The following is a 53,771-nucleotide window of genomic DNA, read 5'->3' as shown; positions in this document are numbered from 1 at the left end:
CACCGCTCCGAGATCTCGGCCTGGAGCGTGTCGTTCGCGCACCCCGTGTAGGCCTCCCAGAGGTCAGCCAGGCGGAAGCGCACGATGTAGAACCACTCCGATTCCTGGTCTTCCCGGTCGAACGCTTCGTCCTCCGGCGCCAGGCTCTCGTAGGAGACCTTGACCACCGTTCCGCTCGCGCCCCTCAGGTATTCCTGCGTGCGCGTGTAAAAGATGGTCGGCAATTCGCGCACGGACACCGCGTCGCCGACCGCGAACCCGGGCGTGCCCGCCGTGCCGGCGAAGCACTGCGGATCACCCTTGCCGACGGCATCGAGGTGGTGACGGTTCCGTGCGACCGCCTCGATGTCCCCGGTCGTGCGGGGCGCGGCATCGATGGGTCCGCCGGTGCCGCCGGCGTGACGATCCCGGACCTCGCTCACCCGCTCGATCAGCTCACCGAGCGTGATGTGCCTCTTGTCCACCAGGACACGGGCGATCGCCCACAACCAGCGGCCGTAGTAGGGCAGGCCGAGGTAGTTCGTCCGCCCGAGATCGACGTTCCCGATCCGTCGGCGTTCCTCTGATGTCCAGATCCCCCGCCATCCCAGGACCTCGCACGTGACGAACGTGTTGAGCTCCCACTGTTCCTCCTCCTTGTCCTCGAACAAGGCGGGGGCGTCCGGCTCACCACCGACGTCGTGCGGGGTCTTCATGTAGGCCTGGTACGTCTCGTGATCGATCTGATCGGGATAGGCCCAGTCCTGGACGCGGTGCAGCGCCGCACGCATCTGGCTCGAGAGATCGCCCATCACCGAGTTGCCCACGACTGTTCCCCCTGTCGCCTCACCGGGCTAGCCCGAACGGCAGAGTAATGTGAAGCGGCTCACTCCGGAAGGGGTCGATGGTGCGGCGACGACCAGGCGCTGTTCCGGCGCGCCGGGACGCGGGGTCGGGGGACAGCCCCACCTGGCTCGGGTGGTCACACCATCGCTGCGGCGGTCCCCGGAACCCATGCTTCTCGAACAGATCAGGAGCACGCACCGGGACAGCGCAGAGTCGAGGAGGTCGCCATGACCGTCATCACCGGTCCCCAGCAGTACAACACCGACGACCTCTTCGTCGACCTGCGCACCACCGTCGGGCACGACCTGTACCTCAAGGTCGAGGGGATGAACTTCGCCGGCTCGGTGAAGCTCAAGGCGGCGGCCGCCATGGTCGCGGCCGCCGAGGCGGAGGGCCGCCTCAGGCCGTGGTCGATCGTCGTCGAGTCGTCGTCGGGCAACCTCGGTGTCGCCCTGGCGATGGTCTGTGCCAACCGCGGCTACCGTTTCATCTGCGTCACCGACGACCGCTGCAACGTCCAGACGCGGCGGCTGATCGAGGCGTTCGGCGGCGAGGTCCACGTCGTCGACGTGCCGCACCCCGAGACCGGGTTGCTCGGTGCGCGGCGCGAGTACGTCGCCAGGATCTGCGACGGGAACGCCGACGCCATCTCGCTGAACCAGTACGAGAACCCGGCGAACCCGGCTGCGCACTACGCCCAGACCGGCCCGGCGATCGCGGCGAACTTCCCGAACGTCGACGTCGTGTTCGTCGGCGCCGGGACCTGCGGGACGTTGATGGGCACCGCGCGCTGGTTCAAGCAGCACCGCCCGCACGTCACGGTCGTCGCGATCGACGTCGAGGGCTCGGTGAGCTTCGGCGGACCGGCCGCGACCCGGCGGATCCCCGGCCTCGGCATGGGGATGACCCCGCCCGCGCTCGACCGCTCCCTGGTCGACGACGTGGTGGTGGTCTCCGAGTCGGAGACGCTGCGGATGTGCCAGCGCCTGGCCATGCGCGGGTTCCTGTTCGGCGGTTCCACCGGCACCGTCGTCGCGGGTGCCCAGGCGTGGCTGAACCAGCACGGCCGGCCGGGGATGACGGCGGTGACGCTCGCGCCCGACTTCGGCGAGCGCTACCTCGACACCGTCTACACCCCGGCGTGGCGCGAGGAGCACTACGGCACCCGGGCCCGCCTCACCGGCCGCCACACCCTGCCCGCGCAACTGCCCACCGTGCCGACGACGGCCGCGTGATCGGTCCTCGTCACACCACCCCGCTCGACGCCGGCAGCCGCCCGATCACTTCCTGGAGGGCCGCGATGAACCGGCGGGGCGCCGAGTTCTGCCGCTCCCGACGGGACCCGGTCACGGTCAGCACCCGCGAGCCGACGTCGACGGCCGAGGCGAAGACGCTGACGCCTTCGGTGCGCAAGTACGACAGGGTCAGGTCGGGCACGATCCCCGCACCCAGGCCCGCGGCGACCAGCGCGAGCATCGTCCGGGACTCCGTGCAGATGTGCTGGTGGCCCGGTTCGACGGCGTACTGCGCGCAGAGCCGGTCGAGCATCTGCCGGGTCGGGCGGTCCTCCGGCGACGTCACCCAGGTCCCGGCGAGCAGTTCCTCGATGCCACCGGGCATCGCCCACAGTTCCGGGTAGACCATGCGGAACGATTCCCGGTAGAGCTCGTCCTCGATCAGTCCGGGATAGGGCGCCGACGCCGGATTCGTCCTCTCGGTGTAGCGCTCGCCGATGAGCAGATCGAGGTCGCCGGCGCGCAGGAGATCGGTGCCGCGCCGTTCGTCCACCTCGATCACCTGGATCTCCAGGGCCGCGTCGGTGAACGCGAGCTGCTGGATGGCCGGCACGACGAGATGCCCCAGCGCCGTCGCGAAGCCGCCGACCCGCACGGTGCCCGACGTCCCCTCGCGCAGGCGGTCGGCCTCCCGCTGGACCTCGGCGAGGGCGACCGCGACGTCGTCGGCGCGCTGGGCGAGCGCCAGGCCGGCGCCGGTCAGGCGCACGGTCCGCCCACCTCCGCGCTGCGTGCGGTCGAGCAGGGGGAGCCGCGCCTCCGTCTCCAGCCGCGCGAGCTGCTGGGACACCGCCGACGCGCTCATGTGCAGCGCCGTCGCGGCCGCGAGCACGCTCCCGGTCCGGTGCACCGCCCGCAGGACGAGGAGGCGGTGCGGGTCGATCGGCATGAAGCAATGCTTCACCAGGCCTGGAGGATCTGTCACTGCCGTCCGCGGCAGGCCTCGGGCAGGATCGACGACGTGAGATGAGCAGGACCGCACCGAGAGAAGCGCAGCACTTCTCCGCGATCCCCGTGTGAAACCACCGGCACGTCGGCTCCCACGATTCCCGATCAGTTCTTCCTCGATGGAGTCACCCCACATGGAGATCACCGCGTCTCTCATGACCGCGCCGAACGAGCCACTGGAGACGGTGTCGCTCGACCTGTCGGGGCCGCGCCACGACGAGGTCCTCGTGCGCCTCGCCGCCACCGGCATCTGCGCCTCGGACGCCCACACCCACTCCGGACGCATCCCCTCGCCCGCCCCCTGCGTGCTCGGCCACGAGGGCGCCGGCGTGGTGGAGCGCGTCGGGGCGAGCATCACGCACGTGGCGTCCGGCGACCACGTCGCCCTGTCCTGGATGCCGAGCTGCGGCACGTGCCGCCACTGCGTCTCCGGCCGGCCGGTGCTGTGCACCGCGGCGGCCCCGGCCATGTTCGCCGGCACGCTCCTCGACGGCACCGTCCGCCTGCACCGGGGCTCCCAGCCCGTCAGCCACTACTCGTTCCTGTCGACCTTCGCGACGCACGCCGTCGTGCCCGCCTCCAGCGCCATCCGCATCGACCGGCAGATCCCGCTGGGCATCGCGAGCCTCGTCGGCTGCGGCATCCTCACCGGCTACGGCGCGGTCGTGAACAAGGCCCGCGTCGCGCCCGGCAGCTCGGTCGTCGTCTTCGGCGCCGGCGGCGTCGGCCTCAGCGCGATCATGGCCGCACGTGTCAGCGGCGCCGGGCAGATCCTCGTCGTCGACCCCGTCGCGGCCAAGCTCGACGAGGCAAGGCTGTTCGGGGCGACCGACGGGCTCGTCCCGTCCGACGACCTCGTCGAGCAGATCCGCGACCTCACCGGCGGCGGCGCCGACGTCGCCGTCGACGCGGCCGGCGGCGAGGGCATCCTGGGCCAGGCGTTCTCGGCCACCGTCCCCGGCGGGACCATCGTGTGCGTCGGCATCCCCGACGTCCGCGCCCGGCCCTCGCTGCCCGGCGCGGAGCTGGTGCGGGACGAGAAGGTGATCACCGGCAGCCTCTACGGGTCGTCGCGTCCCAGCGTCGACATCCCGTCGATCCTGCGCCAGTACGCGGCGGGCGCTCTGCCGCTGGACCGGATGATCACCAGGTCGTACCGCCTCGACCAGATCGGCGACGCCTTCGTCGACATGCGTGCCGGCCGGCTCAAGCGGGGCGTGGTCGTGTTCGACGAGCACCTGGCCGGCGTCGCCCCCGCGGGCGACGACGTCCGGCTGGCGGCGTAGGAGGGAGCCATGGCAGCCGAGGACATCGACGGGCGGTTCGCCCAGGGCTGGGGTGGCGCCGCGCCGAACGGCGTGCACGTCAACGTCCTGCTCGCGCGTCGGGGCAGCGCGACGGGAGCTGTCGTCGCCGGGGCGTTCACCAACCCGTCCGCCGGCTTCACGCCCGTGCTCGCGAGCGTCGGCCCCGACCAGCAGTCCTACGAGACCGTGCACCCGCCGACGGTGGTCGTGAACAAGATCGCGCCGGTCGACGAGCGCCACGAGAAACTGATCTTCGGGGCGTGCGGCGCCGGTGTCGCGCGGGGGGTGCTCGACGTGGTGGCGAGCGGGACGATCGACGCCGACCAGGACACGCTGGTCCTCGTGTCGTTGTGGCTCGACACCGCCGCGGAGGACGAGACGACCGTCTGCGCCAACGCGCGCACGGCCGTGGCGGCGGCGGTGGCGGAAGCCGCGGTCGGGCGCGACCGGGCGGCGGTGGAGCGCCTGGTCGCGGCGCGGGACACGGTGCGGCACCCCTTCTACGACGGGGCCTGACGAGTCCGCCGAAGATTTTTCCTCAGGTCGTGTCGAAAAGTGGTCGACCCCGTTCGTCGTGGAGGTGAGGGACCGGCACGGGGCCGGTCACCACACCACCGGAGGCCACGATGTCCGTCACCACCGCCGCCCACGCCGCCACGACGACCGAGCCGACCACCGAGAAGACGCCCGTCGCGCCGCTGATCGGCGACGGTCTCCGGGCCGCCTGCGTCGCCGGCGCGGCGACCACGACCGTCGCGGCCGCGGCCGACGTCCTCGGGATGAGCCCGGTCGTCGGCGGCGCGCCGATCCCGGCGTTCGGCTTCGCCGTCCTGACCGTGATCTTCTCGGTGGTCGGCCTCGTCCTCGCCGTCGTGCTGCGCTTCGCGGCGCGTCGCCCGCGCACGGTGTTCGTCCGGACGACCATCGTGCTCACCGTGCTGTCGCTGGTCCCGGACATCACCGCGGACGCGACCACGACGACGAAGGTGCTGCTGATGCTGACCCACGTCGTCGCGGCCGCCATCGTGATCCCGGCGATCGCCCGTCGCCTGTCCTGACCAGCCCCGACGAGACCGAGGAGCGAGACGTGCACTACCTGATGGGTGTCCGGATCGACGAGAGCGAGCTCCCGTACCCCGACGCGGAGATGGAGGAGACCTTCGCCCGGGTCGGCGCGGTGAACGACGAGATGAAGGCCGCCGGGGTGTGGGTGTTCGGCGGCGGTCTGCGGCCCTCCGACAGCGCCACGGTGGTCCGCGTGGACCAGGGCAGCACCACCGTCACCGACGGACCGTTCGCCGAGACCAAGGAGCAGCTCGGCGGGTTCTACGTCATCGAGGTCGACGATCTCGACCAGGCGCTGGCCTGGGCCGAGAAGTGCGCCGAGGCCTGCCGGGTCCCGATCGAGGTGCGCCCGTTCGAGGGCATCGCCTGAGGGCGGTCATGGACCTCACGGATGTCTACCGGGCCGAGTACGGCCGCTGCGTGGCGACGCTGACGCGCCTGCTCGGTGACCTCGGGCTCGCCGAGGAGGCCGTCCAGGACGCGTTCGCCACGGCCGTCGACACGTGGGGCGACGAGCCGCCGAGGAACCCCGGCGCGTGGATCGTGACCACGGCCCGGAACCGGGCGATCGACCGCCTCCGTCGCGAGTCGACGCGGGAGGCCCGTCACGCCCAGTCGCTGCTGCTGCACCAGCCCGACGACGAGGAGGTGGGACCGGTGCGCGACGACCAGCTCCGCCTGATCTTCACCTGCTGCCACCCGGCCCTCTCGCCGCTCGCGCAGACCGCGCTGACCCTGCGGTTGCTCGGCGGGCTCGAGGTGCCCGAGATCGCGCGGGCCTACCTGGTGCCCGAGGCCACGATCTCCCAGCGGATCGTGCGGGCCAAGAAGAAGATCCGTGACGCCGGCATCCCGTACCGCGTGCCCGAGGCCCCGGAGCTCCCCGCCCGCCTCGCCTCGGTGCTCGCGGTGCTCTACCTGGTCTTCAACGAGGGCTACACGGCGACGTCGGGCGAGCTGGTGCGGACCGACCTCAGCCGCGAGGCGATCCGCCTGGCCCGGGCGCTGGCCGAGCTGATGCCCGACGAGCCCGAGGTCACCGGGCTGCTCGCCCTGCTGCTGCTCGTCGAGGCCCGGCGCCCCGCGCGGGTGGGGCCGTCGGGGGAACTCGTGGTCCTCGCCGAGCAGGACCGGTCGCTGTGGGACCAGGAGCTGATCGCCGAGGGCCACGAGCTCGTGCGGCGCTGCCTGCGCCGCGACCAGCCGGGGCCCTACCAGCTGCAGGCCGCGATCAACGCCGTGCACACCGACGGCCCGGCGACGGACTGGACGCAGGTGCTCGCCCTGTACGACCAGCTGATCGAGCACCAGCCGACCCCGGTCGTCGCGCTCAACCGGGCGGTCGCGGTGGCCGAGGTGCACGGGCCGGCGCTGGCGCTGGCCGTCGTCGACGAGCTGGACCTCCCGCACTACCACCTGCTGCCCGCCACTCGCGCGGACCTGCTCGCGCGCCTCGACCGCACAACGGAGGCCGCCGCGGCCTACGACGAGGCCATCGCGCTGGCCACCAACGACACCGAGCGCGCCTTCCTCGAGGGACGGCGGGCGCGTCTCGAGACCTAGAGCGACGGACGCCGGTCGGCCCAGGGCCGGGCCTGCTCCAGGTTCGCGGCGACGCGCAGGAGCAGGGCGTCCTGGTGGTGCCGGGCGGCGATCTGCAGTCCGACCGGTCGCCCGTCGGCCGTGACGCCGGCGGGCACGGTGATCGCCGGGTTGTTGAGCATGTTGTAGGGATAGGTCAGCAGCCAGTCCAGGAGCTGCTCGCGCAGCGAGGCGCCGTCGAGCCACTCGGGGGCGAAGCGGTCCAGCGGGAACGTCGCGCTGCACAGCGTGGGCGAGACGAGGACGTCGAAGTCCTCCATGAAGGCCGTCCAGGTGTCCCACATCGCGCCACGGAAGACGTCGGCGCGGCCGACGTCGACACCGCGCAGCTCCTCGCCCTCCCGCATGAGCGTGATGAGGTTGTCGTCGACCTGACCGCGCAGCGACTCCCAGTCGAGCAGGTCGTGCTCCGAGGCGAAGCCGGGCACCCAGATGCCGTTCCACATCGCCGTCGAGGCCTCGGCGGCCGAACCCCAACCAGGCGACGCCTCGGCGACGGTGGCGCCGAGTCCCTCGAGGGCGGGCAGCGCCTCGCGGCACACGGCCAGCACCTCGGGGTCGACGTGGCAGCCCAGCCCGAGGTCGGGGGAGAACGCGACGCGCAGGCCGCGGACGTCGCCCTGCGCGGCGGTGACGTAGGACGACTCGACGCGGGGGATCGACAGCGGATCGGCGTGGTCCGCGCCCGCGACGACGTCGAGCATGAGCGCGTTGTCGGCGACGGTCCGGGTGATCGGGCCGTGGTAGGCCCAGGTGTAGTAGCGGCCGGCGAGGATCGTCTGCGGGATGATGCCGGTGGTCGGCTTGAGCCCGACGACCCCGCACAACGAGGCGGGGATGCGCACCGAGCCCGCGCCGTCGCTGCCCTCGGCGAGCGGCCCGAGCCCCGCCGCGACCGCCGCCGCGGCGCCGCCGCTCGAGCCGCCGGCGGAGTGGCCGTGCTTCCAGGGGTTGTGGGTCGGGCCGAAGAGGTGGTTGTCGGTGCCGCCGTAGTAGCCGCTCTCCGGGGTGTTGGTCTTGCCGAGGAACAGACCGCCGGCCGCGCGCATCCGCTTGACGAACACGGCGTCGTCGGCGGCGACGTTGTCCTTCAGCGGGACCATGCCGAAGGTCGTCGGCAGGCCGGCGACGTTCGTCAGATCCTTGATCGTGTACGGGACGCCGTGCAGCGGGCCGAGGTCGTCGCCGCGCGAGACGGCGGCCGTCAGCTCCGCGGCGTCGCGCTCGACCTGCTCGCGGTCGAAGCTGATGATCGCGTTGAGCTGCGGGTTGGTCTCCTGGACGCGGTCGAGCACCGCGGTCGCGATCTCGGTCGGCGACAGCTCACCGGCGCGGACCTTCGCGGCCAGTTCCGTCGCCGGCAGCCAGCTGATCTCGTCGGACACGACGCCTCCCGCACTCCCGTGGCCGCAGGGAGGGTCCCTGCGCTCGTCGGGGCGACGGTAGGAACGCCGCGGCGTGAGGACATCGGTCGTTCGACAGATGCGGCCGATCGACCCACTCCCGTCCGGGTCGAGGGCGGGCTAGCGTCGCGGTGCATGAGTGGGCTGCGGGCGGCGCGCGACCTGCGCGCCTTCCTGCGCCGCCACGGGAGCCGGACGCCCGGCTCCGCGACCGCGGTCGTGCAGGCCCTGCAGACGATCGTGCCGTCCGACTGCCTCGCCCTCTCGTCCTGGGACCCGGCGGCGCGTCGGCACCGGACGCTCGCGTCGACGTACCCGACGGCCCTGACGTCGTTCTTCGACCATGAGTGGCACCGCGACCCGTTGTTCCTGCTGCCGCGCCGTCGCCGGGAACCGGTGCGGATCCGCGACGTCGCCGTCGCGGAGCGCCGCGGGGCGGTCTTCGACCGGCTCATCACGCCGTCGGGGTTCCGGGCGGGGATGACCCAGTGCCTGTTCGCTGCCGACGGCCGCTACGTCGGCATGATCAACGCGAACGCGCTCGACGACCGGCTCGACGACGACGACGTCGTGCACCTCGTCGACCTGCTCTCGGCGGACCTCGCCGCGTCGATCGACCCCGTGGTCGCCCCGGTCTCGCCGACCGCGCGCCTGGCCGACGGCGAGACCGAGGGCTTCCTCGTCGCCGCCGACGGCACGGTGCGCCTGCTCTCGCCCGGGGCGCGTCCGGACCTGGTGGACGCGGTCCTCCCGTGTGCGGCCGACGTCCCGGCCGTGACGCGGCACCTCGTGGAGGGCGCCGACGTCCTCGCCGTCGACACGACGCGCAGCGGCGCCGGGACGGTCGTCCTGCACCGGTACGTCCCGCCGCCGGCGGGCCTGACGATCCGCGAGCTGCACGTCCTCGCCGCGGTCGCGGACGGGCTGAGCAACGCCGAGATCGGCCGCCGGTGCGGGATCAGCGCGCGCACCGTCGGCTCCCACGTCGAGCACATCCTGCGCAAGACCGGCACCCGCAACCGTGCGGAGGCCGCCGCGCGGGCCGTCGGGCTGGGGCTGACGATCGTCAGGCCGTGACCGCCGGCTCCCGGCGCGGCGCCCGGCGGGCGAGCACCCACCCCGCTCCCGCGGCGAGCGGGAACATGACCACGCCGTAGACCGCCGCCGGCACCGCGAGCCGCTCGTCGCCGAGCACCGTGAGCGCCACCGCGATGGCCAGCGTGCTGTTGTGGATGCCGACCTCGAACGCCGAGGCCACCGCCTGCCGGTACCCGACCCCGAACAGCCGCGGCACCGCGAACCCTGCGGTCAGGCTGCACAGGCAGAACAGCACGGTGGCGACGCCGACGTCGGCGAGGTAGGTGCCCAGGTTCTCCCGCTCCGCGAGGAGCGCCCCGGCGATGACGAGGACGAGGACGACCGCCGAGAGGATGCGCACCGGGCGGTCGGCGCGGTCCGCCGCCGCGGGCGCGAGCCGCCGCACGATCATGCCGAGGACCACCGGCACCAGGACGATCGCGAAGACCTGCACGAGCTTGCCGAACTGCAGCCCGACCGAGCCGCCCACGAGCGGGGGCCGGAAGAAGGCGACGGCGAGGTCGACGATCACCGGCAGCGTCACGACCGCGAGCACCGAGTTCACCGCGGTCAGCGTGACGTTGAGGGCGACGTCGCCACGGAAGAGGTGGCTGAAGAGGTTCGCCGTCGTGCCGCCGGGCGACGCGGCGAGCAGCAGCATGCCGACCGCCAGCACCGGGGCGAGCCCGAGGGCGAGCACCAGCACGACGCACACCGCGGGCAGCAGGACGATCTGGGTGACGAGGGCGACCGCGACGGCGCGGGGCTCGCGGCCGATGCGGGCGAAGTCGCCGACGGTCAGGGACAGGCCCAGCCCGAACATCACGACGGCGAGCGCGAGGGGCAGGGCCACGGTGGTCAGCGCGGTGTCCATCGGGCCTCCCGGGCGCAGCGACGTCGGCGTCGTCGGGGGAGATGGTCGGGCAATCCGGACGAGGCGGACAAGGGCCGGGTCGGTAAAGGCGTCGCCACGGGGCCGTCGTCGGCCGACGATGGGCGCGTGCCCACGGACGACCTCGAACAGCAGCTCGCGCGCCGCGACGCGCTGAGCGTGGCTCGCCTGCTGGGGCGCGAGGCCCCGCACGCCGGCGACCCGGTGGGCTTCACGGCGACACGGGTGCGGATCGCCGCGCTGCTGCTCGCCGCGTGGCCCACCGACCCCGAGATCCGGGACGCGCTGCGCCTCGTGTTCGAGGCCGCCGTGCCCGACCAGCGCGCGCTCATCGCGCTCGGCGACATCGACACCTGGGACCGCGACGGTCGACCCGCCCGACGCTGGTGGGCGCAGGCCGCCGCCGGCCCGGACCCGGACCTCGCCGCCATCGGCGCCTGGCGCGCGGCGCGGGCCGATGTGCGCGGTGGGCGTCGGGGCGACGCGCTGCCGCTGCTCGAGCAGGCGGGCCTCGCGGGCATCGCCGAGGCGTCGGTGCTGCTCGGGCGGCTCCTCGAGCAGGACGGTGACCACGAGGGGGCGGTGGCGGCCTTCCGCCGCTCGCGGACCGGGGAGGCCCTGCTGCGCCTCGCCGAGGAGAGGCTGCGCGCCGACGACCCCGACGGCGCGGAGCGCGAGCTCGTCGGCTTCCGCGCGGCGCCGCACCGGCCCGGCGCCGTCGACCAGCGCGCCTGGGAGCACGCCATCCGCGGCGAGATCGCGTTCTACCGCGGGGAGCTCGACCGGGCGCAGTCGTTCTTCGATGCGGCCGGGTGTGCCCCGGGCAGGTGGGACCGGCACATCGGGCTGCGGCTCGCGCAGATCGCCGTGGCGAACGCCGACCCGGTGCTCGCCCACCACTGGACCAGCGAGGTCGCCGAGGGCAACGACGCCGAGGCCGAGCAGGCCCGCCTGCTCCGGGAGCTCCACCGCGACCTGGTGGACGAGGGCGCGCGCCGCCTCGAGCAGGGGTGCGACGACGAGGAGGACGACTGAACGGTCGTAACGCGCCGGCGGTGGGCGGCGATCCGTCAGCACACGATCGACGCGGATCTCGGGGGGAGCACGGTGCGGCAGGCGCACAAGGTCTGGCTGGGGATCGCCGCGGGGGTGTTCGTCCTGGTCGCGGCCGTGGACCTCTCCTCCGGGACGTCGACGACGCCCACCCGGGCGTCGTCGAGCTCGGTCACGGCGACCACGACCACCACCCCGACCACCACCCCGACCACCACCCCGACCACCACCCCGCCGCGGACGTACGCCGCCGCGCCGACCACGACGAGCACGCCGGCGGGCGACACCACCACGGTCACCGACGTCATCGACGGCGACACCATCGAGGTCGCGGGCGGCGAGCGGGTCCGGCTGCTCGGGATCGACGCCTGCGAGATGAGCACCCGCGGCGGGCGCGAGGCCAAGGACCTCCTCGAGGGCTTCGTCAGCAGCGGGCAGGTGCGGCTGATCGCCGACGGCGCCCGCGACCGCGACGGCAACGGGCGCCTGCTGCGGCGCGTCGAGACCTCGCCGGGCGGCTCGGATCTGGGCGAGCTGCTGGTCGTCTCCCCGACCGTCGGGGTGTACGAGGGCCGCAACGACGCCACCCCGGAGTACCTCGCCGGGCTCCGCGCCTCCGACCAGGGCGAGCGCCGCTGCTCCGGCACGTCGACGACGACGAGCAGCAGCGGCGACGTCGAGGTGGAGATCGAGGACGACGGTGACCGCGGCCTCCCCGACGGCGCGCTCACCGGCGGGTACTGCGCACGCAAGTGGTGGTGCTGACGTGGCGCGGCGCTCGAGCGCCAGCCCGGCGGCGGTGGTCGTCGGCGCGATCGTCGCGATCGGCGTGCTCCTGCTGATCCTGAAGTGGCTGCTGATCACCGCGGCGATCCTCGCCGTGCCCTTTGGCCTGTGGTGGGCGTGGGACCGCGCGGCTCAGGAGCGGGACCGGCGGGACGTCGGAGTGCTCGATGCGCGGCGCCGGGAGCTCGAGTCCCGCGCGGTGCTCGACCCCGCCGGCGGGTGCGCCTGGTGCGGGATGCCGCGCGGGCACCGCGACCACCGGACGGGCGCGCGGGTGACGCCGCGGGCCTTTCACCGTCTCGAGATCGAGCAGACCCTCGACGCGCTACGGGCCTGAGGACGACGAGCGCGTCGCCCGCTCGGCCGACCTTCCTCGCCGGACGAGGAGTCGTCGCCCCACGAGGGCGACCACCCAGACCGCGAGCGGCGGGCCGAGGGGGTGAGAGGCCGTGGCGGCGCGCAGGTCGAGCGGCCCGTCCGATCGAGCGGGTGATCGATCGGGTGCCGTTCGGCCCGCGGAGCACATCGGCCCGGAGCCGATCGGAGTTACTGACCTCGGGCACGTAGAAGTACGGACGACGCGCCGCCGCCGAGCTGTGACCGTCGTGCCCATGAGCCACGGGGCCGAACGCCACCTGATCAGCCGGAACATCGCGGTGCCCCCGGACCGTCACAGGGACATGCAGCAGCGGACCCCTCTGGCCCCGGCGGGCCTGGCCGACATCGGCGAGCTCGGCGAGCCGTGGGCCTCCGCCGCCTGGCACCACGCCGTCGCGATCGCGGCGGGCTGGCGGGGCGAGGCCCCGACGTGGACGCCGTACGGCTACCCGCCGCCCGCGCCCGTGGCGCACCCCGCGCACCCCGCGCACCCCGCGCACCCCGTGGTTCCCGCGCCGCGCCGCCCGGAGCCGACGCGCCGGTGCGCCGCCGCGCCGCGGCCGGGCTGGACGCCGCCGCTCGGGGTGCTCCCGGCCCGGACATGACGACGCCGGCGCCCCTCGAGAGGGACGCCGGCGTCGGTGCGTCATGCGTCAGAAGTACGTCTTGCGACCCCCCACGCCGCGGCCGGCGGCGCCCAGCAGGGTGAGCACGAGGCCGACGACGAGCAGGATCGCGCCGATCGTGTAGAGGATCGAGATCCCGAGCACGTAGCCCAGGATGATGAGGATGACGCCGAGGATGATCACTTCGGTCTCCTTGCTGGTGCGGGGCTGGGCCCGGCACCGGCCGGGGCAGTGGTGCGATCGCCGGGTACTCGACGACCGTCCGGCAGAGGACACCGCACGACGGCCGGGATGGGTGGGAGGTTCGCGGAACTAATTCCCGACTTCCACCCGGACGTGGGTCCCGTCCACCCCGGTCCACAGGTGCAGGACGTCCGACAGCTGCCGGGCGAGCCAGACCCCCCGGCCGCGCACCGAGCGCACCCCCGGGCGGCGTAGTCCCGGCGTCGTGGTGGTCATGTGCCCGGTGTCGTCGATCTGCGCCACCACGCGGCCGGGCCGCGTCCACCACGAGACCGTCCCGGACCCGGGTCCGTGCTCGATGCTGTTGCTGGCGAGCTCGCCGACGGCCATGACGCACCCGTCGACACGCTCCTCGTCCAGGCCGGCCTCGCGGGCCTGCGCCTTGGCCGTGCGGCGGACCTCGCGCAGCGCCGCGACGCCGGCAAACGTCGTCTCCAGGTCGGCGGGGCCGAGCGCGGGGGCGGGCGGCGCGGGCACCGAGGCGAGGACGTCCTCCGGCGTGCGGAGTCGGGTGTTGGGCGTGGCGGTGGGGCCGGTGAACACCTCGGCGTGGTTCCAGGCGAGGTAGCGCTCGGCGTCGTCGTCGCCGAGCGTGGCGTCAGTGAGGCAGACGAGCGTCGCGGGCAGGCCGGCGCAGGCGAGGGTGGTGCTCGCGTCGACGACGCTCCAGGTGTCGGGGGACCCGACGCTGGTGCGGTCGCCGACGATGAGCGCCGCGCGCCCGTCGTCGGCCAGCGCACGCAGCCCGTCGGCGCGGCGGGAGGCCGTCGTCTGCCCGCTCCAGCTGTAGGGCCGCGCGGGGTCGTCGACGACGACGTCGTCGTCGGGACCGAGGTAGTCCTCGACCAGCGAGCGGACGCGGTCGTCGGAGACCCAGACGACGTCGCCGCGCACCCGCGCGGCGTCGAGCAGCGGGGCGAGCGCGGCGACCAGGTCCTCCTCGTCGCGGTACGCGATGCCGACGTGGCGAAAGGGGTCGGGCGTCTCCGTCGGCGGGGCGGAGCGCTTGGGCGTCATGGTCACGGTGTCTCGCCGGCGTCGAGGACCTCGAGGCGGCTCGTGATGCCGAGGACGTCGAACATGCGGCGCGTGCGCCCGTGCCCGAGCCGCACGGCGAGCCGCCGGCCCGCCTCCCCTGCGCCGTGCTGGGCGAGCAGGACGAGCCGCACCCCGCAGGAGTCGACGTACTCGAGCTGCGTCAGGTCCAGCACCAGGCACGGCGGGGCGTCGGCCTCGGCTGCCGCGACCTGGTCCTGCGCGATCGGCAGGGTGTCGTTGTCGAGCTCGCCGAGCAGCGCGAGCTCCAGGCGGTCGGCGTACGAGGTGCGGTGCACGCGCAACAGCGCCTCGGACCCGGTCATCACTCCGCCCTCACCGCGAGCAGCGCCACGTCGTCGCGCAGACGACCGTCCTGGAAGTCGGTGATGGCCGTGAGGACGCCGTCGACGACCTCGTCGGCCGACGCGCCGGCCAGCGAGGCGACGAGGTCGGCCAGCCGCTCGGGCCCGAAGAAGCCGTCCTCGCCGCGGGCCTCGGTGACGCCGTCGGTGTAGAGCAGCAGGAGGTCACCGGGCGCGAGGCGGACCTCGGTCTCGGTGAGGTCGATGTCGGGGTAGACGCCGACCAGCGTGCCGGGCACCTCGACCCAGGCCACCCGGTCACCGCGCAGCACCAGCCCGGGCGGGTGCCCGCCGTTGACGAGCGTGATCGTCACGCCGTCGGGGTCCACCGTCAGCGCGCCGTGGGCGACGGTGGCGAAGCGGGCGCGGGTGTCGCCCTGCTGGCGTCGCATCGCGGCGTTGAGCCGGCGCAGCACCGCCGCCGGCCCCAGACCGTGGCGCACCTCTGCGGCGATCGTGTGCCGGACCAGCGCGGTCAGCGCCGCCGCCTGCGGGCCCTTGCCGCAGACGTCGGCGACGGTGAGCGCCCAGCGCCCGCGCTCGGGGTCCTCGTGGACGTCGTAGAGGTCGCCGCCGACGTAGACCTCGGTGAGGTCCGGGCTCGGCGGGCGGTAGCGCCCGGCGCACGAGACCCCGGGGACCGCCGGCAGCTCCTCCGGCAGCAGCGCGCTCTGCAGGGTGCGCGCGACGAGCCGCTGCTGCTCGTAGAGCGCGGCGTTGTCGAGGGCGACGGCGGCGGTGGCGGCGAGCTGGCCGACGAACGTCAGGTCCTCGACGCCGAACCGCCCGCCGGACTCGGCGTGCACCAGGGTCAGCGCGCCCAGGCTGCGCCCGCGCACCAGCAGCGGCACGACGATGACCGAGCGCATCCCGATGCTCCGGATGAGCTCGAGGTGGGTGGCGTCGACCGCGGCGGCGGTGAGCAGCTCGTCGGGGACCTCCGGCAGCACGACCGGCACACCGGAGCGGGCCACGTCGACGGCGCCGTCGTGCTGGTCGGCGGTCCGCGGGTAGCGGCGTTCGAGCTCCTCGGCGAGCGCGAGCTTGGCGGGGTCCGGGTGTGCCACGGCGACCTTCTCGACGTGCGACCCGCGCACGAGGTGCACGGCGGACCAGTCGGCGATCGCGGGCACGGCGAGGTCGGCGAGCTGGCGCAGCCGCTCCTCCACCGACAGCGGAGCCTCCATCAGCCGGCTCGCCTGCGCCAGGAACGCCATGCGGTCGCGCTCGCGCTCGGCGGCGGCGCGGGCCTCGAGCTCGGCGGTGTAGAGGCGCGCGCGGTCGAGGGCCTGGGCGCACAGCGCGGCGACGGCGCCGAGGAACTCGCGCTCGTCGTGGTCGAACGGCCGGGGCCGGTAGAAGCTGAAGACGACGGCCCCGAGGTCGCGGTCCTCGACACGCAGCGGCAGGCAGGCCGTGGCCTCGTGGCCCTCGGCCACCCCGAACGGCGCCATCTCGGGGTACCGCGCGTGCCACTGCCCGGCGTCCTCGAGCCACACCGGCTCCCCGGAGAGCACCGCGTCCGACATCGGCCGGCCGCGGTGCAGGGACACCCGGGTGAACCGTCGGGCGCTGTCGCCGACGAACCCGCTGATGTGCAGGGCCTCCAGCACGTCCTCGCCGTCACGGCGGGCGTAGGCGGCGCACCCGTCCGCGCCGATGAACGCGGCCGCGGTCGTGGCGGTCAGCCGGCCGATGTCGGCGGGCGTCAGGGCACGGGAGAGCTGCTCGGTGAGCTGCTGGAAGCCCGCCGCCCGCGAGCGGGCGAGGGCCTCGCCGGTCACCGCGGCGCCCGCACGGCGCCGCGGCCGGGGCACGCGCACCGGCGCCTCACCCATCGCCGGTCCCGCGGGGGAGCCGGGACGCGACGTGGACCACGCCGTCCCCGGCTACCCGCCGTGGGTCCTGCGTAATCCTCGTCACCTCGGTGACCCTAGCGGCCGAACCGATCCCCGACGCAAGGGGCGAAGCGGTGACGGAAGGTGAGACCCCATCGCCCAGAGTTCTCCGGACGTCGTGTCCATCCGGCGGCCCACCGGTCGACCTCTGGCTGCCAGGGTCCGTCGCGGGACCCGAGAACCCAGGGGAGACGACCGTGAAGTACATGCTGATCATGCGGGCGACCGACGAGGCCTACGCGTCGATGGCGGACGTGAGCATGGACGAGATGATCGAGCTCATGGGCCGGTTCCAGGAGGAGATGCTCCGGGCGGGCGTCCTGCTCGCCGCGGAGGGCCTCGAGGACCCGGCCGAGACGGTCGTCGTCGACCACGGCTCCGAGCCGCCGGTGGTCACCGACGGCCCCTACGGCGAGACCAAGGAGCTCTTCGGCGGCTTCTACCTGCTCAACGTGGCCTCGCGCGAGGAGGCCGTCGAGTGGGCCAAGCGCGCCCCCGGCACGGGCCCGGGCTTCAAGACCGAGATCCGGCGGGTCTCCACGATCGACGAGTTCCCGCAGGACAACCCGTGGATCCAGAAGGAGCGGGCCTGGCGCGAGGCGACGGGGCAGCTGTGAGCGGGCCGTGCGATGGCTGACGCGAGCGGGCGGGACGCCGTCGCCGCGGTGTGGCGGATCGAGTCGGCGCGGATCGTCGGTGCCCTGGCCCGCTACACCGGCGACTTCGCACTCGCCGAGGACCTCGCCCAGGAGGCGCTCGCGGAGGCCCTCGTGAGCTGGCCGCGCGACGGGGTGCCGCGCGAGCCCGCGGGGTGGCTGCTCACGGTCGGGCGGCGACGCGCCATCGACGCCTTCCGCCGGCGCTCGGCACGCGACGAGCGCTACGCCACCCTCGCCCACCAGCTGGGCGAGGGTGGTGCGGCCACCGGGGCGGACCCCGCCGGCGGTGCTGCGGACCCGGACGACGTGCTCTGGGACCCCGACCGGATCGACGACGACGTGCTCGCCCTGGTCTTCACCTCGTGCCACCCCGTGCTCTCCCGGGAGGCGCGGGTGGCGCTGACGCTGCGGGTGGTCGGCGGGCTCACGAGCGACGAGATCGCGCGGGCGTTCCTCGTCCCGACCGCGACGGTGCAGGCCCGGATCACGCGCGCGAAGAAGACCCTCGCCGCGGCCCGGGTGCCGTTCGCGGTGCCGCCGGCCGACGAGCGCGCCGAGCGCCTCGGGTCGGTGCTCAACGTCATCTACCTGATCTTCACCGAGGGGTCGACGGCGAGCTCGGGCGACGACCTCATCCGCCTCGACCTCGCCGCCGAGGCCCAGCGCCTGGCCCGGGTGCTGGCCCGTCTCGTCGACGACCAGCCCGACGTCTGGGGTCTCGTGGCCCTGCTCGAGCTGACCGCGGCCCGCTTCCCGGCGCGCACCGGGCCCGACGGCGAGCCGGTGCTGCTCGAGCACCAGGACCGCCGGCGCTGGGACCTCACCGCGATCCGCCGGGGACGGGCCGCGCTCGCCCGCGCCGAGGGGCTCGGGCGGGGTCTCGGCGCCTACGGCCTGCAGGCCGCGATCGCCGAGTGCCACGCGGTCGCCCCGTCGGTCCCCGAGACCGACTGGGAGCGCATCGTCCTGCTCTACGAGGCCCTGGGCCGGCTCGCGCCGTCGCCCGTGGTCGACCTCAACCGGGCGGTGGCGGTCTCGATGGCGCGCGGCCCGGCCGCCGCGCTGGCGATCGTCGACGAGCTCGAGGGCTCGGCGACGCTGGCGTCGTCGCACCTGCTGCCGAGCGTGCGCGGCGAGCTGCTCACCCGGCTCGGACGCCCGGACGAGGCGCGCCGGGCCCTGGAGCTGGCCGTCGAACGCTGCGGCAACGAGCGCGAGCGGGCCCTGCTGCGGCGCAAGATCGCCGACCTCGGCTGAGCCCTAGGCGAAGTCGAGCAGCGGCTCGCGGTGGCCCGCCGGGTAGGGCGCCGGACCCTGCTGGCGCGCGCGGGCCTCGAGCAGCGCCGTGTACTGCTCGCGGGGCGTCGGGCCGTGCGCGGCGTAGGCCTCGGCCGGCGTCGACACGACGGGGCGCTGCGGCGGGGTGCCGCGCAGCACCGGCTCGATCACCGGCACCGTGCGCGGCGACGCGGCGCGCAGGACGGCCATCTGCAGCGCCGTGCTCGCCGCGACGAGGCGGATCACCGGCCGTGTCACGGCGATCGCGAGGGCGTCGACGACCCGGGGCTGCGGCGTGCCGCCGAGGCGGCGCATCCACCGGGGCAGCGTGGCCACGACGGCGCGGCGGGTGACCGCGGTGAACAGCCGGCGCAGCGGGGCCGGGAGCTCGGGCGGCAGCACGATGGCGTCGGCGTCGAGCAGGAAGTCCATCATCCGCTGGGCGTTCTCGGACGCGATGAGGCGCGGGCGGTAGGACGCGAAGTACGCGCGGATGCCGTCGCGGCTGCGGGGCACGTCGGCGGGGTCGATCGTCTGGAACTCGGCGGCCCGCGCGCACTCCTCCCAGTACTGCCCCTCCTCGGCGGCCGAGAGCTTGCCCGGCCCGAACACCTCGTAGGTGTAGAGGATCGAGTGCCACGCCGTGAGGTGGATCCAGAGCTGGGAGTCGGGGTCGTTGGCGTCGTACTGCCGCCCGGTCACCGGGTCGGTGCCGATGGCCCGCGCGTGGATCTTCATCAGCGTGTCCGCGGCCGCCAGCACGGACGCGGTGTCGCCGAACTTGACCGTCGCGAAGTACTGCATCGTGCGGTCGTAGCGCAGCCGCGGGCGTGCCACGACCTGCCCGGACTGCTCGACCGAGGCCAGCAGGAACGGGTCGAGCTCCTCGACGACCACGGCGCGCAGGAAGCCCAGCGCGAGCGAGGTCGGGTACGACCACACCTTCCAGGTCACCGAGTCGGGCCCGAAGAACCCGTAGTCGGCGTGCTGCGCGCCCGTGCGCAGTGGTCGCACGACACCCATCGCGGACTCCCTCCATCAGCCTGCGACGGAAGGTAACAGTTACCGGAGGTAGGGGATACGTCGTGTCCGCGAAAGTTTCGCACGACCACCGCGTCGGGTGATCAGGCCGGGCGGGACGGTGTCCTCTCGTCGCGCTCGCGCAGGGCGATCGGCACGCCGGCCAGGTCCTCCTCGTTGCAGAGGATCTTCAGGTCGTAGTACGGCGAGCCCTTGGCGTCGTCGTAGTCGAGGTGGACGGCGATGACGTCGATCGGCTCGCCGAGCCACTGCTCGACCTCGCGCAACCACGCCGCCGAGCGCTCGAGGGCGCTGGGGAGGTCGTCGTCGAGGAACTGGACGGGGCGGTAGGGGACGCCCTGGATCTGGTCCTTGCCGGAGGGCCGCGGGAGGGCGGCGGCCACGCCGAGGTCGTCGAGCTCCAGGTGGGTCGCGTTCTCGCTCACACCGTGAGCCTCCTGCGCCGTCCCGGTGGTCGCAAGCGCGCCACCCCGGCGGCTCGGTGGCCGGGCGTCCGGACCTCCTCGGCGGACGGTTCCGGCTGGTCACGGGATGGAGATCAGGAGACGGCGCGGTCGCTCCCGGACCAGTGCTCGGCGCGCAGGTCGCGCTTGAGGATCTTCCCCGCGCCGGAGATCGGCAGGGCGTCGCGGAACTCGACCGAGCGCGGGGCCTTGTAGCCGGCGATGAGGCCCTTGACGTGCTCGCGCAGCTCGTCGGCGGACGGCGTGGCGCCGGCCGCGGGCACGACCACCGCGTGCACGCGCTCGCCCCACTCGTCGTCGGGCACCCCGATCACCGCGCAGGAGGCCACGTCGGGGTGCTTGGCCAGCGCGTTCTCGACCTCGACCGAGTACACGTTCTCGCCGCCCGAGACGATCATGTCCTTGATCCGGTCGACGACGTAGACGTAGCCCTGCTCGTCCATCCGCCCGCCGTCGCCGGTGTGCATCCAGCCGCCACGCAGGGCCGTCGCGGTCTCCTCGGGCCGGTTCCAGTAGCCGAGCATGACGTGCGGGCCGCGCGAGACGATCTCGCCGACCGTGCCGTACGGGACCTCGCGGTCCTCCTCGTCGACGATCTTGACCTCCGCGTGCGGTGCCGCGCGCCCGGCCGAGCGCCGGAGGTGGTCGACGGCGTGGTCGGCGGGCTGGAGCAGGGTCGCGACGGGCGAGAGCTCGGTCATCCCGTAGGCCTGCGTGAACTCGGCGGCCGGCAGGCGCTTCGCCGCGCGCTCGAGCACCGCCTCGGAGATCGGCGAGGCGCCGTAGAGCAGGTGGCGCAGGCTCGTGAGGTCGGCGTCGGCGGCCTCGGGCGCGTCGACCAGCATCTGGATCATGGTCGGCACGAGCAGGACGTCGGTGACCTCGTGCTCCGCGATGGCTGCCGCGACGCCGGCCGGGGTGAACATCGGGACGATCACGTGGGTGCCGCCGACGACGTTGCGCGCGCCCCAGGCCGCCCCGTCCGCGAGGTGGAACATCGGTGCGGCGTGGAGGTAGCGCCCTCCCGGCGTCATGAACGACCCCGCGGCCGTGCTCCCGAGCGCGGAGGAGAGCAGGTTCGCGTGGCTCAGGACGACGCCCTTGGGCGTGCCCGTCGTGCCGCCGGTGTAGTAGATGCCGTACGGCTCGGCGCCGCCGCGGCGCGCGTCGTCGACCGGCTCGTGCCCGGCCACCAGCTCCTCGAAGCCCACCATCCCGTCGGGCACCGCGCCGTCGCCGGCGTAGACCACCGTGCGCACCACCGGCGCCGCCTCGAGGATCGCGGGCACCGCCGGCACGAACGCGTCGTCGACGACCAGGACCGCCGCGCCCGCGTCCTCCAGGGAGAACGCGATCTCCGCCGGGCTCCAGCGGATGTTCACCGGGGTGACGACGCCGCCGGCCCACGGCACAGCGAACAGGTACTCGTGGAAGCGGTCGGAGTTCAGCGACAGCATGGCCACCCGGTCGCCCGCCCCGACGCCGAGCTCCTGCAGCGCCGCGGCCAGGCGGGCCACGCGGTCGCGGCACTCGGTCCAGGTCCGCACGCGCTCGCCGACGATCGTCGCGGGCAGGTCGGGCGTCTGCTGCGCCGCGCGGTGCAGCGCCTGGGTGATCTCCACGGTCGTCGCTCTCCTGGCTCGGTTGTCGCACGATGTGAACCGTGATTAGCTCGATGGTCAGTGAAGCACGTCACTCCGGACGGCGAAAGTGTCCGGTTCGCGGTGCTCCAGCGGTGGGTCGGATGAGGAGGGCGGGCCGGTGCGAACGGTGGTTCACGTCGAGTGCGTGCGGTGAGTGACGGGACGGTCACCCTCGCGGCGGCCGTCGCGGCGACGCGGGCCCTGCTGCGCGCCGCCCCCGCCGATCCCGACGCCGCCTCGGCGGCCGAGTCAGGCACGCTCGTCGAGCTCGTCCGCGGACCGGACTGCGCCGAGGGCATCGCCGCCCTCCTCGAGCGCCGACCGCCCCGCTTCGCGCCGCGGTCCGTCGGGGGCGACGGGTGACCGCGCCGGTGCGCCGACGACCGCGGGACCGTCGCGCGCAGATCCTCGCCGCCGCGGCCGCCCGCTTCTGGTCCGAGGGCTACCACCGGGTCGGGATGGCCGACGTCGCGACCGCGGTCGGCATCGCTCCGAGCGCGCTCTACCGGCACGTCCGCGGCAAGCAGGAGCTGCTGCTCGCGATCCTCGACGAGCACCTCACGCGGATCGAGGCCCTCGTCGCCGAATCCGTCGCGGCGCCCGACGGCGACCTCGTCGACGGCCTCGCGGCCCTCGCGCTGGAGCGCCGCGAGTTCGGCCTGCTCTGGGAGCGCGAGGCCGGGCACCTGCCGGCCGAGGCGAGCCGCGCGATCCGGCACCGCCTGCGGGAGGTGGCCAGGGTGCTGGCCGACGCCGCGCCCGATCCCGAGGCCGGGGACCTGCGCTCGTGGGCGGCGCTGGCGGTGCTCGACAGCCCCTCGCACCACCGCTGGGTCCTCGACGGCGACCGCTTCGGCGCGCTGCTGGCGGGCGCCGCGCGCGCGGTGCTGACGACGTCGCTGCCGCCGGCGACCGGCGCGTCGGCGGCACCCGACCGTCCCGCCCGTCTGGTGCCCGCGTCCCGCCGCGAGGCGCTGCTCGCCGCCGCCACACGGCTGTTCGGGGAGCAGGGCTACCCGGCGGTGGGGCTCGGCGACATCGGCGCGGCCGCGGGCATCGCCGGCCCGAGCGTCTACCGCTACTTCGCGACGAAGACCGACCTGCTGCTCGCCGCGCTGCACCGCGGCAACGAGGTGCTGTGGCTCGGCCTGCACCACGCCCTGGCGCGGGCGGACGACGCCGACGACGCCCTCGCGCGCCTGGCCGCCGACTACACCTCGTTCGTCGCCGAGAACCCCGAGCTGATCAGCGTGCTCGTCGCGCAGACCATCCACCTGCCCGAGCCCCACCGCGACGACCTGCGCCGCTCGCAGCGCGCCTACCTCGCCGAGTGGGTCGCGCTGCTGGTCGCCGCGCGCCCGGCGCTGCCCGCGGACGAGGCGCGCGTGCTCGTGCACGCCGCGCTCGCGCTGGTCAACGGGCTGGGCCGCGTGCACCACCTCGCCGTCGTGCCCGGGGCCCGCGCGCGGACCGCGGCGCTGGCCGGGGCGGTGCTCGGCGCGAGGGGGTGAGGGCCGGTTCGCGCCCGCCGGCTCGAGCAGGCCTGATCGTCAGGCCGCGCGGGACGTCGTCGCGAGGCCCGCGCCGAGCCCGATCATCGCGACGCCGCCCGCGCCGCCGAGCACCGAGAGCCGGCGCGGCGACCGGGCGAACCAGGCGCGCGCCGTGCCGGCGCCGAGCGCCCAGGCGCTGTCGAACGTCAGGCCGATCGACGTCATGACCACGCCGAGCACGACGATCTGCGGGAGCGCCGGCTGCGCCGGGTCGACGAACTGCGGCAGGAACGCGACCAGGAAGAGCGCGCTCTTGGGGTTGAGCAGCCCCACGACGAGGCCGTCGAGCGCCGAGCGCCACCAGCCGGGCAGCGCGGGCACCGCGCCGGGCGTCGCGAGGGCGGCCGCGGTGCCGTGCCGGTGGCGGATGGCGGTGATCCCGAGGACGACCAGGTACGCGGCGCCCGCGAACTTCACGACGGTGAACGCGAGGGCCGACCGCTCGAGCACCGCCCCGAGCCCGACGCCGACGGCGAGCACCTGGAGCCCGATGCCCAGCGCGTTGCCGAGCACGGAGCACAGCGCGCGCCGTCGCCCGGCCGCGAGCGCGCGTCCGACCGCGAACACGACGCTCGGGCCCGGGATGACGATGACGATCACGCAGGCGACGACGAAGGCGAGCAGGCGATCGGGCACGACGGCAGCCTCGCCCCGGGCCGGTCGCGCGGTCCAGCGGTTTCGGGTGCCCTGCGCGCTCGTGAGCACTTTCCACGGCTATAGGCGTGGAAAGTGCTCACATGAGCACGCACCGGGTGATCGGGGCCACCGGCCGGGGACGGGGTGGACCGGATGCCCGCGGGGACCCGCGGTGTTGAACGAGATGCCGGTCCGAGACCGCGTCGAGATCGACGCGAGAGGGGCCGCGTTCCGGACATCGGGGTCCGGAGAGGAGGCGTCGTGCGACGTCACGCGAGCAGTCCAGTCCTGATCACCGGTGCGGCCGTCTCCCCCGCGGAGGAGTTCGCGGCCCGCCGGCGCCGTTATTCCCTGATCATGTCCCTGCGCATCCCCTGCCTGGTCGTCGCCGGGGTGCTCGCCATCGCGTTCGGGTGGACGATCGCGGCCGCGGTGCTCGTCGCGCTGTCGGTACCGCTGCCGTGGATGGCCGTGCTCATCGCCAACGACGGCCCGCCGCGCAAGGCCGAGAAGGTCGCGACCTACCGCAGCGACCGCGTCCTCGAGACCCGCCCGGTGCGGGCACTCGAGGCCGGGCAGGTCATCGACATGCCCTCGGACCGGGCGGCCTGACCCGGTCATGGCCGAGGCGACGGGGTCCTGGGCCCAGCTGCTGACGCGCGAGCACCGCGGTGCGGTCGCGGTGCTCGCGGGCGGCACGCTGATGTTCGCGATCGACACGTACGTGACCGCGAGCCTGCTGCCCTCGGCCGTCGCCGAGATCGGCGGCCAGGCCTTCTACGCCTGGCCGACCACCCTCTTCCTGCTCGCGGCCGTGGTCGCGTCGTCGCTGACCAGCCGCGTGCTCGCCACCGTGTCCCCGGGTCGCGCGTACCTCGTCGCGCTCGCGGTGTTCGCGGTCGGGGCCCTCGTGGACGCCGTCGCCCCGTCGATGGCGGTCCTCCTGCTCGGACGCGTCGTGCAGGGCGCGGGCGGCGGCCTGCTCGCGGGCATGGGTTACGCGCTCATCCGCATCGCCCTGCCCCGCACGCTGTGGACGCGCGGCAGCGCGGTGATCGCGGCGATGTGGGGCGTCGCGCTGATCGTCGGTCCCGGGCTCGGGGGTCTGCTCGCCGAGGTCGGGCTGTGGCGCTGGGCGTTCGGCGCGCTGGTCGTCGGCAGCCTGGCGATCGCCGCGCTCGTCCCCGCGGCCCTGCACCGCGCGCGGGCGCAGACGTCGCCGGGCCCGTTCCCGGTCGGCTCGGTGCTGCTGGTCGGCGCGGCGGCGGCGGTGCTGTCCGTCGCGGGCCTCGCCGCCGACGTCGTGGCCGCGGGGCTCGGGCTGCTCGTCGCCGTCGTGCTGCTCGTCGGGTTCGTCGTCCACGAGCGCCGCACGAGCGCCGCGGTCCTCCCGCGCGCCACCTTCCGGCCCGGCTCACCGCTGCGCTGGGTCTACGGGTTGAGCGCGGTGCTCGTCGGCGTCTCCGGGCTCGAGGCGTTCGTGCCGCTCGTCGGCCAGCAGGTCGCGGGCCTCCCGCCGGTCGCCGCCGGGTTCCTCGGGGTCGCGCTCGGCGCCGGCTGGGTGCTCGGGGAGATGGTCAGCGCCTCGGCGCGCCGCCCGCGTCCCCGGGTGCTCGTCGGGCCGGCGCTGCTCGCCGGCGGCACCGTGCTCGTCGCGGTCACGCTGCTCACGCTCGACGGCCCGGTGGCCGCGGTGCTGTGGGCCGTCGGGCTCGTCGTGGGCGGCCTCGGGATCGGCACCGCCTGGCCGCACCTCGCCGCCGCCGCGATCGGGGGCGCCGAGCCCGAGGCGGACGCCGGCGAGCAGGACGAGGGCGAGGCGGACAAGGCCTCGGCCGCGGTCACGACGGTGCAGATGCTCGCCGTCTCGGTCGGCACCGCGCTGGGCGGTGCGGGGCTCGCCCTCGGCGGCGCCGACCCCGTCGCGTCGGCGCGCTGGCTCTTCGCCACGTTCGCGGTCGTGGCCGTCCTGGGCGCGCTCACCGCGCGTCCGGCCGCCCGCGGGGTGGGGCGTTAGCGCAGGATCTCGACGAGCAGTACCCAGGCGTTGACCAGGCCGGCGGCCAGGGCGAGCGCCACCGCGACCGGCAGCCAGTAGAGCCCGCCGAGCGACTCGGTGAGCAGCCCGATCCCGGCGATCAGGGGCGCGACGGTGACGACGACCGACGGGAGCACGGTCGTCGTGACCCAGGAGGACACCGGCTGCTGGGGTGCGCGGGCGCTGGGCCGCGCCTGCTGCGCCAGCGCGACCCCGACCACCGCGGAGATCACCAGCAGCTCGATCCCCAGGGCCGTGTCGGACTGTCCGGGGACCAGGAGCGCGAGCGAGAGGAACACCGGCAGCGCGAGCAGGACCAGCGCCTGGGCGGCGCGGCGCGCGATGCCGCGGCCCGCGAGGATGGTCTGGATGTTGATCGAGACGGCGACGAACAGCAGGCCCGCGAGCGCGGCGGCCGCCCCGGCCATCCCGGCGGCGAAGTCGGACCACGGCTCGGCGTCGTAGGCGGCGTCCACGGGGCGCAGTCTGCTCGGGGCGGACCCGACGGTCACGCCGCCCGACGGATCACGCGCCGGTGAGCTGCTCCCGCATCGCCGTCGCCACCGCCTGCAGCGCCGACAGCGGCCGGATCATCACCGTCAGCCGGTCGATCGCGCCGCTCGCGTCGTGGTGGATCAGGTCGATGCCCTCGAGCTCGCGGTCGCCGACGTGCGCGCGGAACACGAGCAGGTGGTCGTCGCCGTCGTCCATCTCCGCGACGTAGCGGAACTCCTCGAACACGGTCGCGACCGCGTGCAGGATCGGCGCCACGGCGTCGCGGCCCCGGTAGGGCGTGTGCACCACCGGACTGTGGAACTCCACGTCGTCGGCGAGGAGCGCGACGGCGGCGGTCATGTCGCCGCTCTCGACGGCGGCGCGGAAGGTGGTCACGTGGTCCCCCGGATCGTGTAGAACATCAACGGCGGAGTGCTGCGGGTCTCCCGCGGGCACACCCTACGGAGGGGACCGTCGGGGGGAGGGAGCGGTGAGCGAGCCCGTGGTCGAGGTCGACGACGCGTTGCAGCTCGAGGCGCCGGCCGCGCCGGAGCACGTCGGACGCCTGCGCCGCGCGGCGAGGCGGTGGCTGCGCGCGGCGCTCGGTGAGGACGCCGAGGACACCGTCGACGGTCTCACCCTGGCCGTCAGCGAGGCGCTCGAGAACGCCGTCGAGCACGCCTACGCCGACCGGGACGAGCCCGGCACCATGACCCTCGCGGCCGGCCGCGACCCCGCGGACCCGAGCGTCCTCGTCGTCACCGTGTCCGACACCGGCCACTGGCGCGCGCCGTCGGGGCGGGCGAGCTACCGCGGGCGAGGCCTGGCGATGATCGAGGAGCTCGTCGACACGTTCACCGTCGACCCCGGGCCGACCGGCACCACGGTGACGCTCCGCCACGCCGAGGCGCCGGGCTCCTAGCGACCCGCGCGGCCGCTCCGGGCCGACGACCGGTGGTCCGTCGGCCGCTGCGCGTGGGTGCCGCGCGCCGACGGCGACCGCGGGGCGGGTGGCGTCGGCGAGGTCGCCGGCGGGTCGACGAGTCCGAGGGCGGAGTCCGGGATGAGGGCCAGCTCCCGATTCTTGATCATGTCTGCCCCCTTTCCTGTGCGGCCCGGGCGTCCTGGCGGCCCGGGCGCCTACCCCCAGTGAACGCGGTCACGGGCTGTGTGACTCGGTGGCGGGCGACCGGATCGATCAGGCGGCGACATCTCTGCGGCAGATGGTCGAACAGCGCCGACGAACGGCGCAGCGGCGGCGAGGTCGGTGGCGGACTCAGTCGCGAGGTCGGAGCAGCGGTCGCAGGTGCGCGTCGGTCCAGCCGGCGAGGGTGCCCGGCGTGGTGGTCCGCGCGGTGCGGGGCTGCTCGGGGACGAAGTCCTCGCGTGTACCGGCGGCCATCCCGACGATCGCCTCGACCTGGACCTCGGCGAGCCCGATCGCCCGCAGACCGGCGCGCACCTCGTCGTCGGACTGCTGCTCGGCGTGCACCGAGCGTCCCAGCACCCTGCTGAGGATCTCCGCGATCTGCCGGTACGAGAGGTCGCACGGCCCGTGGACGGCCTGCACCCCGCCCGTCGTCCACGGCGCGAGCAGGCGTGCGGCGGCGACCTCGGCGACGTCGCGCGGGTCGACCCAGGGCTGGGGCAGGTCGAGCGGCAGGGTCGTGCGCAGCACGCCGTCGCGCAGCCCGTCGAGGTCGAGCTCGAGGTTGGAGAAGAAGTAGCCGGGGCGCAGGTGCAGCACCGGGGCGCCGGTGGCGTCGAGGGCCTCCTCGACGCGGGCGAGGCCGTCGATCTTGCCGACGCCGTGGCGCTTCTCCGCCCCGATGCTCGACTGGAACACGGTGCGCGCGATGCCGTTCTCGACGACCGCGCGCGCGACGTGCGCACCGCGCCGGGCGTGGGCGGCGACGGGATCGCCGTCGTGGGCCGTCGGGCTGACCCACAGCAGCGCCTCCACCCCGCGCGTCGCGGCGACGACCGCGTCGCCGTCGTCCTGGTCGCAGCGCACGGCCTCGACGTGCTCGGCCCACACGGGGTCGAGCACGGTCGGGTCGCGCATCAGCAGTCGCGGACGGACCCCGGCCTGCACGAGCAGGCGCAGGACGTGGGAACCGACGTGTCCCCGTGGGGTGGTGATGGCGGTGGTCACGCGGCCACCCTGGCGCAGGGGGCCGACAGCCCGACGCGTCCGGGAATGTCGACGCGGGTACGTCAGTTGCGGCCGATTACATCGCCCACGATGGAAGGACCGAGAGATGCCCACGCTCACCGTCGCGAACGAGAACGGCAGCCCCGTCGACCTGTACTACGAGGACCACGGCGCGGGTCGCCCGATCGTGCTCATCCACGGCTGGCCGCTGTCCGGCCGCTCGTGGGAGAAGCAGGTGCCGGCGCTCGTCGAGGCCGGCCACCGCGTCGTGACCTACGACCGCCGGGGCTTCGGGTCGTCGTCGCAGCCGTGGACCGGCTACGACTACGACACCTTCGCCGCCGACCTCGACGCCCTGCTGCGTCACCTCGACCTGCGCGACGTCACGCTGGTCGGCTTCTCCATGGGTGGCGGCGAGGTCGCGCGCTACCTCGGCCACTACGGCAGCGAGCGGGTCGCGCAGGCCGTGTTCGCCGGCGCCGTGCCGCCGTACCTCTACCAGTCGGACGACAACCCCGACGGCGGGCTCGACGACGCCACGATCCGGTCGTTCCTCGACGGCGTCACGGGCGACCGCGTCGCGTTCCTCGACGGCTTCGTCACGACCTTCTTCGCCGCCGGCGAGCGCACCGACCTCATCAGCGAGCCGTCGCGGCTCTACCACCGCGCGATCGCCGAGTTCGCGTCGCCGAAGGGCACGCTGGAGTGCATCAGGGCCTTCAGCTACACCGACTTCCGCGACGACCTCGCGAAGATCGACGTCCCGACGCTGGTCATCCACGGTGACTCGGACGCGATCGTGCCCTTCGAGGTGTCGGGCAGGCGCACCGCCGAGGCGGTGGCGGACAGCCGCACGGTCGTGATCGAGGGCGGCCCGCACGGGTTCAACGCCACCCACGCCGAGGAGTTCAACCGGGCGCTGCTCGAGTTCGTGGGCTGAGGTGCCTCCGGCAGGTGAGCAGGAAGACGGGCTGTGGCGCTTCTTTCTGCTCACCTGCGCGGAGCGCACCGTCGCGGAAAGATCGCCGGTGTGGACGCCGCCGCCCTCGTCACGCAGACCCCGCTCGCCCAGGCCGCCGCGCTGCGCGCCGGGTCGGTGAGCGCCGTCGAGCTCGCGGAGGCGACGCTGCGGGCCGCGCGGGAGGTCGACGCGCGCGTCAACGCCTTCGCCCTGCTCGACGAGGACGGCGCGCACGCCGCGGCCGCGGAGGCCGACCGGCGCCGCGCCGCGGGGGAGGACGGCCCGCTGCTCGGGGTGCCGATCGCGCTCAAGGACGACCTCGACGCCGCGGGCCACGTGACGTCCTGGGGCACGCGGGCGCGCACGACCCCGGCCGCCGCCGACGGCACGGTGGTCACGACGCTGCGCGCCGCCGGCATGGTGCCGATCGGACGCACGACCCTGCCCGAGCTCGCGCTCTACGGGTTCACCGAGTCCGAGCGGTTCGGGATCACCCGCAACCCGGTCGACCCCACCCGGACCTCCGGCGGCTCGTCGGGCGGGTCGGCGGCGGCGGTCGCGGGCGGCGCGGTCGGGATCGCGACCGCCAGCGACGGGGCCGGCTCGATCCGCATCCCGGCCGCCTGCTGCGGCCTCGTCGGGATCAAGCCGGGTGCGGGGCGCACCCCGGGCGGCGGGTGGAACGGCCTGTCGGTCCAGGGCTGCGTGACGCGCCGCGTCGCCGACTCCGCGACCTACCTCGACCTCGTCGGTGACTTCCCCACCCCGCTCGCGGCCGCCGCCGACCAGGAGCCGCCGGCGCTGCGCATCGGTGTCGACCTCGCCTCGCCGGTGGCACCGCCGCTCGCCCTGGACCCCGAGCTCGCCGCCGCCGTGCGCCGCACCGCCCACGCCCTCGCCGACCTCGGCCACGAGGTCCGCGACGTCCGGGTCCGCTACGGCACCGCGCCGGCCGGGTTCGTCGCCCGCATGCTGCACGGCCTCGCGACGGCCGCGGGCGAGGTCGACGACCCGGCGCTGCTCGAGGCGCGCACCCGCGAGGTCGCGGCGATCGGTCGCCGGATCCCGGACGCCGCGATCGGCCGGGCGCGCCGCCAGGGCGAGGCCCTCGGCCGGCGACTCCACGCCGACCTCGGCGTCGACGTCCTGCTCACGCCCCCGGCCCGCACCCCGGCCGCCCCCGTCGGGCACTGGGCGGGACGGCGCGGGCTGCCGACGATGCTCGCGCTCGCCCGGCACTACGCGCACACCCCGGCCGCGAACCACCTCGGGCTCCCGGCGGCCGTGGTGCCGGTCGGGCACTCCCGCGCCGGGCTCCCGCTCGCCGTGCAGTGCCTCGTCCCGCCCGGACAGGACGCCCGGTTGGTGTCGCTCGCCGCTCAGGTCGAGCGCTCGACGGCGTCCGTCGTGGATCACGGGTGAGCCCGGTGATCGCGGGGTAGTCACGGCCGGGTCCGTCGAGCCGCGGCCGTCGCCGTCCGCGACGTCCGTCCTCCGCGCCGGGTAGAGCCACCTGCCCGGCCATCGCCGTGGCGGGCCGCCCCCGTTCGAGCCGGTCCACCCGCGGGCCGAGGAGACCATGCCGCCGCTTCCTGCTGCCCTCGCCGTCGCACCGTCCGAGACCCCGACCACGGGGCTCTCCCTCGTCCGGCCCGTCCTGGCGAGCTTCCGGACCGAGCCCTCCCCGCGCGGCGACGGCCGGACGCGGCACAACCTCGACGTGCTCGCCGCCGCGGCGGCGGACGACCTCGACGTCGCGCGCCTCGCCGAGGCCCACCTCGACGCGGTGACGATCCTCGCCGAGCTCGACGGCCCGCCCGCGCCCGCGGACTCGTGCTGGGGCGTCTGGGCCGCCGAGCCGCCCGGGGTCGAGGTGCGTGCGCGGCGCGAGGGCGACACCTGGTGCCTGACGGGGCAGAAGCCCTTCTGCTCGGGCGCGGCGGGGCCGTGCACCCACGCGCTGGTCACCGGGCACGCCGACGACGGCCGGCGGCTCTTCGCGATCGACCTCGCCGCGCCGGGGATCGAGGTCCGCGCGGACGAGTGGCAGGCGCTGGGCATGCGCGGCAGCGCCGCGGCCACCGTCGACCTCACCGACGTCCCCGCCGTCGCGGTCGGTGGGGCGGGCGCCTACCTCGAGCGCCCCGGGTTCTGGCACGGCGCGATCGCCGTCGCCGCCGCCTGGTACGGCGGGGCCGTGGGGGTGTCCGCGCCGCTGCGCCGCGCCGGGCGCGAGGGGCGGCTCGACGACCACGGCCTCGCCCACCTCGGCGCCGTCGACGCCGACCTCGCCGCCGCCCGGACGCTGCTGCGCGCCGCCGCCGACGTCCTCGACGACGAGGCGCCCGGCTCGTGGACCGAGGAGCGCCGCCGGGCCCTGCGCGTCCGCGCGGTCGTCGAGACGGCCGTCGACAGCGCCCTGCGCCGCACCGGGCGCGCCCTGGGCCCCGGCCCCCAGGCCCAGGACGGCGACCACGCCCGCCGCGTCGCCGACCTCGAGATCTACGTGCGCCAGAGCCACGCCGAGCGCGACCTCGCGACCCTCGGGGAGCTCGCCGCCGACGACCAGGACCTCCTGCCGTGACCGGCCCCTCGCTGACGGGCCACGGGACCCCCGAGGACGTGTGGTGGGGACCGGGCGGGCTGGACACGGTGCCCGTCCGCGACCCGCTCGCGGTGCGCCCGCCCGGCCGGGTCGTCGTGGTGGCCCCGCACCCCGACGACGAGGTGCTGGGCGTCGGCGGGACGCTCGCGGTCTGGGCGGCGCACGGCACGCCGGTGCTGGTCGTCGCGGTGACCGACGGCGAGGGCTCGCACCCCGGCAGCCCGACGCTCACCCCCGTCGAGCTCGCCGAGCGGCGCGCCGAGGAACGCCGCGCCGCGCTCGAGGTGCTGGGGATCGAGGCCGCGGTCGACCGGCTGCGGCTCCCCGACGCCGCGGTCGTCGCCGACGACGTCACCGAGCGGCTCGCCCCCGTCCTCGCCGCCGACGACACCGTCCTCGTGCCCGTGACCGGCGACGGCCACCCCGACCACGACGCCACCGCCGAGGGCGGGGCGGCGGCCGCCGCGGCGGTCGGTGCGACCTGCTGGCGCTACCCGGTCTGGCTGTGGCACTGGGCGCGCCCGGGCGACGTCCCGCTCGCGGGCGCCCGGCGCCTGCCGCTGCCCGGCACCGCGGTCGGCGCCAAGGGCGCGGCCATCGACCGCTTCACGACGCAGATCGCGCCGCTGTCCGACGACCCGCGCGACGCCGTCGTGCTGTCCGCGGCGGTGCTGGCGCGCTTCCGGCGCGACGTCGAGATCGTCTGGGGGCCCGCGTGAGCCTGTCGTCCGAGTACTTCGACGAGCTCTACGCCGCCGACGCCGACCCGTGGGGGATCGAGCGCGGCTGGTACGAGGAGCGCAAGCGCGCGGTCGTGCTCGCCGCCCTGGCGCGGCCCCGCTACGCCCGGGCGTTCGAGCCCGGCTGCGCGGGCGGGGCCCTGTCGGTGCCGCTGGCCGCGCGCTGCGACGAGCTCGTCTGCTGGGACCCCGCGCAGCGCGCCGTCGAGGCCACGCGGGCCCGGCTCGCCGACCGGCCGCACGTGCGCGTCGAGCAGGGCGCGCTGCCGCCGCGGGTGCCGGACGGGACGTTCGACCTGGTCGTGGCGTCGGAGGTCGTCTACTACCTCGACGAGGCCGACCGCGCCGCGTTCTGGGACGCCGTGACCGCGTGCCTGCGCCCCGGCGGTCACCTGCTCGCCGTGCACTGGCTGCGCGAGGCGCCCGAGTACCCGGTCGAGGGTGGCGCGGTCCACGACGAGCTGGTCGACCGGCCGGGGCTCGCGCGCACGGTCCGCCACGACGAGGCCGACTTCCGCCTCGAGGTGTACGCACGGACGCCGCCGGAGGCACGGTCGGTGGCCCAGGAGACGGGCCTGCGGTGACCCTGCCCCTGATCGGCTGCGTGGTGCCCGCCCACGACGAGGAGGCGCTGCTCGCCGACTGCCTCGACGGCCTGCGCGTGGCCGCCGGCCTGGTGGCCGACCGGGCCCGGGTGCGCGTGCTCGTCGTCGCCGACGCGTGCACCGACCGCACGGCGGAGGTCGCGCGGGCGCACGGGGCGGACGTGCTGGTCGTCGGCGCGCGCAACGTCGGGCGGGCGAGGGCGGCCGGGGCGGCCGCGCTGCTCGCGGGCATCGCGCCCGTCGTGTGGCTGGCGACGACCGACGCCGACTCGGTGGTGCCGCCCGACTGGTTCGTCGCCCAGCTCGGGGCGTGGTCGTCGGGCGCCGAGGCGTGGGTGGGCACCGTCGAGGTCCTGGACTGGGCCGGCCTGCCGCGCGCGGTGCACGTGCGCTACCGCGCGGAGTACGAGGAGCGCGCCGCCGGCGATGCCCACAGGCACGTGCACGGCGCCAGCCTGGGCGTGGCGGCGGCCGCGTACCGCGCGGTCGGCGGCTTCCCCCCGCTCGTCACCGGGGAGGACGTGGCCCTCGTGGCGCGCCTGGACGGCGCGGGGCGGCGCGTCGTCCGTGACCGCACGTACCCCGTCGCGACCAGCGCCCGCACCGACGGCCGCGCCCCGGACGGCTTCGCCGGTCACCTGCGCGGGATCGTCCGGAGTGTGTTCAGCGCGTCATCGGGTAGCCCCGTCGTGACCCCGTGTCCGGATGCGTGGCACGGGGACAGCGGACCGGCGGCGCGCATCTCCTGACGCGTCGTCGACCGTGGATCGACGACTCCGCTCGAGCCCGGGGCGGTGCGCACTCATCCCGTGTGCGCGCCGGCGGCGCGCACCGTCCCCGGAGCCGCCCGATGGCCGAGCGATCCCATCCCTTCCACGATTCCGCCGCGTGGCGCGCCCACGTCGACGCGGCCGTCGATCCGCGCTTCGAGCGGGCCTTCGCGATCCTCGACGCCCTGCAGGCCGAACGGCAGCGTCCGGCCGGCCACGGCGGCACCAGGATCCTGCAGCTGCGCCGGGAGCTCGCGCGCCTGCTCGCCGAGGTCGACGGCCTGCGCGACCCGCACGAACCCGGAGGTCCGCGGTGAACGCCGTGCGCACGGCTCGTGCTCATCGCGTCGCCGTGGGTAAACTCCTGATGACACAGTCGGCGGTTGAGACCTCCACGCCGCGACGGACGATGCACGCCGTTCTCCCGGAACGGTGTGTCCGTGGCCGTCCGAGGGAGGCCCGATGACCATCGACACCGAGGCGCCGGCCCGCACCACCACCAGCACCACCACCAGCACCACCAGCACCACCGCCATCCACGACGTCGACCTCGACGTCGACGTCCCCGCCGACCTCGCCGAGCGGCGACGGCGGGCGGTGGCCGAGGCCGTCGCCCACGCCGAGCCCGCCGCCACCGGCAACCGGCGGGCCGCGGTCGGCATCCGCCGCTACGGCCCGGGCTGCGTGGCCCTCGCCCTGCGCGGGCGCTTCGACCGCACCGGCCGCGAGCGCCTGCGCGCCCTGGCCGGCGAGGTCGAACGCCAGGCCGCCCGCGAGCTCGTCATCGACCTCTCCGGGCTCGACGGGTGCGACGCCGGCCTGGCCCGGGTGCTCGGGCGGCTGCGCATCCGCTGCCTGGCCCGCGAGGCGCGCGTCGAGCTGCACGACCCGCCCGAGGCGCTCGCGGCCGAGCTCGGGCACCTGCGCTAGCCGCGTGGCACGGTGCTCCCGTGCCACCCACGCTGAACGACGACGACCTCGCCCACCTGCGCCGCTGCGTCGACCTCGCGCGCGAGGCGCTCGAGGCCGGCGACGAGCCGTTCGGCTCGGTGCTGGTCGGGCCGGGCGGGGACGTCCGGTTCGCCGACCGCAACCGTGTCGCGGGCGGGGACGCGACGCAGCACCCCGAGTTCGCCATCGCGCGCTGGTCCGCCGGCGCGATGACGCCGGAGGAGCGGGCGGCGAGCACGGTCTACACGTCCGGCGAGCACTGCCCGATGTGCGCGGCGGCCCACGCGTGGGTCGGGCTCGGCCCCATCGTCTACGCGAGCTCGTCGGAGCAGCTCGCGGCGTGGCGCGCCGAGCTCGGGGCCCCGCCGGCGCCGGTGCGCCCGCTCGCGATCACCGAGGTCGCGCCGGCCCTGCGCGTCGCCGGCCCGGTGCCCCCGCTCGACGAGGAGGTCCGCGCGCTGCAGGCGCGGCTGGTGCACGAACGCCCGTGAGCTCCACGGCCATGGCCGTGGAGCTCACGGGGGACGGGGATCAGAAGCCGTCGGGGTCGGTGACGGTGGTCTCGTAGGTGCCGTCGGCGTCGGTGTCCACCGCGCCGCTGTCGTAGTCGCCGTCGCCGTCGGTGTCCACCACGACGGTCTCGCCGTAGCCGTCGCCGTCGGTGTCGACGACGCCCGTCTCGAAGGTGCCGTTGTGGTCGGTGTCGGCGATGACGGTGTCCACAGCGCCGTTGCCGTCCTCGTCGGTCGCGACGGCGTCGACGTTGCCCTGCGCGTCGGTGTGGTAGCTGCCGGCCACGGAGCCGTCGGCGTTGTAGACGGTGCCGTCGGCGGCGAAGTAGCGGTCCCCGGCGGTGGTGTCGGTGCTCATGGTGTGCTCGCTCTCGGTGAGGATCGGTGCCCGGCCCGGTGGGTGTCCGGTGGGCGTTCGAACCTCTGACGGTGCGGGCGGGCCCGGATGTTCCCCGTCGAGCAGGGAATTCTCTGTGCTGCGCCGCGGTCACCGAGGGTGAGCGTCAGTCGTCGTCATCGTCCCGGTCGCCCAGGCCGCCCTGGGCCGCCTCGGCCGGCGTCACGACCTCGACCGAGCCGAACGCGCCGTTGGCGTCGACGAGGACCTCGGGCAGCGTCATCCCGTTCGGCGGCGACTGGCAGGCAGCCTCGCAGCGGGTGCTCCCGAAGATCATCGCGCCGGTGGTGCGCGCGACGGTGCCCGGCGGCACGACGACCTCGGTCCGCCCGAACAGGGTGGCGACCTCCACCTCGCCGGCGCCCTGCGTGACCTGGACCGTCCGGTTGCCGAAGATGGCTGCGCCGTCGTCGGCGGTCACGAGGTGGCCCCCGACGAAGAGCGCGACGCCGGCCAGGACGATCGGGACGATCGCCCTGCCCACCCGCTCGTGGAACGGGGTGTGCGCCACCGGGGCCGAGCGGTCCTCGGTCCGCGCCGGCGTCCCGATGGCCGTCGTCGTGGCCGGCGGCAGGTCGGCCACCAGGGCGTCGAGCTCGCGCTGCGTGCGCGACGCCCAGCACTGCCGGGTGCGCTCGTCGTACTCCACGAGCGTGAGCACCCCGTCGTCGAGGGCGGCGCACAGGCGGTCGTCGGTGGCCCGTCGCTCGCGGTCGCCGATCCGCATCTCGGGGGGCTCCGCGCTCATGGGCCCATCCTGCCCTCGCCGATCGTGTGACGAGGGTTCACCCACGGTCGCGCCGCGCGATGAGCAGCGCCCGGTCGTCGGGATCGTGGGTGCGCGCCAGCGCGGCGTCGAGGGCGTCGCGGGCCTCGTCGTCGCGGCCGAGCCGGCGCAGGAGGTCGGCGCGCACGGCGTGCAGCAGGTGGTAGCGGTCGAGGCGCTCGGCGAGCTGGTCGACGATCGCCAGCGCCGCGGCCGGCCCCGCGGTCTCGGCCACGGCGACCGCCCGGTTGAGCGCGACGGTCGGGCTCGGGGCGACGGCGAGCAGCTGGTCGTGGAGCGCGAGGATCTGGCCCCAGTCGGTCGAGGCCGTGTCGGGCGCCGAGGCGTGCACCGCGTTGATCGCGGCCTGGAGCTGGTAGGGCCCGGGACGGTCCCGGCGCAGGCAGCGGCGCACGAGGTCGAGGCCCTCGGCGACGAGCCCGGCGTCCCAGCGCGCCCGGTCCTGGTCGGCGAGCAGCACCCGCGACCCGTCCGCGGCTCGCCGCGCCGGTCGCCGCGCCTCGGTGAGCAGCATGAGCGCGAGCAGGCCCAGCACCTCGGGCTCGTCGGGCATGAGCTCGGCGAGCAGCCGGCCCAGCCGGATCGCCTCGGCGGCGAGGTCCTCGCGGGTGGCCGTCGCGTGCCCCTCGGTGAAGACGAGGTAGACGACGGCGAGCACGCCCGGCAGGCGGTCGGGCAGGTCGGCGTCGTGCGGCACGCGGTAGGGGATGCGCGCGGCCCGGATCTTGTTCTTCGCGCGCACGATCCGCTGGGCCATGGTGGCCTCGGGGACGAGGAACGCGCGGGCGATCTCCGGGGTCTCGAGGCCCCCGAGCAGCCGCAGCGTCAGGGCGACCCGCGCCGGGAGCGCGAGCGCCGGGTGGCAGCAGGTGAAGACCAGGCGGAGGCGGTCGTCGTGCACCGGTCCCTCCTCGTCCTGGTCGTCCGGGTCGTCCTCGTCGGGGGGCGGCTCCTCGCGGGCGGCGCGGGCCTCCTTGTCCCGGCCGACCGCGTCGCGGCGCAGGCGGTCGAGCGCCCGCCGCCGGGCCGTGGTGACGAGCCAGCCGCCCGGGTTGGGCGGGACGCCGTCGCCGGGCCAGCGGGTCAGCGCGACGGTGAGCGCGTCCTGCACCGCGTCCTCGGCGAGGTCGATGTCGCCGAGGACGCGGGTCAGCGTCGCCACGCACCGCCCGTACTCCTCGGCGACGATGCGGGTGATCGTCGCCGAGGAGGGCGGACCGGTCACGGGGCCCAGTGGAACGGCCGCACCTCGATGGGCAGGCCGACCGCCTCGGTGGAGCGCCGGCCCCAGTGCAGGGCGGCGTCGAGGTCCGGAGCGTCGATGATCGTCAGGCCGCCGACGTACTCCTTGAGCTCGACGAACGGGCCGTCGGTGACGAGCACGTCGTCGCCGCTGCGGGACAGGACCGTCGCCGTGTCCGGAGCCTCGAGACCGCCGGAGAAGACCCAGACTCCGGCCTCCTGCATGTCCTGCTGCAGCTGGGCGACGCGGCCCATGATCTCCTGCATCTCGGGGTCCGACGGCGGCTCGCCCTCGCTGGGCGTGATGACGCTGAGCAGGTAGTGGGCCATGGGGTCCTCCTCGATCCGCTGCCCGGGCACCCTGCCCGGACACCCCTCCACGAACGGCCCCGGCGCCGATCGACAGGTCCGGCCGAGAATTCTTCCCGGACCCCCCGCGGCACGCTGACGGAGTCAAGTCGATCGTGCGCGACCTGCTTGCGGGGCACGTCACCGGTGCGGAACCGTGTGTGACCTGCCTGACACACCGGCAAGGAGGCCGTTCCCCCATGAAGCTCGCTCTCTACCTGCCGAACTTCCGCACCGAGGTCACCATCAAGGAGCTCGAGGACCTGACCGACCTCGCCGAGGAGCTCGAGTTCGACTCCGTGTGGACGCTCGACCGCATCGTGGTGCCGGAGGCCTCCGATCGCGAGGAGCTCCAGTACACGTTCGGCATGATGGATGGCCTGCCGCACGCCCTCCCGGTGCAGTCGCGCGGCGGATGGTTCCAGGGCTACCCGCTGCTGCCGTGGCTCGCCGCGCGCACCTCGAAGCTCCGCATCGGCCAGAGCATCATCGACACGCCGTTCCGCGCGCCGGGCGTGCTCGCCGCGGAGCTGGCCACCATCGACCACCTCTCGGGCGGCCGGCTCAACGTCGGTCTCGGCGCCGGCTGGATGCCCGAGGAGTTCGCCGCCGCGAGCGCGGCGCACATCTTCCCGAAGCGGCACAAGCACGTGCGGGAGACGATCGAGGTCCTCCAGGGCATCTGGGGGAACGACATCTTCGAGTACCACGGCGAGTTCGCTGACTTCGACCGCTGCGGGTTCGGCGCCAAGCCGCTCCAGCAGCCGCGGCCGCCGATCTTCATGAGCGGCCTCAAGGACCCGCTGCGTTCGGCGAAGCGCATCACGAAGTACGACCTCGACGGCTGGATCGGCATCCAGGACTCGCCCGACGGCCTGTCGAAGTGGCTGACGGCCATCGACCAGCAGTTCGAGGAGATCGGCAGCCCGAAGCGGTCGAAGGACCTCGAGATCTGCAGCATGATCTGGACGGTCATCACCGACGAGGAGACCGACCAGGCCGACAACGGTGTCGCGTCGAACCTGCTGGTCGGCACCGAGAAGCAGCTCACCGACCGGCTCAAGGCCTACAAGGAGGCCGGGCTGACGATGCCGCTGATCTGGCCGCCGTTCACCGACGTGCCGGTGTCCAAGACGCTCGACGACCTCAAGCGGATCAAGAACGACATCCTGCCGAAGGTCGAGGCGGCCTACTAGGAGTCCGCGCGCGCCGGGGGAGACGGCGCCGGTCGGTCGGCCGCCTCTCCCGTCCCCCGCGCCAGCCCGTGCAGCAGCAGCGTCGCCAGGGCCTCGTAGGCCTCGGCGTCGGCGAGCCCGGTCGCGTCGGCGATCCGCCGCTGCTGGATCGCCACCATCGTCGCCGTGACCATCTCGGCGGCGAAGGACACCGGCACGTCGCGGAAGTCGCCGGCCGCGACGCCCTCGCCGACGAGCTCGCCGACGCGCCGGGCGGCGGCCTCCGTGTTGCGCGCGTAGACCTCGGCGGCGGGCGGGAAGGCGGCCATGTCGTCGACGAAGCGCGCCGAGGCGGGGGCGAGCTCGTCGGCGACGGCGCGCAGGTAGGCGGCGACGCGGTCGGCGGGAGCGGCGCAGGCGGCGACGGCGGCCTCGACGCGCTCGGTCGCCCGCTCGAAGAAGCGCACCACGGCGGCGCGCACCAGCTGCTCCTTCGACCCCGCGAGCGTGTAGAGCGTGCGCTTCGAGCAGCGCAGCCGGGCGGCGACGTCGTCGAGCGTGAGGTGGGCGAAGCCCTCGGCGAGCAGCAGGTCGATCAGCGCGTCGAAGAGCTCCGAGTGGCGCGCGGCACCGCGGCGCGTGGGGCTCGGAGCGGCCATGGCCCTACCCTAGCGCCCCTGCCAGCGGTACTCTAGGACCGTCGTCAGTACCGATAGGAGCGTGTGCCCGATGCCCGTCGACCGGCTGCTGCCCACCCAGGAGGCCGAGGACCTGCTGGAGCTGACCCGGGACATCGCCGACAAGGAGCTCGCGACCCGGGTCGAGGAGCACGAGCGGGCGGAGACCTACCCCGAGGGCTTGTTCAGGACCCTCGGCGAGGCCGGGCTGCTCGGCCTGCCCTACCCCGAGGAGGTCGGGGGCGGCGGGCAGCCGTACGAGGTCTACCTGCAGGTGCTCGAGGAGCTCGCGGCCCGGTGGGCGGCGGTGGCCGTCGCGACGAGCGTGCACTCGCTGTCGTGCTTCCCGCTGTTCACGTTCGGCACCGACGAGCAGAAGCAGCGGCTGCCCGAGATGCTCGGCGGCTCCCAGGTCGGCGGCTACTCGCTCTCCGAGCCGCAGGCAGGGTCCGACGCCGCGGCGCTGCGGTGCAAGGCCGAGAAGGTCGACGCCGGGTACCGCATCACCGGCACCAAGGCGTGGATCACCCACGGCGGCCGGGCCGACTTCTACGCGCTCTTCGCGCGCACCGGCGAGGGCTCCCGCGGGGTCTCGTGCTTCCTCGCGCCCGGGCAGGCCGAGGGCCTGACCTGGGGCAAGCCCGAGGAGAAGATGGGGCTGCACGCGGTCCCGACCACGACCGCCAACTGGGACGGCGCGGTCCTCGACGCCGACCGGCTGATCGGCCGCGAGGGTCAGGGCCTCGAGATCGCGTTCTCCGCGCTCGACTCCGGGCGCCTCGGGATCGCGGCCTGCGCCGTGGGCCTCGCGCAGGGCGCGCTCGACGCCGCGGTCGCGTACGCGAACGAGCGGACGACGTTCGGCAAGAAGATCGTCGACCACCAGGGCCTGGGCTTCGTGCTCGCCGACATGGCCGCGGCGGTCGACTCGGCGCGGGCCACCTATCTCGACGCCGCGCGCCGCCGCGATCTCGGCCGGCCCTACTCGCGGCAGGCGAGCGCGGCCAAGCTCGTCGCCACCGACAACGCCATGCGCGTCACCACCGACGCGGTGCAGGTGTTCGGCGGCTACGGCTACACCCGCGACTTCCCGGTGGAGCGCTACATGCGCGAGGCGAAGATCATGCAGATCTTCGAGGGCACCAACCAGATCCAGCGCCTCGTCATCAGCCGGGGCTTCGCCCGCTAGGTGCGCTCCTCACATGGCGTCAGCCACCCCAGGTCATCTGGCGCAGGCCGTGGCGGTCGGGCGGGCCGGGCTGGGCGGCGCCGTCGGGAGAGACCGGCGAGCCGTGGGAGGTGCGGCCCTCGCGCGCCGCGGACTGGTCGCCGCCCGAGGGCGTGGCGCCGTCGTCGAGCTCGGCCAGGCGCGTGCGCAGCACCTCGATCACCGGCATGCGCGACGAGTGCTCGCGCTCGTGGTCGAGCAGGCCCTGGACCTGGTCGCGCTCGAGCGAGCGGATGCGGTGCTTGACCGTCTCGACCGTGGCGTGGTCGAAGTCGGGGAACGGGGTGTCGGCCACGGGGACCTCCTCCTGCGTCTGGGGCTCGAGGCCTACCCGCTCACGACGTGGCCGCACCCTCCTCCGGTCCGGTGAGCAGCCCGATGACGCGCTTCTTGACGAGGAACCCGACGATCAGGCCCACGACCACCGCGACCGCCAGCCCCACCCAGGAGAAGCGCTTGAGCCAGGTCTCGGCGGCCACGCCGAGCGCGTACACCAGCGCCGTGGTGCCGAACGTCCAGAGCACCCCGCCGACGACGTTCGCCGGCATGAACTTCCGGTAGGGCATCCGCAGCGCGCCGGCCAGCGGCCCGGCGAGGATGCGCAGGATCGCGATGAAGCGCCCGACGATCACCGTCAGCACGCCCCAGCGGTCGAACGCCCGCTCGGCGAGCACGACGTGCGCCGGGCCGAAGTGCTTCGGGAACCGCCGGCCGGCCGCCTCGAGCAGCCCGATGCCGTAGCGGCGGCCCACCGCGAAGCCGATCGAGTCGCCGACGACGGCCCCGATCAGCGCGCACACCGCCACCCACACCGCCGACACCGCGAGCTCCGGGCGGGTCGCCATCAGCGTCGCGCTGACGAGCACGATCTCGCCGGGGAGCGGGATGCCGAAGCTCTCGATCCCGACCACGCCGAGGACGGTGAGGTAGACCGCCAGCGGCGGGATCGTCGTCAACCAGTGCCCGATGCCCACGCGACCGATGATGACCCACCGTGGCGCCCGTGGACACCGCTGCGTCAGAAGGGCGACCAGGAATCGGTCGTCCCGTGACGATTGGTGACGAGTCGGGAGACGAAGCGGAGCGGAGCTCGACCACCCGGACTGCGCTAGCTGCTCCGCAAGGTCCGGCTCCGGCCGCGGAACTCCGCGATGACCTGCCCGTCGCGGGGCCGCGTGACGGTCACGTCGTAGACCCCGCTGCGCCCGAACGCGACCCGCTCGGTCGCGACGGCCTCCAGGACGTCACCGGTCATCGCCGAGGCGACGAAGACGATGTCGGCGGCCGCCGCGACCGTCACCGGGCCGGGCGAGTTGCACGCGCACGCGAACGCGGAGTCGGCGAGCAGGAACAGGTAGCCGCCGTGGCACATGCCGTGGCCGTTGACCATATCGTCGGTCACCGGCATCGACAGGCGCGCCCGCCCGTCGGCCGCCTCGTGCAGCTCCATCCCGAGCTTGCGCGAGGCGCCGTCGTCGTCCCACATCCGGCGGACGGACGCCGCGATCTCAGGCATCTCGCTTCGCCACCAGCGTCAGCACGTCGTACTTGGCCACGGGCTCGCCCTTCGCGTTGACGACCTCGGCGTCCCACCGCACTTCGCCGTACGCCGCCGAGGCGCGCGGCGAGAGCTGCTTGGCGGTCAGGGTGATCGTCAGCTCGTCGTCGAACTTCACCGGCGTCAGGAAGCGCAGGTTGTCGACGCCGAAGTTCGCGAGCACGGGGCCCGGCGCCGGGTCGACGAACAGCCCGGCGGCGAACGACACCACGAGGTAGCCGTGGGCGACGCGTTCGCCGAAGAACGGGTTCGCGGCGGCCGCCTCGGCGTCGAGGTGGGCGTAGAACGTGTCGCCGGTGAACTCGGCGAAGTGCGCGACGTCGGCCTCGGTCACCCGCCGCGGGCCGCCGACGACGGTGTCGCCGGGGCGCAGGTCCTCGAGGTACTTGCGGAACGGGTGCTCGTCGGTGACGGTGCGCGCGCTGCCCGGCACCCAGCGCCCGGTGATCGCCGAGAGCATGTCCGGGCTGCCCTGCACCGCGCTGCGCTGCATGTGGTGGGCGACGCCGCGCAGCCCGCCCATCTCCTCGCCGCCGCCGGCGCGCCCCGGGCCGCCGTGCACGAGCTGCGGCATCGGCGAGCCGTGGCCCGTCGACTCCGTCGCGTCGGCGCGGTCGAGGACGAGCAGCCGCCCGTGCCACGGCGCCGCGCCGAGCACGACCTCGCGCGCGAACTCCGGGTCGGCGGTGACCACCGAGCCCGCCAGCGAGCCCTGCCCGCGGGCCGCGAGCTCGACGACCTCGGCCGTCGAGGAGTACGGCAGCACGGTCGCGACCGGCCCGAACGCCTCCACCTCGTGCACCGCCGCACTGTCCGCCGACCCGCGCAGCAACACCGGCGACAGGAACGCGCCGCGCTCGGCGTCGGCGCCGCGGACCTCGACGTGCTCGGGGTCGCCGAACACCACCTCGGCGGCGTCGGTCAGCGACTTCAGCGAGCGGCGCACCTCCTCGCGCTGCTCCAGCCCGGCGAGCGCGCCCATGGTCACCTCGGGGTCGGCGGGATCGCCGACGACCACCTGCGCGAGCTTCTCCCGCACCGCCTCGACCACCGCGTCGACCAGCGCCGACGGCACGAACGCGCGGCGGATCGCCGTGCACTTCTGCCCCGCCTTGACCGTCATCTCGGTGACGAGCTGTGAGACGTAGAGGTCGAACTCCGGGGTCCCGGGCGTCGCGTCGGGACCGAGGATCGAGCAGTTCAGCGAGTCGGCCTCGGCGGTGAACCGCACCGCGCGCGCCGCGAGCACCGGGTGGGTCCGCAGCCGGCGCGCCGTGGACGCCGACCCGGTGAACGAGACGAGGTCCTGCTCGCCGAGGTGGTCGAACAGGTCGCCGGTCGAGCCCGCGAGGAACTGCACGGCGCCGTCGGGCAGCAGCCCCGACTCCACGATCAGCCGGACCAGCTCGGCGGTGAGGAACGCGGTGGGCGTCGCCGGCTTGATGATCGTCGGGACGCCGGCGAGGAACGCGGGCGCGAGCTTCTCCAGCGGGCCCCAGCACGGGAAGTTGTAGGCGTTGACCTGCACCGCGACGCCGTGCAGCGGCGTGTACACGTGCTGGCCCGCGAACGTGCCGCCCTTGCTCAGCGGGGCGAGGTCGCCGTCGAGCCACGGCCCGGACGCGGGCAGCTCGCGCTTGCCCAGCGACGCGTAGACCTGCAGCACGCCGATGCCGCCGTCGACGTCGAACTTCGCGTCCCCGCGCGTGGCGCCGGTGCGCGCCGACACGGCGTAGAGCTCGTCGCGGTGCTCGCGCAGGTAGCCGGCGAGGGCCTTGAGCAGCGAGGCGCGCTGGTGGAACGACAGCTCCCGCAGCGCCGGCCCGCCGGTGCGGCGCGCGTACTCGGCGACCGCGGCCATGTCGATGCCGTCGGTGGCGAGCCGCCCGATCTCCTCGCCCGTGACGGCGTCGGCCATCGGGCGGCCCTCGGCGCCGTCGGGCGTGACCCACCCGCCACGGACGTAGCTGGACAGGACGCTCATCGCTGAACTCCGTTCTCGTCGGTCCGGCTCCGCTGCGCTACGCGTCCTACACGTCGTAGTCGACGGTGACCTCGTCGGACACGGGCAGGGCCTGGCAGGTCAGCACGAACCCGGCCTCGACCTCCTCGGGCTCGAGGGCGAAGTTGCGCCGCATGCGGACCTCCCCGGCGGTCACCTGCGCGCGGCACGTGCCGCAGACGCCGCCCTTGCAGGCGAAGGGCAGGTCGGAGCGGGTGCGCTGGGCGGCGTCGAGCACCGGCTCGGTGCGCGGCAGGGTCAGCACGCTCTCGCGGCCGTTGAGCACGACCGTCACCACGGCGCCCGTGCCGTCGTCGATCACGTCGTCCTCGGCGCGGTGCACCTCGGGCGGCGGCTCGTCGACGTAGAACAGCTCCCGGTGGACGCTCGCGCGGGGGACGTCGAACGCCCTGATGACCTCCGTCGCCGCCTCGACCATGCCCAGCGGCCCGCACAGCCACCAGTGCGCGACCTCGGTGACCGGCACGAGCGCGCCGATGAGGGTCCGCAGGCGGTCGGCGTCGAGGCGGCCGTTGAACAGGTCCGACGCGGTGGGCTCGCGCGAGAGCACGTGCACCAGCGACAGGCGCGGGCCGTAGCGGTCCTTGAGGTCGGCGAGGTCCTCGCCGAACATCACCGTGTCGCTGCGGCGGTTGCCGTAGAGCAGCGTGACGTGGGTGTCGGGGTACGCGGCGAGCACGGTCGCGGCGATCGAGAGCACCGGCGTGATCCCGGAACCCGCGGCCACGAGGACGTGGTGCTCGCCGGGCGCGACGTCGGGGGTGAAGCGGCCCTGCGGCGGCCCGACCTCGAGCTCGTCGCCGGCCGCCAGCCCGTCCACGAGCTTCGTCGAGAACAGCCCGTCGGCGACCCGGCGCACCCCGATCCGCGGAGCGGCGCCTTCCGGCGCGCAGATCGAGTACGACCGGCGCTCCTCGCCGGCCGGCGTCTCCTGGCGCAGCGTCAGGTACTGGCCCGCGCGGAAGGCGTACTCGTCGCGGAGGTGGTCGGGGACGTCGAAGGTGACCGCGACGGCGTCCTCGCACAGACGCTCGACGTCCGCCACGCGCAGGCGGTGGAAGCCCGGGACGGCGTCCGTGGTGGGGGTCTCGGTGACGGCGACCGTCATCAGATCTCCTTGACGTGCTCGAACGGTTCGCCGCACGACCGGCAGCGCCGCAGCGCGGTGCAGGCGGTCGGGCCGAAGCGCGAGGTCTCCTCGGTGTCCGCGGCGCCGCACTGCGGGCAGGCGACGACGCGCGACGGCGCGTGCAGCGTCAGCGGCACCGGGCCGCCCGCCGGCCGCGGCCCGAGGCGGTCGGGTGGAGCGACGCCGGCCTCGGCGAGCTTGCGCCGGCCGGCGTCGGAGATCCAGTCGGTGGACCAGGGCGGGCTGAAGGTGGTCCGGACCTCGACCCTCTCGTGACCGGCCTCGTGCAGCGCGCGCCGCAGGTCGTGGCGCATCTCGTCGAGGGCCGGGCAGCCCGAGTAGGTCGGGGTGAGGGTGACGACCACGGTGCCGTCGGCGGCCGTCTCGACGCCGCGCAGGACGCCGAGGTCGGCGAGCGTCAGCATCGGCATCTCGGGGTCGACGACGGCCTCGGCGGCCGTGCGGGCGTCCGTGAGCGCCGAGGTCACCACGTCGCCTCCGGGTGGGCGCGGGCCAGGGACTGCATCACCGCGAGCACGAGGCCCAGCGCCTCGGTGTGCACGCCGTCGCGGCCGCCGCGCCCGCCGACGAGACCGACGGCGGGGCGCTCGGGGCGGGTCAGCGTCGCGGCCGGCAGGACCTGGTCGAGCACGGCGTCGACCTCCCAGCGCAGTTCGGTGGGGTCGACGGCCACGCCGGCGTCGACGAGGCGGCGCTCGACGGCGTGCGCGGTGAAGAGCTCCTCGACGAACGGCCACACCGCCTCGAGGCCCGCCTGCATCCGCGCGTGCGAGAGCGCGGTGCCGTCGCCGAGGCGCAGCACCCACTGGGCGGCGTAGTCGCGGTGGTAGGTCAGCTCCTTGACGGCCTTGCCCGCGACGGCGGCGAGCACCGGGTCGCGCGAGCCGGTCAGGCGCCGGAGCAGCGCCAGCCGCCAGGAGGCGAGGACGAGGAGCCAGGCGACGGTCTGCGCGAAGTCGCCGAGGTCGGTCTCGACCAGGGTGACGTTGCGGAACGCGCGGTCGTCGCGGAAGTACGCGAGCACGTCCTCGTCGTCCTGCGGGCCCGCGCACCCACCCTTCCCGTCGCTGCGCTCGCCCCGGTACGGCTCGGCCGCGCCGAGGTGCCCGGCGCGCGCGAGCAGCACGCGGGCCTGGCCGAGCAGGTCGAGCGCGATGTTCGCGAGCGCGACCTCCTCCTCGAGCTCCGGGGCCTTCGTCGTCCAGCCCGACAGCCGCTGCGACGCGACGAGCGCGTCGTCGGCGAGCATCAGGCAGTAGGTGGCCAGGTCGTCGCGGTCGACGCCGTCGGGCACCGGCGCGTCGATCTCGGCGGTGCCGGCGTCGAAGCCGGTGCCGAAGGCCCAGCGGCCGTCGTCGTCGGCGGTCGCCAGGGCGTCGTAGACGTTCTCGTCGTCGGTCTCGTCGTGGCTGTGCATCACAGGTGGGGGACGTCGTCGGGGATCTCGTAGAACGTGGGGTGGCGGTACACCTTGTCGCCGGACGGGGCGAAGAACGGGTCCTTCTCGTCCGGGCTCGACGCGGTGATCGCGTCGCCGCGCACGACCCAGATGCTCACGCCCTCGTTGCGCCGCGTGTAGAGGTTGCGCGCGTTGTGCAGCGCCATCGTGTCGTCGGGGGCGTGCAGCGACCCGACGTGCACGTGGTTGAGGCCCCGCTTGCCGCGGACGAAGACCTCGTAGAGCGGCCAGCTCGCCCTGGGCGTCGAGCCGTCGAACCGGGGCTCGCCCTCGACGTGTGCAGTGGTGTCGTCGGCCATGCTCATGCCGCCGCTCCCTCCGTCCGACGGGCCTGCTTGGCGGCGTACGCCGCGGCCGCGTCCCGGACCCACTGCCCCTCCTCGTGGGCGGCGCGCCGGTTGGCCAGACGCTGGGCGTTGCACGGCCCCGCACCCTTGACGACCTGCGCGAACTCGTCCCAGTCGATCGCGCCGAAGTCGTGCGCCTGACGCTCCTCGTTCCAGCGCAGCTCCGGGTCGGGCAGCGTGACGCCCAGCGCCGCGGCCTGCGGGACGGTCATGTCGACGTAGCGCTGGCGCAGCTCGTCGTTGGTGTGGCGCTTGATCCGCCAGGCCATGGACTGCTGGGTGTTCGGGGAGTCGCCGTCGGCGGGGCCGAACATCATCAGCGAGGGCCACCACCAGCGGTCCACCGCGTCCTGGACCATCGCGCGCTGCGCGTCGGTGCCGGCCATCAGCGTGCGCAGGAGCTCGAAGCCCTGGCGCTGGTGGAACGACTCCTCCTTGCAGATGCGCACCATCGCCCGCGCGTAGGGCCCGTAGCTCGAGCGGCACAGCGGGACCTGGTTGCAGATCGCGGCGCCGTCGACGAGCCAGCCGATGACGCCGATGTCGGCGAACGTCAGCGTGGGGTAGTTGAAGATCGACGAGTACTTCTGCTTCGCGTCGATGAGCTTCTCGGTGAGCTCGGCTCGGTCGACCCCGAGGGTCTCGGTGGCCGAGTAGAGGTAGAGCCCGTGGCCGGCCTCGTCCTGCACCTTGGCCAGCAGGATCGCCTTCCGTCGCAGGCTCGGGGCGCGCAGGATCCAGTTGCCCTCGGGCTGCATCCCGATGATCTCGGAGTGCGCGTGCTGGGCGATCTGGCGGATCAGCGTCCTGCGGTAGCCCTCGGGCATCCAGTCGCGGGGCTCGATCCGGCCCTCGGCGGCGACCGTGCGCTCGAAGTCCGCCTCGAGGTCGCGGGTCTCGTCCTCGGTCACCGTCATCGGCGCCCACCTCCGTACCGAATGTTCGTTCGGTTGTGATGGTGACGCATCGGGGCGCGGGTCCGCAACCATGCCGCTCCCTCGGCGGGGGTGGCCGGCGGATGACCTGTGCCCATGATCGCGTCGAGACCGACGGGTCGGGCCGAGCCCGACGGGTCGGGCCGAGCCCGGCGGCCGTCACGCGACCTCGAGCGTTGATCGCCTCGAGGCCGACCGACCGACCGAGCCGCGACGCCGTGCGAGCGCCCTGTCCTCGCCGCGCGGGGTGCCGCCCCATCGCCGCGGCCGGCGAGCGAACGGAGTTCTGGACGCGATCATGTGCACAGGTCGTCAGGGCTTCCTCGACGAGGATGTGCCGCATGGACGTGCTGGCGACGCTGCGGGCCGGCGAGCTCACGGTGCGGCGGGCGCGGGTCGAGGACCTGCCCGCGCTGGTCGCGCTGCTCGCCGCCGACCCGGTCAGCGCCGGGCGGGGCGACGCGGTCGAGGATCTCGCGCCCTACGCGGCCGCGTTCGCCGAGATCGACGCCGACCCCGCCCACCTGCTCGTCTGCCTCGACACCACCGCCGAAGACCCCGCCGGCACGACCGTCGGCACCCTGCAGCTCTCGGTCCTGCCGAACCTCGGACGGCGGGGGACGCGGCGCGCGCAGCTGGAGTCGGTGCACGTGGCCGCCGCGTGCCGGGGCCGGGGCTACGGCGCCGCGCTCGTCGGCTGGGCGGTGGCGGAGGCGCGTCGGCGGGGGTGCGGGCTGGTGCAGCTCACGAGCGACGTCTCACGCGTCGACGCGCACCGCTTCTACGAGCGGCTCGGCTTCACGGCGACCCACCGAGGCTTCAAGGTGGGGCTTCAAGTCGGGGGTTCAAGCAGGGCCTGACGTCCCGTCGATGAGCTCGTCGAGCGTGACGTAGAGACCCGACCCGCCCGTGCGCTCGCTCTGCTCGACCGCGGCGCGGGCCCGGGCGGCGATGCGCGAGATTTCGTCCGCCGCCACCACGCGCGTCTGCAGGACGGTGCCGTCCCCGTCGGTGAGCGTCACGGCGACGAGGCCGGTGTCGGGCTGCTCGGAGAACTCCAGCGGCACGCGGCCAGCCTAGGCCCGTCGTCCGTCGCCGGCAGGTCCCTGAGCGAGCAGACCCTCGAAGGCCATGCGGTCGACCTCCGCGACGAGTTCGTCCACCGGCACGCGCCCGGGGCGGTACCACTCGACGAGCGAGTTCACGAGCCCCGAGAGCAGGCGGGCGTCGACGGCCGGGTCGAGGCCCGCGCGCAGCTCGCCGGCGGCCGAGGCCTCGCGCACCAGCGACGCGATCGCGGCGTCGAACTCGCGGCGACGTCCCAGGGCCCAACGCTCGGTCTCGGTGTTGCCGCGCAGCCGCAGCAGGAGCGTGACGTGCGGCAGCTCGCCGACCAGCACCTCGACCTGCCGCCGCACGATGTGTCGCAGCCGGGCGAGCGGGGTGCCGGTGGTCGCGGCCGGCTCGTCGAGGATGCCGAAGAGCCCGTCCAGCGCGCGCTCCAGCGCGGCACGCAGCAGGGCCTCCTTGCCGCGCACGTGGTGGTAGAAGGACGACTTCGTGATGCCGGCGGCGGCGGAGAGGTCCTCCATGCTCGTGGCGTCGTAGCCGCGCTCGTTGAACACGCGCGCGGCGACCTCGACGAGGCTCGACGGGTCGTAGGCCGGCCGGGCCCGACGGGTCGCCGTCGGACGCTCGCCCTCGGGGGCGGGGGGACGGGTGCCGGTCACGCCCGGGAATCTACGTCCCGTCCCCCGCCCGGGGGCGCGTCCGGCCCGGATCTCGGCGCGGCGACACGAGCGATGGCGGCATCGCTGGCGTCGGACGCCGGGAACGCCGCATCCTCGTCCTGGCCGGGTGGGGCGGGTCACTGCTACCTTCGCGGCCGACCGAACGATCGTTCGACTGCGGTGCCCGCAGCGTGTCCCCCGAGGTGGTCGATGACGACGCTCGAGACCCTCCACGACCTCGCGCCGGCGTCGGACGCGGGCAACGCGACCCGCACGATGGGCGCGCCCCTGCGTCGCGCGCTCGCGACGGCGCGGCACCGCACGGCCGTGACGTGCGGCGAGCAGGACATCACCTACGCCGAGCTCGCCGACCGCGTCGCGCGCCTCGGCACCGTCCTCACCCGGCTCGGTCTGCAGCCGGGTGACCGCGTCGGCGTCCTCGGCGCCAACTGCCACCGCTACCTCGAGCTCTACCTGGGCCTGCCCAGCCACGGGCTCGTCATCGTCCCGCTCAACGTCCGGCACACCGCCGCCGAGCGGACCTACGCGCTGCGCGACGCCGGGGCGCGCGTGCTGTTCGCCGACCGCGCGCTCGACGGCCTCGACCCCGACCTGCGCGTCGTCGACACCACGACCGAGTACGAGACCCTGCTCGCCGAGGCCGAGCCGACCGCCCCGCTGCGCGAGCCCGCCGAGCACGACCTCGCCGGCATCTTCTACACCGGCGGCACCACAGGCGCGGCGAAAGGCGTCATGCTCACCCACGGCAACCTCGTCGCCAACGCGTTCCACTTCATGGCCTGCTGGCCGTTCACGCCGGACACGTCGTGGCTCGTCGTCGCGCCGATGTTCCACGCCGCCGGCACGATCGGCGCGCTCGCCACGATCTGGGCCGGCGGCACGCAGGTGATGTGCCCGGCGTTCACCCCCGACGGCGTGCTCGACCTCGTCGAGCGCCACGGCGTCACGGCGACGCTCGTGGTGCCGACGATGATGGACGCGCTCGCCGCCGAGCAGACCGCGCGCCCGCGGCGGGTGTCGTCGCTGCGCTGGCTCTCGCACGGGTCGTCGCCCGCGGCGGTCGAGCTGCTGCGCCGGACGCACACCGCGTTCCCGGATGCGGAGATGCTGCACATCTACGGGCTCACCGAGACCTCGCCGATCGTCACGCTGCTGCCCGGCGAGCAGCACCTGCTCGACACCCCGCAGGCCCGCTCGTGCGGGCGGGCGGCGGTCGGGGTCGAGGTGGTCGTCGTCGACCCGGCCGACCGGACGCCGCTACCGCCCGGGCTGGTCGGCGAGGTGCTGATCCGCGGCGCCAACGTCACCGCCGGTTACTGGAACAAGCCCGAGGAGACCGCCGCCGCGCTGCGCGACGGCTGGTTCGCGTCCGGCGACCTGGGGCTGCTCGACGACGGCGGGCACCTGTTCCTCGTCGACCGCGCGAAGGACATGATCGTCTCGGGCGGCGAGAACGTGTACAGCGCCGAGGTCGAGAACGCGCTGTTCGCGCACCCGTCGGTCGTCGAGGTGGCGGTGTTCGGGGTGCCGCACGAGCGCTACGGCGAGTCGGTGCACGCCGTCGTGGTCCTGCGCAGCCGGCCCGAGGACCCGGACGCCTTCGCCCAGGAGCTCGTGGCCCACTGCCGCGAGACGATCGCCGGCTACAAGGTCCCCCGCAGCATCGAGACCCGGACCGAGCCGCTGCCCAAGTCGGGCGCGGGGAAGATCCTCAAGCGCGAGCTGCGGGCGGTGTTCTGGAGCGAGCGGGAGTCGCAGCTGACGTGACACGGTGTCCGAGACGTCGCGGCGGTGCCGTCGACCGTTGGTCGCCACGTCGTTGAATCGTGACCGATCGGCTCCCTAGGCTCGATCGTGCGAGCTCAGTGACACCACACTGTGGGAGGCCGACGTGCCGGAAGCGACGATCATCCTGGTCCACGGGGCGTGGGCCGACGGCTCGAGCTGGAACCTCGTCGCCCCGGAGCTCCGGAGTCGAGGACTCTCGGTCCTCACGCCGCCCAACCTGCTGCGCGGCGTCACCACCGACGCTCCCTACGTCACCTCGTTCGTCGCCCAGCGCGCCACCGGTCCGGTGATCCTCGTGGGTCACTCCTACGGCGGCTTCGTCATCACCAACGCGGCGGCCGGCGCCGGCGACGTGCGCGGTCTCGTCTACGTCGACGCGTTCATCCCCGACGCGGGGGAGACGGTCTTCCAGATCCTCGGCGGCTCGGGGTCGGCGCTCGACGTCCCGGACCCGACCGTCGTCCTCGACCTCGTCGGCTACCCGGGCGCGCCCGAGGGCGACGTCGAGGCCTTCCTCAAGCCGGACACGGTGCACACGGCCTTCGCGCAGGATCTCGCCGAGGCCGACCGCGCCCTCATCGCCGAGAGCCAGCGTCCGATCACGCTGAGCGCGAACCTCACCCCGGGCACGGAGGCGGCCTGGCGGTCGCTGCCCAGCTGGGCCGTGGTGGGCACCGAGGACCGGGTCATCCCGCCGGGCGCGCAGCGCTCGATGGCGGAGCGGGCCGGCGCGACCATCACCGAGGTCGCCGGCTCGCACGTGTCGATGGTGTCGAACCCGAAGGCCACGATCGACGCGATCCTCGCCGCGGTGGAGGCCACCGCCTGACGAACGTGCCTGCGGCTCGTGAGCAGAAAGAAGTGCTCCGGCACTCTGCTCGTGCTCAGGACATCGGAGACAGGTGATGTCTCAGCACATCGCGGACACTGAGTAGGCCCGCCGGGTGGGCTGGTCGTGATCGTGGCCAGCCTGCCGGGTTGTGGGCAGAACAGGGTTCGAGA

64 protein-coding genes (1 of these 64 running past the window's edge) are annotated in these 53,771 nt (G+C 74.6%); 32 read left to right on the top strand and 32 right to left on the bottom strand.

Annotation, left to right across the window (positions count from 1 at the left end; translation table 11 throughout):
- A protein-coding gene (locus PGB27_RS28445) for an SH3-like domain-containing protein (protein ID WP_274203822.1) crosses the window boundary here: on the bottom strand, positions 1 to 806 show its 5' portion. It extends 19 nt beyond the left edge of the window; only the first 806 of its 825 coding nucleotides appear in the window; the start codon lies at positions 804 to 806; the stop codon falls past the left edge of the window.
- Between the two features lie 246 nt (positions 807 to 1,052).
- On the opposite strand from PGB27_RS28445, the gene sbnA reads away from it, so the two are divergent.
- Positions 1,053 to 2,060, top strand: coding sequence for a 2,3-diaminopropionate biosynthesis protein SbnA (gene sbnA / locus PGB27_RS28440; protein ID WP_274203821.1), 1,008 nt, complete (start codon positions 1,053 to 1,055; stop codon positions 2,058 to 2,060).
- A gap of 10 nt (positions 2,061 to 2,070) precedes the next feature.
- Here the strand turns inward: sbnA and PGB27_RS28435 are convergent, their stop codons facing one another.
- A complete protein-coding gene (locus PGB27_RS28435; protein ID WP_274203820.1) occupies positions 2,071 to 3,009 on the bottom strand; it encodes a LysR family transcriptional regulator in 939 nt (312 codons plus the stop codon).
- Between the two features lie 214 nt (positions 3,010 to 3,223).
- Between PGB27_RS28435 and PGB27_RS28430 the strand changes: the two genes are divergently transcribed.
- The 5 genes from PGB27_RS28430 (at position 3,224) to PGB27_RS28410 (ending at position 7,003) form a co-directional block, all read left to right on the top strand.
- Entirely contained in the window at positions 3,224 to 4,354 is a 1,131-nt protein-coding gene (locus tag PGB27_RS28430; RefSeq protein ID WP_274203819.1) for a zinc-binding dehydrogenase, read from the top strand.
- Positions 4,355 to 4,363: 9 nt separating this feature from the next.
- Complete coding sequence (locus PGB27_RS28425; RefSeq protein WP_274203818.1) at positions 4,364 to 4,891, top strand: formaldehyde-activating enzyme; 528 nt, start codon at positions 4,364 to 4,366, stop codon at positions 4,889 to 4,891.
- A gap of 110 nt (positions 4,892 to 5,001) precedes the next feature.
- Positions 5,002 to 5,433: a DUF6069 family protein gene (locus tag PGB27_RS28420; protein ID WP_274203817.1), complete on the top strand. Its 432-nt coding sequence runs from the start codon at positions 5,002 to 5,004 to the stop codon at positions 5,431 to 5,433.
- A gap of 29 nt (positions 5,434 to 5,462) precedes the next feature.
- The gene (locus tag PGB27_RS28415) at positions 5,463 to 5,810 is read left to right on the top strand and encodes a YciI family protein (RefSeq protein ID WP_274203816.1); all 348 of its coding nucleotides are present in this window, start codon (positions 5,463 to 5,465) and stop codon (positions 5,808 to 5,810) included.
- 8 nt (positions 5,811 to 5,818) lie between these two features.
- Positions 5,819 to 7,003 (top strand): RNA polymerase sigma factor, encoded by a 1,185-nt coding sequence (locus tag PGB27_RS28410; RefSeq protein ID WP_274203815.1) that lies wholly within the window; start codon positions 5,819 to 5,821, stop codon positions 7,001 to 7,003.
- Here the strand turns inward: PGB27_RS28410 and PGB27_RS28405 are convergent.
- Positions 7,000 to 8,427 (bottom strand): amidase, encoded by a 1,428-nt coding sequence (locus PGB27_RS28405; protein WP_274203814.1) that lies wholly within the window; start codon positions 8,425 to 8,427, stop codon positions 7,000 to 7,002. The genes PGB27_RS28410 and PGB27_RS28405 overlap by 4 nt on opposite strands.
- 153 nt (positions 8,428 to 8,580) lie before the next feature.
- On the opposite strand from PGB27_RS28405, the gene PGB27_RS28400 reads away from it, so the two are divergent.
- Positions 8,581 to 9,522 (top strand): response regulator transcription factor, encoded by a 942-nt coding sequence (locus PGB27_RS28400; protein WP_274203813.1) that lies wholly within the window; start codon positions 8,581 to 8,583, stop codon positions 9,520 to 9,522.
- Here PGB27_RS28400 and PGB27_RS28395 read toward each other — a convergent pair.
- Positions 9,512 to 10,396 carry a bile acid:sodium symporter family protein gene (locus PGB27_RS28395; RefSeq protein WP_274203812.1) on the bottom strand — a complete coding sequence of 295 codons (885 nt, stop codon included), beginning with the start codon at positions 10,394 to 10,396 and terminating at the stop codon, positions 9,512 to 9,514. The two genes, PGB27_RS28400 and PGB27_RS28395, sit on opposite strands and share 11 nt — an antisense overlap.
- 126 nt (positions 10,397 to 10,522) lie before the next feature.
- On the opposite strand from PGB27_RS28395, the gene PGB27_RS29535 reads away from it, so the two are divergent.
- The 4 genes from PGB27_RS29535 to PGB27_RS28375 all read left to right on the top strand — a co-directional run bounded on the left by PGB27_RS29535 (position 10,523) and on the right by PGB27_RS28375 (position 13,236).
- Positions 10,523 to 11,449, top strand: a complete 927-nt coding sequence (locus PGB27_RS29535) for a hypothetical protein (RefSeq protein WP_408630135.1) — start codon at positions 10,523 to 10,525, stop codon at positions 11,447 to 11,449.
- A 72-nt stretch (positions 11,450 to 11,521) separates the two neighbouring features.
- Complete coding sequence (locus tag PGB27_RS28385) at positions 11,522 to 12,232, top strand: thermonuclease family protein (protein ID WP_274203811.1); 711 nt, start codon at positions 11,522 to 11,524, stop codon at positions 12,230 to 12,232.
- Position 12,233: 1 nt separating this feature from the next.
- Complete coding sequence (locus PGB27_RS28380) at positions 12,234 to 12,590, top strand: hypothetical protein (protein ID WP_274203810.1); 357 nt, start codon at positions 12,234 to 12,236, stop codon at positions 12,588 to 12,590.
- 274 nt (positions 12,591 to 12,864) lie between these two features.
- Positions 12,865 to 13,236, top strand: coding sequence for a hypothetical protein (locus PGB27_RS28375; RefSeq protein ID WP_274203809.1), 372 nt, complete (start codon positions 12,865 to 12,867; stop codon positions 13,234 to 13,236).
- Positions 13,237 to 13,284: 48 nt separating this feature from the next.
- Here PGB27_RS28375 and PGB27_RS28370 read toward each other — a convergent pair whose 3' ends face one another.
- The 4 genes from PGB27_RS28370 to PGB27_RS28355 form a co-directional block, all read right to left on the bottom strand.
- Complete coding sequence (locus PGB27_RS28370; RefSeq protein ID WP_274203808.1) at positions 13,285 to 13,440, bottom strand: DUF6131 family protein; 156 nt, start codon at positions 13,438 to 13,440, stop codon at positions 13,285 to 13,287.
- A gap of 129 nt (positions 13,441 to 13,569) precedes the next feature.
- Complete coding sequence (locus PGB27_RS28365) at positions 13,570 to 14,517, bottom strand: ATP-binding protein (RefSeq protein ID WP_274203841.1); 948 nt, start codon at positions 14,515 to 14,517, stop codon at positions 13,570 to 13,572.
- Positions 14,518 to 14,519: 2 nt separating this feature from the next.
- The gene (locus tag PGB27_RS28360; protein WP_274203807.1) at positions 14,520 to 14,861 is read right to left on the bottom strand and encodes an STAS domain-containing protein; all 342 of its coding nucleotides are present in this window, start codon (positions 14,859 to 14,861) and stop codon (positions 14,520 to 14,522) included.
- Positions 14,861 to 16,738 carry a SpoIIE family protein phosphatase gene (locus tag PGB27_RS28355; protein ID WP_274203806.1) on the bottom strand — a complete coding sequence of 626 codons (1,878 nt, stop codon included), beginning with the start codon at positions 16,736 to 16,738 and terminating at the stop codon, positions 14,861 to 14,863. Before PGB27_RS28355 ends, PGB27_RS28360 begins: the two co-directional genes overlap by 1 nt.
- Before the next feature lie 257 nt (positions 16,739 to 16,995).
- Here PGB27_RS28355 and PGB27_RS28350 point away from each other — a divergent pair, with 257 nt between their 5' ends.
- Together PGB27_RS28350 and PGB27_RS28345 are read left to right on the top strand one after the other, a co-directional pair.
- On the top strand, positions 16,996 to 17,415 hold the full coding sequence (locus tag PGB27_RS28350; protein ID WP_274203805.1) for a YciI family protein: 420 nt from the start codon (positions 16,996 to 16,998) through the stop codon (positions 17,413 to 17,415).
- A 12-nt stretch (positions 17,416 to 17,427) separates the two neighbouring features.
- A complete protein-coding gene (locus PGB27_RS28345) occupies positions 17,428 to 18,714 on the top strand; it encodes an RNA polymerase sigma factor (protein WP_274203804.1) in 1,287 nt (428 codons plus the stop codon).
- A 3-nt stretch (positions 18,715 to 18,717) separates the two neighbouring features.
- Here the strand turns inward: PGB27_RS28345 and PGB27_RS28340 are convergent, their stop codons facing one another.
- The 3 genes from PGB27_RS28340 to PGB27_RS28330 form a co-directional block, all read right to left on the bottom strand.
- Positions 18,718 to 19,758 (bottom strand): oxygenase MpaB family protein, encoded by a 1,041-nt coding sequence (locus PGB27_RS28340; protein ID WP_274203803.1) that lies wholly within the window; start codon positions 19,756 to 19,758, stop codon positions 18,718 to 18,720.
- A 101-nt stretch (positions 19,759 to 19,859) separates the two neighbouring features.
- On the bottom strand, positions 19,860 to 20,201 hold the full coding sequence (locus PGB27_RS28335; RefSeq protein ID WP_274203802.1) for a hypothetical protein: 342 nt from the start codon (positions 20,199 to 20,201) through the stop codon (positions 19,860 to 19,862).
- Between the two features lie 113 nt (positions 20,202 to 20,314).
- Positions 20,315 to 21,862 (bottom strand): long-chain-fatty-acid--CoA ligase, encoded by a 1,548-nt coding sequence (locus PGB27_RS28330; RefSeq protein WP_274203801.1) that lies wholly within the window; start codon positions 21,860 to 21,862, stop codon positions 20,315 to 20,317.
- A 171-nt stretch (positions 21,863 to 22,033) separates the two neighbouring features.
- Here PGB27_RS28330 and PGB27_RS28325 point away from each other — a divergent pair, with 171 nt between their 5' ends.
- Together PGB27_RS28325 and PGB27_RS28320 are read left to right on the top strand one after the other, a co-directional pair.
- Positions 22,034 to 22,246 (top strand): hypothetical protein, encoded by a 213-nt coding sequence (locus PGB27_RS28325; protein WP_274203800.1) that lies wholly within the window; start codon positions 22,034 to 22,036, stop codon positions 22,244 to 22,246.
- Positions 22,243 to 23,394, top strand: a complete 1,152-nt coding sequence (locus tag PGB27_RS28320) for a TetR/AcrR family transcriptional regulator (RefSeq protein WP_274203799.1) — start codon at positions 22,243 to 22,245, stop codon at positions 23,392 to 23,394. Before PGB27_RS28325 ends, PGB27_RS28320 begins: the two co-directional genes overlap by 4 nt.
- 39 nt (positions 23,395 to 23,433) lie before the next feature.
- On the opposite strand, the gene PGB27_RS28315 is transcribed toward PGB27_RS28320, so the two are convergent.
- Positions 23,434 to 24,072 (bottom strand): LysE family translocator, encoded by a 639-nt coding sequence (locus PGB27_RS28315; RefSeq protein WP_274203798.1) that lies wholly within the window; start codon positions 24,070 to 24,072, stop codon positions 23,434 to 23,436.
- Between the two features lie 261 nt (positions 24,073 to 24,333).
- On the opposite strand from PGB27_RS28315, the gene PGB27_RS28310 reads away from it, so the two are divergent.
- Together PGB27_RS28310 and PGB27_RS28305 are read left to right on the top strand one after the other, a co-directional pair.
- A complete protein-coding gene (locus tag PGB27_RS28310) occupies positions 24,334 to 24,684 on the top strand; it encodes a DUF3099 domain-containing protein (RefSeq protein WP_274203797.1) in 351 nt (116 codons plus the stop codon).
- Positions 24,685 to 24,691: 7 nt separating this feature from the next.
- A complete protein-coding gene (locus PGB27_RS28305; protein ID WP_274203796.1) occupies positions 24,692 to 26,089 on the top strand; it encodes an MFS transporter in 1,398 nt (465 codons plus the stop codon).
- Here PGB27_RS28305 and PGB27_RS28300 read toward each other — a convergent pair.
- Together PGB27_RS28300 and PGB27_RS28295 are read right to left on the bottom strand one after the other, a co-directional pair.
- Positions 26,086 to 26,586 (bottom strand): hypothetical protein, encoded by a 501-nt coding sequence (locus tag PGB27_RS28300; protein ID WP_274203795.1) that lies wholly within the window; start codon positions 26,584 to 26,586, stop codon positions 26,086 to 26,088. The genes PGB27_RS28305 and PGB27_RS28300 overlap by 4 nt on opposite strands.
- A gap of 49 nt (positions 26,587 to 26,635) precedes the next feature.
- Positions 26,636 to 27,001, bottom strand: coding sequence for a nuclear transport factor 2 family protein (locus tag PGB27_RS28295; protein ID WP_274203794.1), 366 nt, complete (start codon positions 26,999 to 27,001; stop codon positions 26,636 to 26,638).
- 94 nt (positions 27,002 to 27,095) lie between these two features.
- Here PGB27_RS28295 and PGB27_RS28290 point away from each other — a divergent pair, with 94 nt between their 5' ends.
- Positions 27,096 to 27,527 carry an ATP-binding protein gene (locus tag PGB27_RS28290; RefSeq protein WP_274203793.1) on the top strand — a complete coding sequence of 144 codons (432 nt, stop codon included), beginning with the start codon at positions 27,096 to 27,098 and terminating at the stop codon, positions 27,525 to 27,527.
- Here the strand turns inward: PGB27_RS28290 and PGB27_RS28285 are convergent.
- Entirely contained in the window at positions 27,524 to 27,697 is a 174-nt protein-coding gene (locus PGB27_RS28285; RefSeq protein ID WP_274203792.1) for a hypothetical protein, read from the bottom strand. The genes PGB27_RS28290 and PGB27_RS28285 overlap by 4 nt on opposite strands.
- 184 nt (positions 27,698 to 27,881) lie before the next feature.
- Complete coding sequence (locus tag PGB27_RS28280; protein WP_274203791.1) at positions 27,882 to 28,760, bottom strand: NmrA family NAD(P)-binding protein; 879 nt, start codon at positions 28,758 to 28,760, stop codon at positions 27,882 to 27,884.
- A 106-nt stretch (positions 28,761 to 28,866) separates the two neighbouring features.
- Here PGB27_RS28280 and PGB27_RS28275 point away from each other — a divergent pair, with 106 nt between their 5' ends.
- The 9 genes from PGB27_RS28275 (at position 28,867) to PGB27_RS28235 (ending at position 35,883) form a co-directional block, all read left to right on the top strand.
- Complete coding sequence (locus tag PGB27_RS28275; protein WP_274203790.1) at positions 28,867 to 29,700, top strand: alpha/beta fold hydrolase; 834 nt, start codon at positions 28,867 to 28,869, stop codon at positions 29,698 to 29,700.
- A 90-nt stretch (positions 29,701 to 29,790) separates the two neighbouring features.
- The gene (locus PGB27_RS28270; protein WP_274203789.1) at positions 29,791 to 31,143 is read left to right on the top strand and encodes an amidase; all 1,353 of its coding nucleotides are present in this window, start codon (positions 29,791 to 29,793) and stop codon (positions 31,141 to 31,143) included.
- Between the two features lie 157 nt (positions 31,144 to 31,300).
- The gene (locus PGB27_RS28265; RefSeq protein ID WP_274203788.1) at positions 31,301 to 32,305 is read left to right on the top strand and encodes an acyl-CoA dehydrogenase family protein; all 1,005 of its coding nucleotides are present in this window, start codon (positions 31,301 to 31,303) and stop codon (positions 32,303 to 32,305) included.
- Positions 32,302 to 33,045, top strand: a complete 744-nt coding sequence (locus PGB27_RS28260; RefSeq protein WP_274203787.1) for a PIG-L deacetylase family protein — start codon at positions 32,302 to 32,304, stop codon at positions 33,043 to 33,045. The genes PGB27_RS28265 and PGB27_RS28260 overlap by 4 nt, the downstream gene beginning before the upstream one ends.
- Positions 33,042 to 33,650 (top strand): class I SAM-dependent methyltransferase, encoded by a 609-nt coding sequence (locus PGB27_RS28255; RefSeq protein ID WP_274203786.1) that lies wholly within the window; start codon positions 33,042 to 33,044, stop codon positions 33,648 to 33,650. Before PGB27_RS28260 ends, PGB27_RS28255 begins: the two co-directional genes overlap by 4 nt.
- Positions 33,647 to 34,420, top strand: a complete 774-nt coding sequence (locus PGB27_RS28250; protein WP_274203785.1) for a glycosyltransferase — start codon at positions 33,647 to 33,649, stop codon at positions 34,418 to 34,420. The genes PGB27_RS28255 and PGB27_RS28250 overlap by 4 nt, the downstream gene beginning before the upstream one ends.
- A 101-nt stretch (positions 34,421 to 34,521) precedes the next feature.
- Positions 34,522 to 34,758 (top strand): hypothetical protein, encoded by a 237-nt coding sequence (locus PGB27_RS28245; RefSeq protein ID WP_274203784.1) that lies wholly within the window; start codon positions 34,522 to 34,524, stop codon positions 34,756 to 34,758.
- Between the two features lie 145 nt (positions 34,759 to 34,903).
- On the top strand, positions 34,904 to 35,371 hold the full coding sequence (locus tag PGB27_RS28240; protein WP_274203783.1) for an STAS domain-containing protein: 468 nt from the start codon (positions 34,904 to 34,906) through the stop codon (positions 35,369 to 35,371).
- Positions 35,372 to 35,391: 20 nt separating this feature from the next.
- The gene (locus PGB27_RS28235; RefSeq protein WP_274203782.1) at positions 35,392 to 35,883 is read left to right on the top strand and encodes a nucleoside deaminase; all 492 of its coding nucleotides are present in this window, start codon (positions 35,392 to 35,394) and stop codon (positions 35,881 to 35,883) included.
- Positions 35,884 to 35,923: 40 nt separating this feature from the next.
- Here the strand turns inward: PGB27_RS28235 and PGB27_RS28230 are convergent, their stop codons facing one another.
- The 4 genes from PGB27_RS28230 to PGB27_RS28215 form a co-directional block, all read right to left on the bottom strand.
- Positions 35,924 to 36,262, bottom strand: a complete 339-nt coding sequence (locus PGB27_RS28230) for a hypothetical protein (protein WP_274203781.1) — start codon at positions 36,260 to 36,262, stop codon at positions 35,924 to 35,926.
- 145 nt (positions 36,263 to 36,407) lie between these two features.
- Positions 36,408 to 37,049, bottom strand: coding sequence for a DUF1707 SHOCT-like domain-containing protein (locus PGB27_RS28225; protein ID WP_274203780.1), 642 nt, complete (start codon positions 37,047 to 37,049; stop codon positions 36,408 to 36,410).
- A 37-nt stretch (positions 37,050 to 37,086) separates the two neighbouring features.
- On the bottom strand, positions 37,087 to 38,313 hold the full coding sequence (locus tag PGB27_RS28220; protein WP_274203779.1) for an RNA polymerase sigma factor: 1,227 nt from the start codon (positions 38,311 to 38,313) through the stop codon (positions 37,087 to 37,089).
- A complete protein-coding gene (locus PGB27_RS28215; RefSeq protein WP_274203778.1) occupies positions 38,310 to 38,660 on the bottom strand; it encodes a YciI family protein in 351 nt (116 codons plus the stop codon). The genes PGB27_RS28220 and PGB27_RS28215 overlap by 4 nt, the downstream gene beginning before the upstream one ends.
- A gap of 218 nt (positions 38,661 to 38,878) precedes the next feature.
- Here PGB27_RS28215 and PGB27_RS28210 point away from each other — a divergent pair, with 218 nt between their 5' ends.
- Positions 38,879 to 39,874 carry an LLM class flavin-dependent oxidoreductase gene (locus tag PGB27_RS28210; RefSeq protein ID WP_274203777.1) on the top strand — a complete coding sequence of 332 codons (996 nt, stop codon included), beginning with the start codon at positions 38,879 to 38,881 and terminating at the stop codon, positions 39,872 to 39,874.
- Here PGB27_RS28210 and PGB27_RS28205 read toward each other — a convergent pair.
- A complete protein-coding gene (locus tag PGB27_RS28205) occupies positions 39,871 to 40,512 on the bottom strand; it encodes a TetR/AcrR family transcriptional regulator (RefSeq protein WP_274203776.1) in 642 nt (213 codons plus the stop codon). The genes PGB27_RS28210 and PGB27_RS28205 overlap by 4 nt on opposite strands.
- A 70-nt stretch (positions 40,513 to 40,582) precedes the next feature.
- Here PGB27_RS28205 and PGB27_RS28200 point away from each other — a divergent pair, with 70 nt between their 5' ends.
- On the top strand, positions 40,583 to 41,719 hold the full coding sequence (locus tag PGB27_RS28200; RefSeq protein ID WP_274203775.1) for an acyl-CoA dehydrogenase family protein: 1,137 nt from the start codon (positions 40,583 to 40,585) through the stop codon (positions 41,717 to 41,719).
- A gap of 19 nt (positions 41,720 to 41,738) precedes the next feature.
- Here PGB27_RS28200 and PGB27_RS28195 read toward each other — a convergent pair whose 3' ends face one another.
- From PGB27_RS28195 to paaA, 9 genes are all read right to left on the bottom strand, one after another.
- Positions 41,739 to 42,053, bottom strand: coding sequence for a hypothetical protein (locus tag PGB27_RS28195; RefSeq protein ID WP_274203774.1), 315 nt, complete (start codon positions 42,051 to 42,053; stop codon positions 41,739 to 41,741).
- Positions 42,054 to 42,093: 40 nt separating this feature from the next.
- Complete coding sequence (locus PGB27_RS28190; protein WP_274203773.1) at positions 42,094 to 42,732, bottom strand: DedA family protein; 639 nt, start codon at positions 42,730 to 42,732, stop codon at positions 42,094 to 42,096.
- 134 nt (positions 42,733 to 42,866) lie between these two features.
- Positions 42,867 to 43,274, bottom strand: coding sequence for a hydroxyphenylacetyl-CoA thioesterase PaaI (gene paaI, locus PGB27_RS28185; protein ID WP_274203772.1), 408 nt, complete (start codon positions 43,272 to 43,274; stop codon positions 42,867 to 42,869).
- A complete protein-coding gene (gene paaZ, locus PGB27_RS28180; RefSeq protein WP_274203771.1) occupies positions 43,267 to 45,300 on the bottom strand; it encodes a phenylacetic acid degradation bifunctional protein PaaZ in 2,034 nt (677 codons plus the stop codon). Before paaZ ends, paaI begins: the two co-directional genes overlap by 8 nt.
- Positions 45,301 to 45,346: 46 nt before the next feature.
- Positions 45,347 to 46,447 carry a 1,2-phenylacetyl-CoA epoxidase subunit PaaE gene (gene paaE, locus PGB27_RS28175; RefSeq protein WP_274203770.1) on the bottom strand — a complete coding sequence of 367 codons (1,101 nt, stop codon included), beginning with the start codon at positions 46,445 to 46,447 and terminating at the stop codon, positions 45,347 to 45,349.
- Positions 46,447 to 46,959 (bottom strand): 1,2-phenylacetyl-CoA epoxidase subunit PaaD, encoded by a 513-nt coding sequence (gene paaD / locus PGB27_RS28170; RefSeq protein WP_408630134.1) that lies wholly within the window; start codon positions 46,957 to 46,959, stop codon positions 46,447 to 46,449. Before paaD ends, paaE begins: the two co-directional genes overlap by 1 nt.
- A complete protein-coding gene (gene paaC, locus PGB27_RS28165; protein WP_274203768.1) occupies positions 46,953 to 47,906 on the bottom strand; it encodes a 1,2-phenylacetyl-CoA epoxidase subunit PaaC in 954 nt (317 codons plus the stop codon). Before paaC ends, paaD begins: the two co-directional genes overlap by 7 nt.
- Positions 47,906 to 48,247, bottom strand: coding sequence for a 1,2-phenylacetyl-CoA epoxidase subunit PaaB (gene paaB, locus PGB27_RS28160; RefSeq protein ID WP_408630136.1), 342 nt, complete (start codon positions 48,245 to 48,247; stop codon positions 47,906 to 47,908). Before paaB ends, paaC begins: the two co-directional genes overlap by 1 nt.
- A gap of 2 nt (positions 48,248 to 48,249) precedes the next feature.
- Positions 48,250 to 49,212: a 1,2-phenylacetyl-CoA epoxidase subunit PaaA gene (gene paaA, locus PGB27_RS28155; protein ID WP_274203766.1), complete on the bottom strand. Its 963-nt coding sequence runs from the start codon at positions 49,210 to 49,212 to the stop codon at positions 48,250 to 48,252.
- A gap of 359 nt (positions 49,213 to 49,571) precedes the next feature.
- Here paaA and PGB27_RS28150 point away from each other — a divergent pair, with 359 nt between their 5' ends.
- Positions 49,572 to 50,090, top strand: a complete 519-nt coding sequence (locus PGB27_RS28150; protein ID WP_274203765.1) for a GNAT family N-acetyltransferase — start codon at positions 49,572 to 49,574, stop codon at positions 50,088 to 50,090.
- On the opposite strand, the gene PGB27_RS28145 is transcribed toward PGB27_RS28150, so the two are convergent.
- Both PGB27_RS28145 and PGB27_RS28140 read right to left on the bottom strand, forming a co-directional pair.
- Entirely contained in the window at positions 50,076 to 50,297 is a 222-nt protein-coding gene (locus PGB27_RS28145) for a hypothetical protein (RefSeq protein WP_274203764.1), read from the bottom strand. The two genes, PGB27_RS28150 and PGB27_RS28145, sit on opposite strands and share 15 nt — an antisense overlap.
- 9 nt (positions 50,298 to 50,306) lie before the next feature.
- Positions 50,307 to 50,960, bottom strand: a complete 654-nt coding sequence (locus PGB27_RS28140) for a TetR/AcrR family transcriptional regulator (RefSeq protein WP_274203763.1) — start codon at positions 50,958 to 50,960, stop codon at positions 50,307 to 50,309.
- Positions 50,961 to 51,170: 210 nt separating this feature from the next.
- Between PGB27_RS28140 and PGB27_RS28135 the strand changes: the two genes are divergently transcribed.
- Positions 51,171 to 52,748 (top strand): class I adenylate-forming enzyme family protein, encoded by a 1,578-nt coding sequence (locus PGB27_RS28135; RefSeq protein WP_274203762.1) that lies wholly within the window; start codon positions 51,171 to 51,173, stop codon positions 52,746 to 52,748.
- Positions 52,749 to 52,872: 124 nt separating this feature from the next.
- Positions 52,873 to 53,598 (top strand): alpha/beta fold hydrolase, encoded by a 726-nt coding sequence (locus tag PGB27_RS28130; protein WP_274203761.1) that lies wholly within the window; start codon positions 52,873 to 52,875, stop codon positions 53,596 to 53,598.
- Positions 53,599 to 53,771 lie beyond the last annotated feature (173 nt).

The sequence above is a fragment of the Actinomycetospora lemnae genome, assembly GCF_028737315.1.
Taxonomy (GTDB): domain Bacteria; phylum Actinomycetota; class Actinomycetes; order Mycobacteriales; family Pseudonocardiaceae; genus Actinomycetospora; species Actinomycetospora lemnae.
This window is presented reverse-complemented; position numbering and strand designations above follow the sequence as displayed.

Bases quoted from the DNA above. Each gene is read 5' to 3' on its own strand.
- paaA (WP_274203766.1), bottom strand. From the start codon at position 49,212: ATGACGGTGACCGAGGACGAGACCCGCGACCTCGAGGCGGACTTCGAG.
- PGB27_RS28355 (WP_274203806.1), bottom strand. From the start codon at position 16,738: ATGGGTGAGGCGCCGGTGCGCGTGCCCCGGCCGCGGCGCCGTGCGGGC.
- PGB27_RS28420 (WP_274203817.1), top strand. From the start codon at position 5,002: ATGTCCGTCACCACCGCCGCCCACGCCGCCACGACGACCGAGCCGACC.
- PGB27_RS28285 (WP_274203792.1), bottom strand. From the start codon at position 27,697: ATGATCAAGAATCGGGAGCTGGCCCTCATCCCGGACTCCGCCCTCGGA.
- paaI (WP_274203772.1), bottom strand. From the start codon at position 43,274: ATGCCTGAGATCGCGGCGTCCGTCCGCCGGATGTGGGACGACGACGGC.
- PGB27_RS28150 (WP_274203765.1), top strand. From the start codon at position 49,572: ATGGACGTGCTGGCGACGCTGCGGGCCGGCGAGCTCACGGTGCGGCGG.
- PGB27_RS28365 (WP_274203841.1), bottom strand. From the start codon at position 14,517: ATGACGCCCAAGCGCTCCGCCCCGCCGACGGAGACGCCCGACCCCTTT.
- PGB27_RS28210 (WP_274203777.1), top strand. From the start codon at position 38,879: ATGAAGCTCGCTCTCTACCTGCCGAACTTCCGCACCGAGGTCACCATC.
- PGB27_RS28135 (WP_274203762.1), top strand. From the start codon at position 51,171: ATGACGACGCTCGAGACCCTCCACGACCTCGCGCCGGCGTCGGACGCG.
- PGB27_RS28425 (WP_274203818.1), top strand. From the start codon at position 4,364: ATGGCAGCCGAGGACATCGACGGGCGGTTCGCCCAGGGCTGGGGTGGC.
- PGB27_RS28375 (WP_274203809.1), top strand. From the start codon at position 12,865: ATGAGCCACGGGGCCGAACGCCACCTGATCAGCCGGAACATCGCGGTG.
- PGB27_RS28340 (WP_274203803.1), bottom strand. From the start codon at position 19,758: ATGGGTGTCGTGCGACCACTGCGCACGGGCGCGCAGCACGCCGACTAC.
- PGB27_RS28265 (WP_274203788.1), top strand. From the start codon at position 31,301: ATGCCGCCGCTTCCTGCTGCCCTCGCCGTCGCACCGTCCGAGACCCCG.
- PGB27_RS28205 (WP_274203776.1), bottom strand. From the start codon at position 40,512: ATGGCCGCTCCGAGCCCCACGCGCCGCGGTGCCGCGCGCCACTCGGAG.
- PGB27_RS28275 (WP_274203790.1), top strand. From the start codon at position 28,867: ATGCCCACGCTCACCGTCGCGAACGAGAACGGCAGCCCCGTCGACCTG.
- PGB27_RS28240 (WP_274203783.1), top strand. From the start codon at position 34,904: ATGACCATCGACACCGAGGCGCCGGCCCGCACCACCACCAGCACCACC.
- PGB27_RS28400 (WP_274203813.1), top strand. From the start codon at position 8,581: ATGAGTGGGCTGCGGGCGGCGCGCGACCTGCGCGCCTTCCTGCGCCGC.
- sbnA (WP_274203821.1), top strand. From the start codon at position 1,053: ATGACCGTCATCACCGGTCCCCAGCAGTACAACACCGACGACCTCTTC.
- PGB27_RS28215 (WP_274203778.1), bottom strand. From the start codon at position 38,660: ATGGCCCACTACCTGCTCAGCGTCATCACGCCCAGCGAGGGCGAGCCG.
- PGB27_RS28410 (WP_274203815.1), top strand. From the start codon at position 5,819: ATGGACCTCACGGATGTCTACCGGGCCGAGTACGGCCGCTGCGTGGCG.
- paaZ (WP_274203771.1), bottom strand. From the start codon at position 45,300: ATGAGCGTCCTGTCCAGCTACGTCCGTGGCGGGTGGGTCACGCCCGAC.
- paaE (WP_274203770.1), bottom strand. From the start codon at position 46,447: ATGACGGTCGCCGTCACCGAGACCCCCACCACGGACGCCGTCCCGGGC.
- PGB27_RS28230 (WP_274203781.1), bottom strand. From the start codon at position 36,262: ATGAGCACCGACACCACCGCCGGGGACCGCTACTTCGCCGCCGACGGC.
- PGB27_RS28225 (WP_274203780.1), bottom strand. From the start codon at position 37,049: ATGAGCGCGGAGCCCCCCGAGATGCGGATCGGCGACCGCGAGCGACGG.
- PGB27_RS28345 (WP_274203804.1), top strand. From the start codon at position 17,428: ATGGCTGACGCGAGCGGGCGGGACGCCGTCGCCGCGGTGTGGCGGATC.
- PGB27_RS28360 (WP_274203807.1), bottom strand. From the start codon at position 14,861: ATGACCGGGTCCGAGGCGCTGTTGCGCGTGCACCGCACCTCGTACGCC.
- PGB27_RS28430 (WP_274203819.1), top strand. From the start codon at position 3,224: ATGACCGCGCCGAACGAGCCACTGGAGACGGTGTCGCTCGACCTGTCG.
- PGB27_RS28200 (WP_274203775.1), top strand. From the start codon at position 40,583: ATGCCCGTCGACCGGCTGCTGCCCACCCAGGAGGCCGAGGACCTGCTG.
- PGB27_RS28435 (WP_274203820.1), bottom strand. From the start codon at position 3,009: ATGCCGATCGACCCGCACCGCCTCCTCGTCCTGCGGGCGGTGCACCGG.
- PGB27_RS28305 (WP_274203796.1), top strand. From the start codon at position 24,692: ATGGCCGAGGCGACGGGGTCCTGGGCCCAGCTGCTGACGCGCGAGCAC.
- PGB27_RS28395 (WP_274203812.1), bottom strand. From the start codon at position 10,396: ATGGACACCGCGCTGACCACCGTGGCCCTGCCCCTCGCGCTCGCCGTC.
- paaB (WP_408630136.1), bottom strand. From the start codon at position 48,247: ATGGCCGACGACACCACTGCACACGTCGAGGGCGAGCCCCGGTTCGAC.
- paaC (WP_274203768.1), bottom strand. From the start codon at position 47,906: ATGCACAGCCACGACGAGACCGACGACGAGAACGTCTACGACGCCCTG.
- PGB27_RS28245 (WP_274203784.1), top strand. From the start codon at position 34,522: ATGGCCGAGCGATCCCATCCCTTCCACGATTCCGCCGCGTGGCGCGCC.